54 protein-coding genes, 1 rRNA gene and 1 riboswitch (1 of these 56 running past the window's edge) are annotated in these 57,671 nt (G+C 69.0%); of the genes, 41 read left to right on the forward strand and 14 right to left on the reverse strand.

Annotated features, from left to right (window positions below; genetic code table 11):
- The first annotated feature begins 105 nt into the window (after window positions 1–105).
- From rrf to IJ15_RS0116450, 5 genes are all read left to right on the forward strand, one after another.
- Window positions 106–222, forward strand: a 5S ribosomal RNA gene (gene rrf, locus IJ15_RS0116425).
- Between the two features lie 408 nt (window positions 223–630).
- On the forward strand, window positions 631–1,320 hold the full coding sequence (locus IJ15_RS0116435) for a FadR/GntR family transcriptional regulator (protein ID WP_031939434.1): 690 nt from the start codon (window positions 631–633) through the stop codon (window positions 1,318–1,320).
- Window positions 1,321–1,328: 8 nt separating this feature from the next.
- Entirely contained in the window at window positions 1,329–2,138 is an 810-nt protein-coding gene (locus IJ15_RS0116440; protein ID WP_031939435.1) for an ABC transporter ATP-binding protein, read from the forward strand.
- A 50-nt stretch (window positions 2,139–2,188) separates the two neighbouring features.
- The gene (locus IJ15_RS0116445) at window positions 2,189–2,839 is read left to right on the forward strand and encodes a GntR family transcriptional regulator (RefSeq protein WP_031939436.1); all 651 of its coding nucleotides are present in this window, start codon (window positions 2,189–2,191) and stop codon (window positions 2,837–2,839) included.
- Window positions 2,836–4,119, forward strand: coding sequence for an MFS transporter (locus tag IJ15_RS0116450; RefSeq protein ID WP_031939437.1), 1,284 nt, complete (start codon window positions 2,836–2,838; stop codon window positions 4,117–4,119). Before IJ15_RS0116445 ends, IJ15_RS0116450 begins: the two co-directional genes overlap by 4 nt.
- Here IJ15_RS0116450 and IJ15_RS0116455 read toward each other — a convergent pair.
- Both IJ15_RS0116455 and IJ15_RS0116460 read right to left on the reverse strand, forming a co-directional pair.
- Complete coding sequence (locus IJ15_RS0116455) at window positions 4,105–5,421, reverse strand: M1 family metallopeptidase (RefSeq protein WP_031939438.1); 1,317 nt, start codon at window positions 5,419–5,421, stop codon at window positions 4,105–4,107. The genes IJ15_RS0116450 and IJ15_RS0116455 overlap by 15 nt on opposite strands.
- Complete coding sequence (locus tag IJ15_RS0116460) at window positions 5,418–9,344, reverse strand: Pls/PosA family non-ribosomal peptide synthetase (protein ID WP_051919015.1); 3,927 nt, start codon at window positions 9,342–9,344, stop codon at window positions 5,418–5,420. Before IJ15_RS0116460 ends, IJ15_RS0116455 begins: the two co-directional genes overlap by 4 nt.
- 436 nt (window positions 9,345–9,780) lie before the next feature.
- Window positions 9,781–9,895, forward strand: a riboswitch (SAM riboswitch).
- Window positions 9,896–9,948: 53 nt separating this feature from the next.
- On the opposite strand from IJ15_RS0116460, the gene IJ15_RS0116465 reads away from it, so the two are divergent.
- Window positions 9,949–11,268 carry an aminotransferase class V-fold PLP-dependent enzyme gene (locus IJ15_RS0116465; RefSeq protein ID WP_031939440.1) on the forward strand — a complete coding sequence of 440 codons (1,320 nt, stop codon included), beginning with the start codon at window positions 9,949–9,951 and terminating at the stop codon, window positions 11,266–11,268.
- Between the two features lie 28 nt (window positions 11,269–11,296).
- On the opposite strand, the gene IJ15_RS0116470 is transcribed toward IJ15_RS0116465, so the two are convergent.
- The 4 genes from IJ15_RS0116470 to IJ15_RS0116485 all read right to left on the reverse strand — a co-directional run bounded on the left by IJ15_RS0116470 (window position 11,297) and on the right by IJ15_RS0116485 (window position 15,158).
- The gene (locus IJ15_RS0116470; RefSeq protein ID WP_156112128.1) at window positions 11,297–12,493 is read right to left on the reverse strand and encodes a hypothetical protein; all 1,197 of its coding nucleotides are present in this window, start codon (window positions 12,491–12,493) and stop codon (window positions 11,297–11,299) included.
- A 94-nt stretch (window positions 12,494–12,587) separates the two neighbouring features.
- Window positions 12,588–13,346 (reverse strand): methyltransferase domain-containing protein, encoded by a 759-nt coding sequence (locus tag IJ15_RS0116475; protein WP_031939442.1) that lies wholly within the window; start codon window positions 13,344–13,346, stop codon window positions 12,588–12,590.
- Between the two features lie 20 nt (window positions 13,347–13,366).
- A complete protein-coding gene (locus IJ15_RS0116480) occupies window positions 13,367–14,152 on the reverse strand; it encodes an oxidoreductase (protein WP_031939443.1) in 786 nt (261 codons plus the stop codon).
- Window positions 14,153–14,276: 124 nt separating this feature from the next.
- Window positions 14,277–15,158 (reverse strand): alpha/beta fold hydrolase, encoded by an 882-nt coding sequence (locus IJ15_RS0116485; RefSeq protein WP_031939444.1) that lies wholly within the window; start codon window positions 15,156–15,158, stop codon window positions 14,277–14,279.
- A 105-nt stretch (window positions 15,159–15,263) separates the two neighbouring features.
- Here IJ15_RS0116485 and IJ15_RS0116490 point away from each other — a divergent pair, with 105 nt between their 5' ends.
- A complete protein-coding gene (locus IJ15_RS0116490) occupies window positions 15,264–15,899 on the forward strand; it encodes a TetR/AcrR family transcriptional regulator (protein ID WP_031939445.1) in 636 nt (211 codons plus the stop codon).
- A gap of 42 nt (window positions 15,900–15,941) precedes the next feature.
- Here the strand turns inward: IJ15_RS0116490 and IJ15_RS0116495 are convergent, their stop codons facing one another.
- The 3 genes from IJ15_RS0116495 to IJ15_RS0116505 all read right to left on the reverse strand — a co-directional run bounded on the left by IJ15_RS0116495 (window position 15,942) and on the right by IJ15_RS0116505 (window position 18,144).
- Window positions 15,942–16,487: a flavin reductase family protein gene (locus tag IJ15_RS0116495; protein ID WP_031939446.1), complete on the reverse strand. Its 546-nt coding sequence runs from the start codon at window positions 16,485–16,487 to the stop codon at window positions 15,942–15,944.
- Between the two features lie 73 nt (window positions 16,488–16,560).
- Window positions 16,561–17,085 (reverse strand): YbaK/EbsC family protein, encoded by a 525-nt coding sequence (locus tag IJ15_RS0116500; RefSeq protein WP_051919018.1) that lies wholly within the window; start codon window positions 17,083–17,085, stop codon window positions 16,561–16,563.
- A 15-nt stretch (window positions 17,086–17,100) separates the two neighbouring features.
- Window positions 17,101–18,144: a hypothetical protein gene (locus IJ15_RS0116505; protein WP_051919022.1), complete on the reverse strand. Its 1,044-nt coding sequence runs from the start codon at window positions 18,142–18,144 to the stop codon at window positions 17,101–17,103.
- Window positions 18,145–18,327: 183 nt separating this feature from the next.
- Here IJ15_RS0116505 and IJ15_RS0116510 point away from each other — a divergent pair, with 183 nt between their 5' ends.
- The 7 genes from IJ15_RS0116510 to IJ15_RS0116540 all read left to right on the forward strand — a co-directional run bounded on the left by IJ15_RS0116510 (window position 18,328) and on the right by IJ15_RS0116540 (window position 23,999).
- On the forward strand, window positions 18,328–18,900 hold the full coding sequence (locus IJ15_RS0116510) for a TetR/AcrR family transcriptional regulator (protein WP_031939449.1): 573 nt from the start codon (window positions 18,328–18,330) through the stop codon (window positions 18,898–18,900).
- Window positions 18,901–19,000: 100 nt separating this feature from the next.
- Window positions 19,001–19,354, forward strand: a complete 354-nt coding sequence (locus IJ15_RS0116515) for a VOC family protein (RefSeq protein WP_031939450.1) — start codon at window positions 19,001–19,003, stop codon at window positions 19,352–19,354.
- Between the two features lie 58 nt (window positions 19,355–19,412).
- Window positions 19,413–19,850 (forward strand): carboxymuconolactone decarboxylase family protein, encoded by a 438-nt coding sequence (locus IJ15_RS0116520; protein ID WP_031939451.1) that lies wholly within the window; start codon window positions 19,413–19,415, stop codon window positions 19,848–19,850.
- A gap of 39 nt (window positions 19,851–19,889) precedes the next feature.
- Window positions 19,890–20,720 (forward strand): crotonase/enoyl-CoA hydratase family protein, encoded by an 831-nt coding sequence (locus tag IJ15_RS0116525; protein ID WP_031939452.1) that lies wholly within the window; start codon window positions 19,890–19,892, stop codon window positions 20,718–20,720.
- Window positions 20,721–20,773: 53 nt separating this feature from the next.
- Window positions 20,774–22,450: an MDR family MFS transporter gene (locus IJ15_RS0116530; protein WP_031939453.1), complete on the forward strand. Its 1,677-nt coding sequence runs from the start codon at window positions 20,774–20,776 to the stop codon at window positions 22,448–22,450.
- Window positions 22,451–22,563: 113 nt separating this feature from the next.
- Window positions 22,564–23,466, forward strand: a complete 903-nt coding sequence (locus IJ15_RS0116535; protein WP_031939454.1) for an AraC family transcriptional regulator — start codon at window positions 22,564–22,566, stop codon at window positions 23,464–23,466.
- A 152-nt stretch (window positions 23,467–23,618) separates the two neighbouring features.
- On the forward strand, window positions 23,619–23,999 hold the full coding sequence (locus tag IJ15_RS0116540) for an SHOCT domain-containing protein (protein ID WP_031939455.1): 381 nt from the start codon (window positions 23,619–23,621) through the stop codon (window positions 23,997–23,999).
- A gap of 36 nt (window positions 24,000–24,035) precedes the next feature.
- On the opposite strand, the gene lexA is transcribed toward IJ15_RS0116540, so the two are convergent.
- Both lexA and IJ15_RS0116550 read right to left on the reverse strand, forming a co-directional pair.
- Entirely contained in the window at window positions 24,036–24,698 is a 663-nt protein-coding gene (gene lexA / locus IJ15_RS0116545) for a transcriptional repressor LexA (RefSeq protein WP_031939456.1), read from the reverse strand.
- An 89-nt stretch (window positions 24,699–24,787) separates the two neighbouring features.
- On the reverse strand, window positions 24,788–25,279 hold the full coding sequence (locus IJ15_RS0116550; RefSeq protein ID WP_031939457.1) for an inorganic diphosphatase: 492 nt from the start codon (window positions 25,277–25,279) through the stop codon (window positions 24,788–24,790).
- A 166-nt stretch (window positions 25,280–25,445) separates the two neighbouring features.
- On the opposite strand from IJ15_RS0116550, the gene dacB reads away from it, so the two are divergent.
- Genes dacB through hpt form a run of 4 tightly spaced genes read left to right on the forward strand, consistent with a single transcriptional unit; the run spans window position 25,446 to window position 29,491 of the window.
- Window positions 25,446–26,858 carry a D-alanyl-D-alanine carboxypeptidase/D-alanyl-D-alanine endopeptidase gene (gene dacB / locus IJ15_RS0116555; protein ID WP_031939458.1) on the forward strand — a complete coding sequence of 471 codons (1,413 nt, stop codon included), beginning with the start codon at window positions 25,446–25,448 and terminating at the stop codon, window positions 26,856–26,858.
- A 24-nt stretch (window positions 26,859–26,882) separates the two neighbouring features.
- On the forward strand, window positions 26,883–27,947 hold the full coding sequence (locus IJ15_RS0116560) for a zinc-dependent metalloprotease (protein WP_031939459.1): 1,065 nt from the start codon (window positions 26,883–26,885) through the stop codon (window positions 27,945–27,947).
- Window positions 27,948–27,955: 8 nt separating this feature from the next.
- Entirely contained in the window at window positions 27,956–28,924 is a 969-nt protein-coding gene (gene tilS, locus IJ15_RS0116565) for a tRNA lysidine(34) synthetase TilS (protein WP_031939460.1), read from the forward strand.
- A gap of 12 nt (window positions 28,925–28,936) precedes the next feature.
- On the forward strand, window positions 28,937–29,491 hold the full coding sequence (gene hpt / locus IJ15_RS0116570; protein ID WP_031939461.1) for a hypoxanthine phosphoribosyltransferase: 555 nt from the start codon (window positions 28,937–28,939) through the stop codon (window positions 29,489–29,491).
- Here hpt and IJ15_RS0116575 read toward each other — a convergent pair.
- A complete protein-coding gene (locus IJ15_RS0116575; RefSeq protein ID WP_156112129.1) occupies window positions 29,452–31,800 on the reverse strand; it encodes a serine/threonine-protein kinase in 2,349 nt (782 codons plus the stop codon). The genes hpt and IJ15_RS0116575 overlap by 40 nt on opposite strands.
- Before the next feature lie 100 nt (window positions 31,801–31,900).
- Here IJ15_RS0116575 and IJ15_RS0116580 point away from each other — a divergent pair, with 100 nt between their 5' ends.
- The 14 genes from IJ15_RS0116580 (at window position 31,901) to IJ15_RS0116645 (ending at window position 44,295) form a co-directional block, all read left to right on the forward strand.
- Window positions 31,901–33,253 carry an amidase gene (locus IJ15_RS0116580; RefSeq protein ID WP_081880774.1) on the forward strand — a complete coding sequence of 451 codons (1,353 nt, stop codon included), beginning with the start codon at window positions 31,901–31,903 and terminating at the stop codon, window positions 33,251–33,253.
- 258 nt (window positions 33,254–33,511) lie between these two features.
- A complete protein-coding gene (gene ftsH / locus IJ15_RS0116585) occupies window positions 33,512–35,854 on the forward strand; it encodes an ATP-dependent zinc metalloprotease FtsH (protein ID WP_031939464.1) in 2,343 nt (780 codons plus the stop codon).
- An 87-nt stretch (window positions 35,855–35,941) separates the two neighbouring features.
- A complete protein-coding gene (gene folE, locus IJ15_RS0116590) occupies window positions 35,942–36,559 on the forward strand; it encodes a GTP cyclohydrolase I FolE (protein ID WP_031939465.1) in 618 nt (205 codons plus the stop codon).
- Window positions 36,560–36,591: 32 nt separating this feature from the next.
- Window positions 36,592–37,440: a dihydropteroate synthase gene (gene folP, locus IJ15_RS0116595; protein ID WP_081880775.1), complete on the forward strand. Its 849-nt coding sequence runs from the start codon at window positions 36,592–36,594 to the stop codon at window positions 37,438–37,440.
- Window positions 37,433–37,834: a dihydroneopterin aldolase gene (gene folB, locus IJ15_RS0116600; protein WP_031939467.1), complete on the forward strand. Its 402-nt coding sequence runs from the start codon at window positions 37,433–37,435 to the stop codon at window positions 37,832–37,834. The genes folP and folB overlap by 8 nt, the downstream gene beginning before the upstream one ends.
- Window positions 37,831–38,337, forward strand: coding sequence for a 2-amino-4-hydroxy-6-hydroxymethyldihydropteridine diphosphokinase (gene folK / locus IJ15_RS0116605; RefSeq protein WP_031939468.1), 507 nt, complete (start codon window positions 37,831–37,833; stop codon window positions 38,335–38,337). Before folB ends, folK begins: the two co-directional genes overlap by 4 nt.
- Before the next feature lie 5 nt (window positions 38,338–38,342).
- Window positions 38,343–38,810: a DUF3180 domain-containing protein gene (locus IJ15_RS0116610; RefSeq protein WP_031939469.1), complete on the forward strand. Its 468-nt coding sequence runs from the start codon at window positions 38,343–38,345 to the stop codon at window positions 38,808–38,810.
- A 104-nt stretch (window positions 38,811–38,914) separates the two neighbouring features.
- Window positions 38,915–39,862, forward strand: a complete 948-nt coding sequence (locus tag IJ15_RS0116615; protein ID WP_051919026.1) for a DUF6779 domain-containing protein — start codon at window positions 38,915–38,917, stop codon at window positions 39,860–39,862.
- A gap of 146 nt (window positions 39,863–40,008) precedes the next feature.
- Complete coding sequence (locus IJ15_RS0116620) at window positions 40,009–40,935, forward strand: Rossmann-like and DUF2520 domain-containing protein (protein WP_031939471.1); 927 nt, start codon at window positions 40,009–40,011, stop codon at window positions 40,933–40,935.
- Window positions 40,932–41,882 (forward strand): pantoate--beta-alanine ligase, encoded by a 951-nt coding sequence (gene panC / locus IJ15_RS0116625; protein WP_031939472.1) that lies wholly within the window; start codon window positions 40,932–40,934, stop codon window positions 41,880–41,882. The genes IJ15_RS0116620 and panC overlap by 4 nt, the downstream gene beginning before the upstream one ends.
- Before the next feature lie 16 nt (window positions 41,883–41,898).
- Window positions 41,899–42,321, forward strand: coding sequence for an aspartate 1-decarboxylase (gene panD / locus IJ15_RS0116630; RefSeq protein WP_031939473.1), 423 nt, complete (start codon window positions 41,899–41,901; stop codon window positions 42,319–42,321).
- A gap of 3 nt (window positions 42,322–42,324) precedes the next feature.
- Window positions 42,325–43,137: a type III pantothenate kinase gene (locus tag IJ15_RS0116635; protein WP_031939474.1), complete on the forward strand. Its 813-nt coding sequence runs from the start codon at window positions 42,325–42,327 to the stop codon at window positions 43,135–43,137.
- 163 nt (window positions 43,138–43,300) lie between these two features.
- Window positions 43,301–43,876: a cysteine dioxygenase gene (locus IJ15_RS0116640; RefSeq protein WP_081880776.1), complete on the forward strand. Its 576-nt coding sequence runs from the start codon at window positions 43,301–43,303 to the stop codon at window positions 43,874–43,876.
- Window positions 43,873–44,295, forward strand: coding sequence for a rhodanese-like domain-containing protein (locus IJ15_RS0116645; RefSeq protein ID WP_031939476.1), 423 nt, complete (start codon window positions 43,873–43,875; stop codon window positions 44,293–44,295). Before IJ15_RS0116640 ends, IJ15_RS0116645 begins: the two co-directional genes overlap by 4 nt.
- Window positions 44,296–44,326: 31 nt before the next feature.
- Here the strand turns inward: IJ15_RS0116645 and IJ15_RS0116650 are convergent, their stop codons facing one another.
- Window positions 44,327–45,283, reverse strand: a complete 957-nt coding sequence (locus IJ15_RS0116650) for an AraC family transcriptional regulator (protein WP_031939477.1) — start codon at window positions 45,281–45,283, stop codon at window positions 44,327–44,329.
- 443 nt (window positions 45,284–45,726) lie between these two features.
- Between IJ15_RS0116650 and IJ15_RS27080 the strand changes: the two genes are divergently transcribed.
- From IJ15_RS27080 to IJ15_RS0116685, 7 genes are all read left to right on the forward strand, one after another.
- On the forward strand, window positions 45,727–46,197 hold the full coding sequence (locus IJ15_RS27080; RefSeq protein WP_407984091.1) for a Rossmann-fold NAD(P)-binding domain-containing protein: 471 nt from the start codon (window positions 45,727–45,729) through the stop codon (window positions 46,195–46,197).
- A complete protein-coding gene (locus IJ15_RS0116660; protein WP_031939479.1) occupies window positions 46,194–46,697 on the forward strand; it encodes an anthrone oxygenase family protein in 504 nt (167 codons plus the stop codon). The genes IJ15_RS27080 and IJ15_RS0116660 overlap by 4 nt, the downstream gene beginning before the upstream one ends.
- Window positions 46,698–46,708: 11 nt before the next feature.
- Window positions 46,709–48,220 (forward strand): lysine--tRNA ligase, encoded by a 1,512-nt coding sequence (lysS, locus tag IJ15_RS0116665; protein WP_031939480.1) that lies wholly within the window; start codon window positions 46,709–46,711, stop codon window positions 48,218–48,220.
- A 129-nt stretch (window positions 48,221–48,349) separates the two neighbouring features.
- Window positions 48,350–48,703, forward strand: coding sequence for a histone-like nucleoid-structuring protein Lsr2 (locus IJ15_RS0116670; protein ID WP_031939481.1), 354 nt, complete (start codon window positions 48,350–48,352; stop codon window positions 48,701–48,703).
- A gap of 329 nt (window positions 48,704–49,032) precedes the next feature.
- A complete protein-coding gene (locus IJ15_RS0116675) occupies window positions 49,033–50,910 on the forward strand; it encodes a hypothetical protein (RefSeq protein WP_031939482.1) in 1,878 nt (625 codons plus the stop codon).
- Window positions 50,907–52,157, forward strand: coding sequence for an acyltransferase family protein (locus IJ15_RS0116680; RefSeq protein ID WP_081880782.1), 1,251 nt, complete (start codon window positions 50,907–50,909; stop codon window positions 52,155–52,157). Before IJ15_RS0116675 ends, IJ15_RS0116680 begins: the two co-directional genes overlap by 4 nt.
- Window positions 52,158–52,289: 132 nt before the next feature.
- A complete protein-coding gene (locus IJ15_RS0116685) occupies window positions 52,290–54,839 on the forward strand; it encodes an ATP-dependent Clp protease ATP-binding subunit (protein ID WP_031939484.1) in 2,550 nt (849 codons plus the stop codon).
- 69 nt (window positions 54,840–54,908) lie between these two features.
- On the opposite strand, the gene IJ15_RS0116690 is transcribed toward IJ15_RS0116685, so the two are convergent.
- Entirely contained in the window at window positions 54,909–55,490 is a 582-nt protein-coding gene (locus IJ15_RS0116690; RefSeq protein WP_231569563.1) for a nucleoside/nucleotide kinase family protein, read from the reverse strand.
- Between the two features lie 90 nt (window positions 55,491–55,580).
- Between IJ15_RS0116690 and IJ15_RS0116695 the strand changes: the two genes are divergently transcribed.
- Together IJ15_RS0116695 and IJ15_RS0116700 are read left to right on the forward strand one after the other, a co-directional pair.
- Window positions 55,581–57,182: an MFS transporter gene (locus IJ15_RS0116695; protein WP_031939486.1), complete on the forward strand. Its 1,602-nt coding sequence runs from the start codon at window positions 55,581–55,583 to the stop codon at window positions 57,180–57,182.
- 77 nt (window positions 57,183–57,259) lie between these two features.
- A protein-coding gene (locus tag IJ15_RS0116700) for an OsmC family protein (protein ID WP_031939487.1) crosses the window boundary here: on the forward strand, window positions 57,260–57,671 show its 5' portion. Its footprint extends 23 nt past the window's final position; only the first 412 of its 435 coding nucleotides appear in the window; it begins with the start codon at window positions 57,260–57,262; its stop codon lies off the right edge, out of view.

Below are 57,671 nucleotides of genomic sequence, written 5' to 3' on the forward strand. Positions count from 1 at the left end.
TCTGAAACAACACACAGATATCATTCACCCCCAACATCCCAAAGCCCTTCGTGGCCGGCGGGTGGTTCGGGCGGGGGAATTGAATGTGTGACAGTTTCATAGAGTTACGGCGGCCATAGCGGAGGGGAAACGCCCGGTCTCATTCCGAACCCGGAAGCTAAGCCCTCCAGCGCCGATGGTACTGCACCCGACAGGGTGTGGGAGAGTAGGACACCGCCGAACACCCTTTACCGAAGGCCCCCACCCATTACGGGTGGGGGCCTTCGGCATTTCCGCATGTCTGTATTCCCCACTCGCGAATGGGAACCGAACTTCAGATGCCCCAGAGATACCACAGCTGGCCCAGAGCGAGCCGGATCCAATAGGCAGTGCGGCCGATGAATCCGTCGTCGATCATCGCGATCATCTCCGTTAGTGCGGTGGAATGCCCCACAGCCAGAGCTGGTAGAGCACGTCGTACAGCCATTCCGCACTAGAACACCGTTGAGCATCATGCTGTCAGGGACGGAGTGTCAGCGGCCGGCTTTGGTCGCTGTTGCCGCTCGGCTGGGACCAAAGCACCCCCAAGTCCGCTGGGTGCAGACGTCTGATGTCTGATGTCTGTACGATCGGCGATCGGAGGTGGTTGTCGTGGCTGAGCGTCCATTGACCAGCGGGCCGTTGGTTCCGCAGTTGGAAGTGTTGCTGGCGCAGCGGATTCGTACCGGGCAATGGGCGGTCGGTGAGCGCATACCCAGCGAGACGGAACTGGCGACCGAGATCGGCGTCGGCCGTTCGTCGGTGCGGGAGGCCGTCCGCTTGCTCGTCCGCGACGGACTGCTCGACATCCGACGGGGAGTCGGGACGTTCGTCTCGGAGACGCCGGCCGGTGATCCGGGGTTCGAACAGTTGCTGCGCCGCTCACGAATCCTCGAGGTCCTGGAGGTTCGTCGTGCGCTGGAGACGGAGGCGGCCCGGCTCGCTGCCGAGCGTGCTCGGCCGGAGGATCTCGCGGATGTCCGGCGTCAGCTCGCCGAGCGGCATGCGCGGCAGCCTCTGGATGCCGCGTCGTTCGTCGAGGCCGACTTGGACTTCCATCAGGCTGTCGTCGAACTTGCCGGCAATTCGGTACTGTCCGCGCTCTTCGCGTCGGTTCGTCCCGTGCTGCACGAAGTGCTCGTCGAGATGGTCCGGAACGAACCGATACCCGACACCGCGTGTGCGCACGACGCGCTCGTGCAGGCCCTCGAGGAGGGCGATCCGACGGCCGCGATTGCCGCCACCGCAGCCAATCTCGATCCCGTGATGGCGACGCTCCGTGAGGAAGGACCCCGCTCGTGAGTACCCGGATGCATCGAGAGGTCGTGCTGAGTGCCGACCACGTCGACCTCGTCCGCGACGGCCGGCCGCTGCTGAGCGGGATCGACGTCCGGATCGAACAGGGGCAGCACTGGGTGTTGTTGGGCGCCAACGGTGCCGGCAAGAGCACGCTGCTGAGTCTGCTGGGTGCGGTCGCCCACCCGACCCGTGGGACCGTGCACGTCCTCGGTCACCGCCTCGGCCGCGTCGACATGCGTGAACTGCGCTCGCACATCGGTCACGTCAACCCGCGGCACGTCGTGGAGCGTCCACTGACCGTGCGGGACGTCGTCCTCACCGGGCTGACGAACACCCCCGAGTTCGTGCAGAGGTGGCAGCCCACCGATGCGGACCGGGAACGCGCGGAGGTGCTGATCGCGATGATGGGCATGTCGGAGCGGCTGGAGGCGCGCTGGCCGGTCCTGTCGCAGGGGGAGCGGGGCCGGGCGTTGATCGCGCGGGCGTTGATGCCGGACCCGCCGGTCCTGTTGCTCGACGAGCCCGCCACCGGTCTCGATCTGGCCGCCCGGGAACAGCTGCTGACCGCACTCGACGAGATGCGCGCGCAGCACCCGTCGATGGCGAGCATCCTGGTCACCCACCACATCGAGGAGATTCCGACGACCACGACGCATGCCCTCCTGCTGCGCGACGGCCACGTCACCGCGCAGGGCCCGGCGGCTTCGGTGATCACCACCGAGCGCATCAGCGAGTGCTTCGACCACCCGATCGACATTCTCCGCAATGGCGGCCGCTACTCCGCGCAGGCTCGCGTCCCGACGCTGGGGTCGTCGGCCTGACCGCCCCCCGGCCGGCGCGGAATCCTTCGCACGGCGTATAAATACATCTTGTGTCTAAGTTGTATTCGGCGGCGGAGCTCGCGTACCGCGAGGTGAAGGAACTCATCCTGTCCGGGGAGCTCCCGGGCGGTGAGCTGATCAGTGAGGGCGAGATCGCCACGCGGATGGGTTCGAGCCGGACACCGGTGCGGGAGGCGTTCCTGCGGCTCGAGGCCGAGGGCTGGATGCGGTTGTACCCGAAGCGTGGTGCGCTGATCGTGCCCGTCGCCGAGGGCGAGGCCGCACACGTCGTCGATGCGCGTCTGCTGATCGAGGTGCACGCCGCAGAGGCGATCGCCGCAAGCCCCCGCGCGCGGGAGGCGTTGATCTCGGTGCTGCGAGCCAATCTGGCGGAGCAGCGCGCGGCCGCGGCGGACGGTGACGCCGCGCGCTTCAGCACGCTGGATGCGGACTTCCACCGCGCGCTGGTGCGCGCCGGCGGCAACCCGCTGCTCGAGAGCTTCTACGACGGTCTGCGCGAGCGGCAGCGCCGGATGACCGCACATTCCCTGGCCCGGGATCCCGACCAGATCACCAAGATCGTCGAGGACCACACCCGCCTGGCGGACCTGATCGAGAGCGGCGACGCGGAGGGCTTCGCGTCCGCGGTCGGTCGGCACATGCGCGAGGTGCATTCACTGGGGAACGGAGGGACCCGATGACCGCGGTCGACGAGTCCGTCACGGGCACCGTCACGGCGACACCAGCCCGGACGCGTTCCTGGGCGCTGGTGGCGGCGGGGATGTTCGCCGTCGCGTGGGGCGGCAACGAGTTCACCCCGCTGCTGGTGATGTACAAACTCGACCACGGCTTCACGCAGGTCGTGGTCGACACCTTCCTGTTCGCGTACGTCCTCGGCATCGTCCCGGCGCTGCTGATCGGCGGCCCGATGTCGGACCGGCTCGGTCGGCGGGCGCTGATGCTGCCTGCTCCGTTCATCGCGATCGCCGGATCGCTGGTGCTGGCGACCGCGCCCGATTCGGCGCTCGTATTGATCGTGGGCCGGATCCTGTCCGGTGTGGCACTCGGGCTCGGGATGGCCGTCGGCGGTAGCTGGGTGAAGGAGTTGTCGGGGCCCGCGCACGACCCGTCGGCGACCGCGGGTGCCGGGGCGCGCCGCGCGGCGATGAGCCTGACAGCCGGCTTCGGCGTCGGCGCCGGCGTCGCCGGTGTCCTCGCGCAGTGGGGTCCGTGGCCCAGCGCGTTCCCGTACGTGGTGCACATCGCGATCGCGCTGACCGCGGGAATCGCGATGCTGCGCGCCCCGGAGACCCGGGCCGCGGTGCCCAAGACCGCCCGCGGCAAGCTCTCCGCGGACCTGAGGATCCCGTCCGCCGGACATCGCCGGTTCCTGTACGTCGCGGCACCGGTGGCGCCGTGGGTGTTCGGTGCGGCGGCGTCGGCCTACGCGGTGCTGCCCGCGCTGATGACGTCGCACAGTGGTGGGGCCCCGATCGCGTTCTCGGCGTTGCTGTGCGTGATCGGACTCGGATCCGGGTTCGCGATCCAGGCCGTCGGGCGTCGGATCGACACCCCGCTGAACGCGCGGGCCGTTGCGGTGGCCCTCGCGGTCCTGGTGGCGGGCATGTCGCTCGCCGCCGTCGCGTCCAGTGCGCTGACGGTGCCGCTCGCGATGATCGCGGCCGCCGTCCTCGGCTGCGGGTACGGCATGGCGCTGGTGTCGGGGTTGCAGGAGATCCAGCGGATCGCCGGACCCGACGACCTCGCCGGTCTCACCGCTGTCTTCTACTCGCTGAGCTATCTCGGGTTCGCCGTCCCCGCGGTGATGGCGGTGATCGTCGAGACCAATCCGGCGGTCACGTATCCGATGATGTTCGTGGTCGGCGCGGTCATGGCCGCGGCGAGTCTCGTCCTGGTCGTCGTCAAGTGGCGTCAGCACCTGCCCGAGGCCGTCGCCGCGACGGCATCAGAGGGCCGGTAGCGACTTCCCCGCGAGCCATGCCTCCCACAGCGGTCGCAGCGGCCTGTCGGTGAAATGCGCGGCCAGGTCGGTGAACTGCTCGGTGGAGACCGTCGAGTGCCGGTACTTCGCCGTCCACTTCTGCAGCAGCGCGAAGAAGGCGTCGTCCCCGAGTTGCTGCCGCAGGGCGTGCAGCGTGAGGGCTCCGCGCTTGTAGATGCGGTCGTCGAACATCAGTCGCGGACCGGGGTCGCCGAGCACGATGTCCTGCGGTTTTCCGGCGAGCCCGCGGTGCGCCTGCACAGCGTGGGTGTGGGCGTCGGGGCCACCCGAATTCTCCGACCACAGCCACTCGGCGTAGCAGGCGAAGCCCTCGTGCAGCCAGATGTCCTTCCACACGCCGAGGGTGAGGCTGTTGCCGAACCACTGGTGTGCAAGCTCGTGCGCGACAAGACGTTCGGAGCCGCCTTTGCCGTCACAGTGGTTGGCGCCGAAGATCGACAGGCCTTGCGCCTCGATCGGAATCTCCAGTTCGTCGCCGGTCACGACGACGGAATACGCCTCGAAAGGATAAGGGCCGAAGAGCTTCTCGAAGACGTCCATCATCTCCGGTTGCCGCGCGAAGTCGTGGTCGAACGGCGCTCGCAACTCCGGGGGGTGCAGCACGTGGATCGGCACCCGGCCGCGGCCGGCGCGTCGGCGCTCGTACGGTCCGATCTGGATGGTCGCCAGGTAGGTCGACATCGGTTCGGGCTGTTCGTACACCCACGTGGTGTGGCTCGCCCGGGTCTGCTTCCTCGCGAGTGTCCCGTTGGCGACGGCGTGGTACGGCGAGTCGGTGGTGATCGAGATGCTGTAGCTGGCTTTGGAACTCGGGTGATCGTCGCACGGGAACCACGACGCCGCACCGTTCGGCTGACTCGCGACGAGGGACCCCTCGTCCAGTTCCTCCCAGCCGACCTCGCCCCAGATGGTGGTGATCGGTTCGGGATTGCCGCCGTACTGGACGGTGATCGCGAGCAGGCCGCCGGCCGGGATCTTCTGCGCCGGCGTGATCGTGAGCTTGCCGTCGCGGTGCGTGTACTTGGCGCCGCGGCCGCCGTTGACCGACACCTTCGACACCTGCATGGTCTGCGCCAGATCGAGCGAGAACTTGCTGCGGACATCGGTGGTGGTGGCGGTGATCGAGGCCTTGCCTGACAACCGGTTGCTGGGGACCTTGTAGGTGAGGTCGAGTTCGTACCGGGAGACGCGGTAGCCGCGGTTGCCGCTGTGCGGCAGATACGGATCGAGCGGTTCCTCGTAGAACTTGCCCGGCTTCATCGACGGCCCCCATTCGTGGTCGAATCCGGCCACGGTGCAATGGGATTGCCCTGCCAGCGCGTGGACGGCGGGACGGTGTCGCCGCGCATGACGAGGGAGGCGGGTCCGACGGTGGCGCCGTCGCCCAGTCCGGCGGCGGGCAGCGCGACGCAGTGCGGGCCGAGGGTGGCGCCGGCGCCCAACGTGACGGTGTCCATGGACATGATCCGATCATGGAACAGGTGGGTCTGCACGACGCACCCGCGTTCGACGGTGGCGCCGTCGCCGAGGGTCACCAGGTCGGCCTCGGGCAGCCAGTAGGTCTCGCACCACACCCCGCGTCCGATGGTCGCCCCGAGCCCACGCAGCCACACGTTCATCACGGCGGTGCCGTTCGCGGCGCGCGCGAACCAGGGTGCGGCGACGGTCTCGACGAACGCGTCGGACACCTCGTTGCGCCACACGAACGAACTCCACAGCGGATGCTCGACGGCGCCGATCCGTCCGACGACGAGCCACTTCGCGGCCACCGACACCGCGCCGGCGACGGCGCCCGCGATCATCAGCACGATGCCGCCGCCCAGGGCCGCGAGCGCGAACCCGCCGACGGACACCAGCCACGCCAGCGTGAACAGCACGCCGAGGCCGATGCCGAACGTGACCATCACCGGGATCAGCCGGCACGTCTCGACGATCGCGCGCGCGATCTTCAGGCGCAGCGGCGGATCGAACGTGCGGGAGGCGTCGGACGTCGTCGTCGCCCGGCGCAACCGGACCGGCGGGCTACCCAGCCACGACGAACCGGACTTCGCCTTGTCCGGCGCTGCGGACAGCACCGCGACGAGGCCGTTCTTGGGGACGCGACGCCCCGGTCCGGCCATGCCGGAGTTACCGAGGAACGCCCGCTTGCCGACCTTTGCGGGTTCGATGCGCATCCAGCCACCACCGAGTTCGTAGCTCGCGACCATGGTGTCGTCGGCAAGGAAGGCGCCGTCCGCGACCGTGGTGAACTTCGGCAGCACCAGCGCGGTGGAGATCTCGGTGTTGCGGCCGACCTTGGCGCCGAGCAGACGCAGCCACAGCGGGGTGAGCAGGCTCGCGTACAGCGGGAACAGGAAGGTGCGGGCCGAGTCCATGAGCCGTTCGGTGGCCCACACCTGCCAGCCGATCCGGCTGCGGACGGGGTGGTAGCCCTCGGTGAGCCCGATCGACAGCAGGCGCACCGCGACCACCGTGAGGGCCGCGAAGACGAACAACGACAGCACCGTCGCGACCGGCAGGATCGCCAGCGACCGCAGGGCCGCGTCACCGAGATCGGCGGCGTCCCGGATCCACCAGCCGATCAGCACGATGCCCGCAGCGAGGCCGAAGATCGGCATGCCCGCCAGCACGACGGACGTGACACCGAAGATCGGTACCCAGTACGGTGCGCGGCGCGGCGCCCGGTCGGGCCACGGGTGGGTCGCCTTGCCCACCTTGACCGCCGGCGATCCGGCCCAGTGCTGGTCGGCCTTGACCTTCCCGAACACCGCCGAGCCCGGCGCGACCTCGGCGCCGCGTCCGATCCGGGCGCCCGGTAGCAGCGTGGAGCGGGCGCCGACGGTGGCACCGTCGCCGATCCGGATCTCGCCGATGTGCACGACGTCGCCGTCGATCCAGTGCCCGGACAGATCCACCTCGGGTTCGACGGAACAGCCGTCGCCGAGCACGAGCATGCCGGTGACCGGCGGCAGCGTGTGCAGGTCGACACCGTTGCCCACCCGGGCGCCGAGCGCACGCGCGAAGTACAGCATCCACGGGGCACCGGACAGGTTGTCGGCGCCGCTGGCCTCGACCAGGCGCAGCGCGATCCACAGCCGCAGGTGTTCGCTGCCGCCACGTCGGTACGTGCCCGGTTTCAGGCCGCGCAGCAGCGTGCGCGCCCCGGCCACCGCGATGCCCATCCGCCCCAGCGGGGTGATGAACAGGAAGAACGCGAGCGCCACCCACCACCACGACAGGGTCGGTGCCCACGGCACATCCAGCCAGGACAGCACGTTGCCGGCGATCGCCAGCCACGTCACCCACTGCAGACCGGTGAGCGTCGTGAGCGGCACCGTGGCTGCGATCTGCGCGAGCTGGGCGCGCAGTGGCGTGGGCTCGACGTGGCGGGGCGGGGCCGTCTCGGTGGGGGACAGCTCGTCGAGGAAGCCGGCGAGCGAGCCGAGCCGCGGATGGTCGTACAACTGCGCGACGGTGATCTCGGGGAAGCGTTCACGCAGCGCCGTGACGAGCTGCGCCGCGGACAGGGAGCCGCCGCCCATCTCGAAGAAGTCGTCGTCGGGCCCGGTGACGCCGGCGCCGAGGATCGACGCCCACAGACCGGCGACCCAGGCCGCGGTGCCGTCCAGACCCAGGTCCGTTGGGTCGGCGTCCGCGCCCGGGAGCGGCCACGGCAGCGCGTTGCGGTCGACCTTGCCGGACGTCCGGGTGGGCAGCTCGTCGACCAGCGCGAGCCGCGGGACCAGGGCGGCGGGCAGCTGCTCGGACAGGTGCTCGTGGGCCGCCTCGAGGTCGAAGTCGGGGTCGGTGCTGGCCAGATAGCCGACGAGGATCGCCGTCCCGGCGGGCGTCTTGCGGACCGCGGCGGCCGCCCCGCTGACGCCGGGCAGGTTCTGCAGCGCGTTGTCGATCTCGCCGAGTTCGATGCGGCGTCCGCCCAGCTTCACCTGGTCGTCGGCGCGGCCCTGGAACAGCAGGCCGGCGGTGTCGAGTCGGACCAGGTCGCCGCTGCGGTAGGCGCGGTCCCAGCCCAGCGTCGGCATCGGCGCGTACTTCTCGGCATCCTTCGCCGGATCGAGATACCGGGCGAGCCCGACGCCACCGATGACGAGTTCGCCGACGTCACCCTCGGCGACCGGTTCGCCGGACGCGTCCACCACGGCGAGGTCCCAGCCGTCGAGCGGCAGACCGATCCGCACCGGACCGGTCCCGTCCATCGGAGCGCCGCACGCGACCACGGTGGCCTCGGTGGGCCCGTACGTGTTCCACACCTCGCGGCCGGGGATCGCGAGTCGCTCGGCGAGTTCGGGCGGGCACGCCTCGCCGCCGAAGATCAACAGCCGCACCGCCTCGAGGGCCTCGGCCGGCCACAGCGCCGCGAGGGTCGGGACGGTGGAGACGACCGTGATGTCGCGGGAGATCAGCCAGGGGCCGAGATCCATACCGCTGCGCACCAGCGAACGTGGCGCCGGCACCAGGGCGGCGCCGTGCCGCCACGCCAGCCACATCTCCTCGCACGACGCGTCGAACGCCACCGACAGTCCCGCGAGAACGCGGTCGTCGGCACCGATCGGATTGTCCGGCAGGAACATCCGTGCCTCGGCGTCGACGAATGCCGCAGCGTTGCGGTGCGTGACCGCCACACCCTTCGGGGTGCCGGTGGAGCCGGACGTGAAGATGATCCAGGCATCGTCGTCGGGAGTGGGACGCCGGACCTCCGGTGCCGCGGCGCGCCGCGGTGCGGTGCCGGGTTGCACGCCGTCGGCGGTGAGGATCGCCGCCACCTGCGCCTCGCCGAACACCAGGTCGGCACGCTCGTCGGGGTCGTCGGCGTCCACCGGCACGTACGCCGCGCCGGCCCTCATGACCGACAGGATCGCGACGTACAGGTCGCGCGAGCCCGACGGCATCCGGATCCCCACTCGATCGCCCGCGCCGACGCCGGCGTCCGCGAGCCAGCGGGCGCCGGTCGCGAGTTCGTCGAGAAGCTCCGCATACGTCAGGGGTGCGGCGCCGTCGTCGATGGCGGTCGCATCCGGGTGCAGCGCCGCCGTCGACTCGAGAATGTCCACGAGTGTGCGCGGGGCGGGGGCGAGGGCGGACCGGAGGAACTCGGCGGGTATCCGCTGCGGCAGTCGGTGGTCCGCTGCGTCCGTCTGGTCCGTGGCTGGCTTGGCAGACAATCCGGGTGTCCCTCTCTGTGCCTGGTCGGGCGGGCAATCGGTTCTCTCACGTCCAGGTGTCCGGAGGATGAACACCCGTTCGCCGTGCCCGACCGGCAGGCCGTTCGTTTCCTTCCGATGATTCTCCCCCGGAGGGGCCGAAAATTCGTCCCCTGGGCGCGCCGTGTTCACGGAACCGGAGAACGGGCCCAGCTGGAGCGGGGCAGGCCTACTGTCCGTGCATCCGCAGCCTGCCGGGGGGTCGGCAGCGCGATGGGGTCATTTCGTCGGTGCTGGGGATCAATCACGCTGTGGCGGTGAGGTTTCGGAACATCTCGATGCGTAGGGCCACTCGGGCGACTCGGCGCGCGGCGCGGTGGGATGTGACCACCGCCTCATGGCTGAAGGGTTGACGACGGGTTGACATCGCGCGGACGCCCTGCCATCCTCGTTGCCAGGTCACGAGTACCAGCATCAAGCCCCGGCTAGCTGGTCGGCAACCCTCCAACCGCGGTGGGGTGCTCCGGGTGACGACCAGGCTGTCGGCCACAAGGCCACGGCAAGCGCGGACTCCGATGGCGTCAACTCTCATCGCCGACGAGTCCTGAACTCGAAGGATGTCGTGATGACCGCTGTACTGACTGCCGATACCTGCTGTGCCACCTCCCCGATCGCTCAGGTGTCGGGCTGTGACCTGCAGGTTCCGCTCGTCGGGGGTGGAACCTGCACCTACGCGAACTTCGACTACGCGGCCAGCGCGCCGGCCCTGGCCCAGGTCGCCGACCGGGTCCAGGAACTGCTGCCCTTCTATGCAAGCGTGCACCGCGGTGCCGGCTACGCCTCCCGCGTGAGCACCGAGGCCTACGAGAATGCCCGCGGATCGGTGGAGCGCTTCGTCGGCGCGGACGCCGACCAGGTCGTCGTCTTCACTCGCAACACCACCGACTCGCTCAACCTGCTCGCCAGCTGCGTGCCCGGTGACGTCGTCGTCCTGGACATCGAGCATCACGCAAACCTGCTGCCGTGGAAGAACTCCCGCATCGTCGAGGCTGCAGATACGGTCGCCGAGACCATCCGTCGCCTGGTCGCCGAGCTGTGCTCCAAGCCGGCGGCGCTGCTCGCCGTAACCGGTGCCTCCAACGTCACCGGCGAGGTGCTGCCGATCGCCGAACTGGCCGACATCGCGCACCGCTGCGGCGCCCGAATTCTCGTCGACGGCGCACAGTTGGCCCCGCACCGCCGCGTGAACCTCGCCGAATGCGGCGTCGACTACCTGGCCTTCTCCGGCCACAAGCTGTATGCGCCGTTCGGTGCCGGTGTGCTGGTCGGTCGCCGCGACTGGCTCGACGACGCGCAGCCGTACCTCGCCGGTGGCGGCGCCGTGCGTGAGGTGACGATCGACGAGACCTGTTGGGCCCCCGCCCCCGCACGCCACGAAGCCGGCAGCCCCAACGTGCTCGGTGTCGCCGCTCTCGCGGCCGCATGTGATGCACTGTCCGCCTTGGACTTCGATCGGGTCGTCGAGCATGAGCGGGTGCTGTCGAGCCGACTCGCGGACGGCCTCGCGGAGATCGACGGCGTGCACCTGCTGCGCCTGTGGTCGGATGCGCCGGACAGCGTCGGCATCGTCACCTTCACGATCGACGGCTTCGAGCCCGGTCAGATCGCCGCGTTCCTGTCCGCCGAGCACGGAATCGGCGTGCGCGACGGCCGCTTCTGCGCCCACCCGCTGCTCAACCGCATCGGTCACGCCGGCGGCGCGGTCCGTGCCAGCCTCGGCCTGGGCACCGGATCCGACGACGTCGAGCGACTGATCGCCGCCGTCCGCCAGCTGGTGGCCGGCGAGGCGACCTGGAACTACGGCAAGACCGACGGACTGTGGAACCCGGTCCCCGAGACCCGCGGCTTCTCGACGGAGACCGCCGGCGCCTCCGAATGCGTGTAACCGCAGCGGAATCGGCTCGTCCCGCTCGTCACCGGCTCCCGGTCGTCCCCTCCGAAAGCGCCGCGACCGCCTGTCGGTCGTACGGCAGGCCGACCCGCAGGAGCGCCTGACCGACGGTCCAGTAGTACGTTCCCCACAACTGCTCGTTCTCCGCCAGAGCCGCGAGGAACTGTCGCTGAGGTGCGCCGATGTTCTCGGGTGCCGGCGGGTGCCCACCCGGGGTCGACTCGGCCTCGGGGAAGGCTGCACGAAGCAACGGTGCCCAGTCCACCATGTTCGGGTTCGAAATCTGCGCTTCCGCAACAGCAACCGGCAGGATCGCGGTGAAGGGCGTGTCCCGCTGCAGAAGCGAGCTCAACAGAGTGGAGCGGACGCCGGTATGGAAGCTGTGCGGTATCCGGTCACGGTCGAACCACCCGTCGATGTCCTCCGGCCGAGTCAGCGCGTGAACGAGTTCCGCTGTCGCCGAAGTGGATTGCGGTAGATGTAGGGCGGCACACGCGCGGACGGCAGGATCGGCGTCGGCGAGCCAGTCACTGACGTCGGCTCCGACGGTGCCGAGAGCGAGCACCGCCGCGGCGCGGTCGTCACGTTCGGTGGCGCTGTCGGCGAAGGAACGCAGCGCGGAGGTGACTCGCTGCCGATGCGGGGGTGTGGCGCCGCCGCCCCACCGCCCCAACGCACCGACCGCCGCGGCCCGAGAGGCTGTTTCCCCCGAACCTGTGAGCTCCAGCAGCCGCTCCAGGATCAGGCTCGTCTGCTGCCGGAGCGCCGGCACAGCGAGACTTCTGAGGTTGCTGGGCACCGGCGACCCCCATGCCTGTGCCACTTCCTCTTCGTCGTCGGACGAAATGGCGTCGAAGAACCAGCGTTCCTCCTCGTCCGAAGGCGGCACGATCTCGCCTCGGCCGGCGAGGCTCGCCTCTTCCCGGGCCAGACTGCCGCCCGCCAGATCGAGGAATCTCGCCAGCGCGAGCAGACGCGTCGCCGCGGTCTCCCGGTCCATATCGCAGATCCAGAACGGGATGGCTTGTGCGACTGCGGCAACCGCGGGCACCGTGGCGGGATAGATGGTGCCTTGATGCAGCACGGCATCGTAGAGATGATCCATCGCGGTCGAGAAGGCCGCCGCATCCGGATCCACCAACGCCCCCAGATGAGCCTGCGTGTCCGCCGCCACGTCAAACGCGTGGAAGAGCCGATTCCAGTCGTAGGTATCGCTCACACGACGCACTCCTGTCCATCCCCGCCAGGCCTGAATTCGGCGATCGTAGCTCATCTCGAAAGTCGACAGCAGCGGTATCTCGGGTGATCGGCTGTCAGTCCGGCTTGCGCGCCTCGATGAGGAATCGCGTGGAGTGCGCGACGAACACCCCGTCCTCGCGGATGCGCCGGTCGAGGTCGCGTAGCCGGTCGCGGCAGCCGTCGACGGTGAAGCCCGGAACGATCCAGATCACCTTCCGCAGGAAGTAGACCACCGCTCCGATGTCGAAGAACTCCATGCGCAGCCGCGCGAACTGCAGATCCACGACCCCGAGTCCGGCAGCGTGCGCCTCGGCCACGGCGGTGTCCGGGTGCCGCAGTCGTCGCGCCTCGGGGCGCGGACCGAGGAAGAACTCGGCGAGCTCGAAGACGCTCTCGGGACCCACGTGCTGGGCCAGGTAGGTACCGCCGGGAGCGAGCACCCGCGCGAGCTCCGGCCACGACACGGTGTTGGGGTGACGGCTGCTGACCAGATCGAAAGCGTTGTCCGCGAACGGTAGTGGTGGCTCGTCCGACGCCTCGACGACCACCACGCCCAACGGGTGCAGCGCCTCGGTGGCCTTCGCGAGGTTGGGCGGCCAGGACTCCGTCGCGGCCATCGTCCGGGGAATCACTCCGGCACCGGCGAGGACCTCCCCGCCTCCGGTCTCGATGTCGAGTGCGGCCGTCGCTCGTGCCAGGCGCTGGGCCAGCAGTCGCTGATAGCCCCACGGCGGGCGCTCTTCGGTGGCGCGGCCGTCGAGCCAGGAGAACTCCCAACCGTCGACCGACGCGGCCGCGGCCTCGGCGACCAGGCTGTCGAAGGTGCGATCCATGTCCGTGGCTCTCCCGGTGCTCACAGCGTCTTGATCAGCCCGCCGTCGATGACGATGTCGGCGCCGGTGATGTTGCCCGATCGTGCGCTCGCGAGGAACAGCACCAGGTCGGCTACCTCGTCGGGGCGGGTGAACCGCCCGGTCTCGGAACCCGCGGCGGCGGCCGCGACGACGGACTCCGCAGTGCTACCGCTGACCCGCGCAACGGTGGAGGCGACCCCGTCGTCGGCGAGCCACAGGGCAGTGGCGACCGGACCGGGGCTCACCGTGTTGACCCGAATATTCTGACCGGCAACCTCTTTGGAGAGCGACTTGCAGAAGTTGGTGAGTGCGGCCTTCGCGGCGGAGTAGTCCACCACTCCGGGGTCGGGCAGGAAGGCGTTGACCGAGCCGACGGTCACGACACTCCCGCCGCCGCGCCGGGCGAGCTGGGGGAGCGCGGCGCGGGTGGTCCGCACGGCGGACAGGAATGTGAGGGTCAGCGAGGCGATCCAGTCCTCGTCGGAGACACTCGCGAATCCTCCGACTCGCGGTGTCACGGCACCGGCGTTGTTGACCAGGATGTCCACGCCGCCGCGCTCGGTGGCCGCCTCGATCAGCGCCACCGGGCCCTCGGCCGTGGACAGGTCACACGGCACGAACGTCACATTCCCGTCGGACTCCATCGACTGGATTTCCGCAGTGCGAGTGCGTGATCCGGCAACTACGCGCGCACCCTCGGACACCAGTGCAGTGGTCACCGCAAGCCCGATGCCCTTGCTCGCGCCGGTGACGACGGCGGTCTTGCCGGCCAGGTGCAGGTCCATGACGTCTCGATCCTGTGGATCGGATGTGGTCGCACCCCATGCTACCGCCGCCGAACGCCGGCCTCGGTTCCCGAACGGGCAGGGCGGGTTTGCCGCTGCCGCTCAGGCGCACACTAACGTCGGGTCACTTTCGCTTCGCGTCGTCGTGATTGCGGACGAACGTCATCAGTCGGGGGATCACGCGATCGGGGATGTGGCCCAGGATGCCGTGGCCGGTGCCGGCGTAGATCTCCACCTCCGCGTCGGGAAGAAGGTCGGACAGTCGCGCCGCCACCCGTTCGGGGTTGGAGACCACCGTCTCGGCGCCGGAAATCAGGAGCGTCGGAACCGAGATCGACTGCACTTCCGCATCCTCGAGCTTTCGCGCCCACCCGATCCCGGGCCGGTAGTTCAACGCCTCCTTGGCGAGGGCGAACTCGAGGTCGCCGAGGACGTACCCGGGGGACATCCAATCGTTGAGTCTGCGGATGTTCTCGTCGGTGCGGCGCATCCCGGCGCGGATCATCTTCAGCAGGACCCGCCACGAGGGCTTGTCGAAGACTCCGCCCGGCTCGATGAGCGTCACGCTCGCCAGCCGTTCCGGGGAATGGAGGGCCACCAGAACGGCATGCCAGGCGCCCTGCGAATAGCCGATCAGATGGACGCGGTCGACGCCGAGCTCGTTCAGTACCTCGCCGACCCAGGTGGCGAAGTCGGACTCCCCGGTCAACGGTGCGGTCTGCACGCTGCGTCCGGCGGTCCCGATCGTGTCCAGCGCATATACGACGCGGTCCCGGCACAGATCCTCGATGACGATGTGCCATTGCAGACTGTTCGCCCCGAGGGAGTGCACCAGGACGATCGGTGTCTCCGTGCCGGTCCCCGACTTGCGGACATGGGTGGTTCCGAACGATGTCGGGATGTCCAGTTGTGTCGACGGAACCGGCCACGTGTCCTCGAGTGCCCGGTAGATGCGGTCGTATCTCTGCTTCGATGCGTCGTTCGCGAATCGTCCGATCTTCGGCATGAGCCTCCCTCTCTGCGCTTTGGTTGTTGGTATGAACGTATCACCAATGCGATATGTGCGTACCATAACGGGGCGAACGGCACCGCGCGAGAAGGGAGGCAGTCCATGCCGAAACTGGTCGATCATGACGTGAGGCGACGGGAGATCACCGATGCGGTGCGACGAGTGATCGTCGACGGTGGGCTCGCGGCGGTGACGTTTCAGTCCGTTGCCGCCGAGGCGGGGATCTCGGTCCGGCTCGTGCAGTACTACTTCGGCACGAAGCGGGAGTTCCTGCTCGCGACACATCACACCGTGCGTCAGGACGCCGGTGCTCGCCTGATGCGGGAGTTGGCCGTCCTGGGTCCGGAAGCGTCGCCCCGCGAGATCATCACCGCGTTCCTGGTCGCCATGCTCCCGCTCGATCAGGAACGTCGCGACGAGGCGATCGTGCTCGGCGCCTTCCATGCCGCCGCGCTGACCGGACAGGGAATCGCCGCCGAGGAAACCCTGACTGCCCCACGCGAACTGACGGCGCTCATCTCAGGGCAGCTGCAGCGAGTGACCGACCGGGACGCGGTCACGCCGCCAACGGACCCCGACCTCGACGCCGAACTGATTCTCGCGGCTGTCGGTGGGCTCGCGCAGGGGATGCTGCCGGGCTACGGCACGGCGGAACTGGCCCTGCAGCTCGTCGAGCGCCTTCTCGATCGTGTGCTCGGGCCCCGAAATCCTCAGGGGAATCCGCGGGTCGAGCCGTAGACGGCAGGTGTGGGCGCCCTCGTCGAGCGCCCACGCAAGGCGTCAGTCGAGCGGAGCGGCCCGGTGGTAGCGCCCCTCGTGGTACAGCAGCGGGGCCGCCGCGGCTTCGTCGTCGTTCTCGTTGTGGATCCGGGTGATCAGGCCGATGACCAGCGTGTGATCGCCCGCCGGGATGAGCTGGTGAATCGTGGTGCGCATCCAGATCGGCGTGCCGTGCAGCACCGGTTCGCCCGTCTCGAGACGCGACCACAGCGACTCGTCACTGAACCGCTCGTCGGCGCTGCGGGAGAAGCGCTGCGACAGGTGCTGCTGATGCTCGCCCAGCAGGTGCACGACGATCGAATCGGCGGCGTGCAGCGCGTTGATGCTCGACGAGTTCTGCGCGATGTTGAACGAGATCAGCGGCGGATTCATCGACAGCGACGCGAACGACGTCGCCGTGAAACCGACCGGACCGGCCGCCGAGTCGAGAGTGACGATCGTGACGCCGGCCGGGTGACGACGCATGGCGGCCTTGTACTCGTCGTTGCCGATGCCCTCGTTGGGGACGATGGTGAGGTCGGGTGCATTCTCGACGTGCTGTGGCAAGGCATTCTCCGATTCGGGCCTGGATGACTGCCGTCACTATAAGGCCGGGCTCACAGCCGCGGCATGCTTACGTTCACTCAGCGGGCAGAGGGTTCTCGTGTCCCACCGCAGACTCCTCGGCCGTCCGGCCCATGTCGATCGCCAGGCCCGCCGTCACCCGCAGCAGTTCCGGGAACGTGGTCCGGAAGACCGTGTCGGGATGCCCGGCCGCCGCCCACAGATCCGGGTAACCGGCCAGCGCGGTGTCGAGATAGGTGGGCAGATTGGTGGGATGCCCGAGCGGCGCGACCCCGCCGACGGGTTGCCCGGTCACCTCCCGGACCATGTCGAACGGAGCCGGGGACAGCGTGCCCTGCAGCCGGGTGCCGGTGGCGGCCACGTCCACCTCGTGCGCACCCGACACCAGCAGCAGCACCGGCTCGTCGTCGAGCAGGAACACGAGCGACCTGACGACGGCACCGGGTTGCGCGCCCAGGGCGTCCGCAGCCTCGGCGGCGCTGTGCGTCGGCGCGGGCTGGGTGACGATGACCCCGTGGTGTCCGCGCGAGATCAGCGTGTCGGCGACGTGCGCCGCATTGGGATGCAGCAGCCTGGGCATGCTTTCAGGGTAGGACTAACTCGCGCCGGGGGTAGGCGTATGCGCGAGCGAAGTACGCCGCCGGCCCGTCCGCCACGCGGTGCAGCCGAGCAGCATCGCCGCGCCCACCGCGGCGTACAGCGCGAGGGCGACGGCCGGCTGACCGACACCGACGTTGTCGAAGTAGACGATGCTGCGCACGCCCTCGGTGCCCGCGCCGGGGGTGATCCACCGGCCGATCGCCGCATAGAAGCTGGGAATCACGTTCGCGCCGAACGCGCCGCCCGCACTCGGATTGCCCAGGACCACGAACACCACGATCGCGAGGGGGACCGCGAGAATGCCCACCGCGGCCCGCAGGCCGAGCGTGAACAGTGCCGTCGCGAACACCACGCCGGTGCCCAGCAGCCACAGCGGGAACCAGTGTCCGGCAAACGTTCCCAGCACATGCGTCGTGATCAGGGCGCCCAGGGCGCCCGAGGCCACCGAGTAGCCGAACAGGACCGCGACATGCGTCCACGCCTGGCGCATCGTCGCCGGCGCGCCGATGAACAGTCCGATCGCCGCGGACAGCAGGTAGCCGCCGACGACCCAACCGATCGACAGGTAGAAGCCCGAGAGCCCGCGGTTGTCGTGAGCGCCGACGGGGATCTCGTCGCGGACCACGACCTGCCGGTCCTGGTCCGCCGCGACCTGCTGGAAGACCGCCTCGAGTGCCGACGCGATCGAGCTGCCACCGGCGCTCGCGGTGATCAGGGTGTCCGTGCCGCTCGGGTCGATGATGTACGCGCCCTGGATCTCGCGGTCCCGCAGCAGGCGCCGGACCTCCGAGGTGTCGGACGCGGTGCGAGCGTCCAGAGGGCGCCCGTCGAGTGCATTCAGTCTGTCCACCGACTGCTGCCCGACGCCGTCCGGGACGCCGCGGGCCTGGACGACGGCGACCGTGATGTCCCGGGGCGTCGGCTCGTGGAACGCGGCGACGTAGCTGAGGATGAAGCCGAGTTGCAGCGCCAGCACGCCGATGACCAGCGCCGTCAGGACCTTGCCGCTGCCGAACCGCTCGAGCAGGCTGGGGGGCACGGGTGGGGTCGTGGCGGTTGCCGCGGGCGTGATCGGTGGCTCGGTCGTTGTGGTCACGGGATGTCCTCGGAGTCTGGGGACCCGACGGCCTTGTCGATACCGCGGGTATTGAATACCGTAGGTATCGTGACTGGTAGTCGTCAAGACGAGGTGGCCGCAGCGACGCGCCCCGCCCGGGACGTGGTGCGTGGGCGCATCCTGGACGCGGCGGCCGACGAGTTCGCCGAACGCGGCTTCGCCGCCGCCCGGCTCGCCGAGATCGCGCGTCGGGCCGGGTTCACGAAGGGTGCGGTGTACTCGAACTTCGAGTCCAAGCAGGACCTGTTCGCGGAACTGTTCGCGCAGCGCTCCCTCGAACTCGCCGGCCGGGTGCTCGCCGAGATCTCCGGACTCGACCCGGTCGACGCGGTGGGCAAGGGCGGCGCCGAGGTCGCGTCGGCGCTCATCGCGGATCCCGGGTGGTCGCTCCTGGTCCTCGAGTTCGGGGTGCAGGCCGGCCGCGACCCGAACATCAAACAGGCGTATCTGCGCGAACGACGTTATCTGCGTGGAAAACTCGTCGAACTCATCGGCGACCGCGCCCACGGCTGGGGAGTCGACATCGACGTCCGGACCACCGCGATCTCGCTGATGGCACTCATCTCCGGCCTGGTCCTCGAGCACTCCGTCGACCCCGAGGAAGTGGATCAGCACGCGATGGGCGCCGCCGTGACCGCACTGTTCGCAGGTGCCGTCGCGCGGGCCGTGTCGGCGTGATCGTCGAGGCCGCCGGACCGGTCGCACCGGTTCGGGCACCTGATTCGCCTCGGCCTGGGAGGATTTCGGTGTCCGTCGAATCCGGAGGCAGGAGGACGACATGCGGGTCTCGCGCATCACGGCCAATCTTCGCGTCCCGGAACTCGAGACGGCCAAGCGCTTCTACACGGACTACCTCGGGCTGAGCACCGAGGAGTTCGACCTGGGGTGGGTGGCCCGCTACACGGACCCCGACACCGGGGCGCATGTCCAACTCGTCACGCGTGACCGGTCTGCCCCGGAGGACTCGATCGTGTCCGTGCACGTCGACGACGTCGACGCCGCGCACGCCGACGCCGTGGAACGCGGCTACGAGATCGTGTACCCGCCGACCACCGAACCGTGGGGTGTGCGTCGATTCTTCGTCCGAGCGCCCGACGGCAACGTCCTCAACATCGTGTGCCATCGGGAATGACGCCATAGGGAATGACACCGTGGCCGGCCACCGCAGTCGAACGCCGAGAGGAATGCCGATGAGTTCTGTGAACCTCAGCAAGCAGCATCCGGACGCATACAAGCAGCTCATCGTCCTCAACAGGCAGGCCGATGCCGCGATCGAGGCGGCAGGCCTGGATCCACTCCTCGGAGAGCTCGTGAAGATCCGCGTCTCCCAGCTCAACGGATGCGCATTCTGCCTGCGCATGCACACCCGTGACGCTCTCGCGGCGGGGGAGACGAGCGACCGCCTGGCCGTTCTGGCGGCGTGGTGGGAGTCGCAGTACTTCACGCCGCAGGAGCGGGCCGCGCTGGCGCTGGCGGAGCAGGTCACCCGGCTGCCGGTTCCGGACGCGCGTGACTGGGACGACGGATCGCTGACCGACGAGCAGGCGTCGGCGGTCAGCTGGCTAGCGGTCGTGATGAACGCGTGGAATCGGGTCGCGATCACCAGTCACTATCCCGTTGCACCCTGACCAGGTGTGCGCGGCGGAGCCAAAGGTTACTCTCGAGTAATGACGGAACAGCAGAGCTGGAAGGCGTTCACTGTCGAGCGCAAGGACCACGTCGCGCAGGTGACGCTCATCGGCCCCGGCAAGGGCAACGCTATGGGGCCGGACTTCTGGGACGAGCTTCCCGGCGTCTTCGCCGAACTCGACGCCGACCCCGAGGTCCGTGCCGTCGTGCTCGCCGGATCCGGCAAGCACTTCTCCTTCGGACTCGACCTGCCCGCGATGAGCGGCGGCTTCGGCGCCGTCCTCGCCGACAAGGCCCAGGCGGGTCCTCGCACCGACTTCCACAACCTCATCAAGCGCATGCAGTCCGGTATCAACGCCGTCGCCGACTGCCGTAAGCCCGTCGTCGCCGCGATCCAGGGTTGGTGCATCGGCGGCGGCGTCGACCTCATCTCGGCCGCCGACATCCGGTACGCGAGCGCCGACGCGAAGTTCAGCATCCGCGAGGTCCGGGTCGCCATCGTCGCCGACATGGGCAGCTTCGCCCGCCTGCCGGCGATCATCGGCGACGGGCACCTGCGCGAACTCGCGCTCACCGGCAAGGACATCGACGCCGCCCGCGCGGAGAAGATCGGACTGGTCAACGACGTGTTCGACGACGCCGACGCGTGCCTGGCCGCCGCCCACGCGACCGCCGCCGACATCGCGGCCAACCCGCCGCTCGTGGTGCACGGCATCAAGGACGTGCTCGACCACGGTCGGTCCGGGGCGGTGAACGACAGCCTGCGTTATGTCGCCGCGTGGAATGCGGCCTTCCTGCCGTCGGAGGACCTCACCGAGGCCATCACGGCGGTGTTCCAGAAGCGCCCGCCCGAGTTCCGGGGTCGCTAGGCTCGAGGGGCGTTTAGCCACTGCAGTTGTGAGAGCGACGGCGAGGGTCGGACATGGCCGAAGAACCTCGGGACAACGATCCCGCCGTCGCACCCGGTCCGCAGGCCACCTTCACACACCGTCAGATCCTGGCGATCCTCAGCGGCCTGCTGCTCGGCATGTTCCTCGCGGCGCTGGACCAGACCGTGGTCGCCACCGCGATGCGCACCATCGCCGACGACCTCGACGGGTATGCGCTGCAGGCGTGGGTGACCACCGCCTATCTCATCACCGCGACCCTGGTCACCCCGCTGTACGGGAAGCTGTCCGACATCCACGGCCGCAAGCCGTACTTCATGGCCGCGATCGTGCTGTTCGTGGTCGGTTCGATCCTCTGCACGTTCGCGCAGTCGATGTACATGCTCGCGGTGTTCCGGGCCGTCCAGGGACTCGGGGCCGGTGGCCTGTTCTCGCTGGCGCTGGCCATCGTCGGCGACATCGTTCCGCCCCGCGAACGGGCGAAGTACCAGGGCTACTTCCTGGCGGTGTTCGGCACGTCGAGCGTGCTGGGGCCGGTGATCGGTGGCGTGCTCGCGGGCCGGGACGAAATCCTCGGCATCGCTGGCTGGCGGTGGGTGTTCCTGGTCAACGTGCCGATCGGGATGGTCGCGCTCGCGGTGGTGTGGCGGGTGCTGCACCTGCCGCCCGTGCACCGGGTGATGCGAATCGACTGGTGGGGAGCGCTGGTCCTCGCGATCGGATTGGTGCCGCTGCTGGTGGTCGCCGAGCAGGGCCGCGAATGGGGATGGACCAGCCCGAAGTCGTCGGCCTGCTACGTGATCGGTGCCGTGGGCGTGCTGGGATTCGTCGTCGTCGAATACGTCATGCGAGACGCGGCGCTGTTCCCCCTGCACTTCTTCCGCGACCAGACGTTCGCGCTCGGCGTGCTCATCAGCTTCCTCGTCGGTGCCGTGATGTTCGGGGCCATCACCCTCATCCCGCAGTTCCTGCAGGTGGTCAAGGGATCGAGCCCGACGATGGCCGGATTCCAGATGCTGCCCGCCGTACTGGGGATCGCGATCGGATCGATCCTGTCCGGTCAGCTGATCGCCCGGACCGGCCGCTATCGGATCTTCACGATCATCGGCGCCGTGCTGATCGCCGTCGCGGCTCAGCTGCTGCACACCGTGACGGCCGATACCGGCCTGCGAGTGTTCATGACGTTCATCTTCGTGCTCGGCCTGGGGCTCGGAAACCTACTGCAGCCGCTGACCCTGGCGATCCAGAACGCGTTGCCGCCCAAGGACATGGGCGTCTCGACCGCCGCCGCGACGTTCTTCCGGCAGATCGGCGGCACGCTGGGCGTCGCGGTGTTCCTGTCGATCCTCTTCGCCCAGCTGACACCGGCGATCGGCAGCCAACTACAGGACGCCGCCCGCTCGCCCGAATTCCAGCAGGCCGTGGCGGCCGGGGTGAACAGCAGCGACCCCGTCGAGGCGGCGCTCTCGCGTGGCCTCATGAGTGGAGACCCTAGCGCCGCGCAGGCCGCGATGAGCGACACGTCGTTCATCGAGCAACTGGACCCGACACTCGCGGCACCGTTCAAGAACGGGTTCGCGACCGCGTTCGAAGCGGTCTACCCGCCGATCGTCGCCCTCGCCGTCGCGTCGCTGGTGCTGATCCTCATCTGGCGCGAGGTGCCGCTGCGCAGCAAGTCCGGCATCGACGAGGCGGGGACCGGCATCGGCTGAGGAAGTGTCCGCGGTTCGGCAGGAACGAGGCCGTGGACGCCCCGCGATGGTACCTATTATTGGACCGACCGGTCTGATAGGCGTTCCCGTTCGGGAGGTCGCAAGGGGGAACGATGATCGAGCTGCGCGGTCGAACCGGTTTCGAAGCCATGAACTCCGAGACCGGCAACCGGTCCCGGCTCTCGCTACCCGATCCCGATCGGTTCTGCTTCCGGATCGACCAGTGCGACATCGGAGCGACGGCCGTCAGCCGGATCCAGGTGACGGCGCACCGGGTCGAGGCGAGTGCCGTCGAGGAAGCCGATGTCGTGAACCTCTTCCTCTTCCTCGCCGGCGGAGCCCGCATCGAGTCGGGGCAGCACCGCATGTCGTTCCAGCCGGGACAGATCGCCGCGCAGATGGGATGGAACAGGCACGAGGCGACCGTCGACTCGTTCAGCGACGAGATTCTGCTGCGGATCGACTGCACGACTCTCCTCGACCGCGGCGTCGTCCTCGCACCCGACGTCGCCCACTTCGGACCCCGGCAAGCGACGACGACGACGCGTGCGCTGTCGGCACTGGTCAAGGCGGTCCTGGACGGTCGGACCCTGACCGGTCAGCCGGTTCCGGCGGCCGTCGAGAACGCGGTCCTCGAACTGGTCGTCGGCCTTCATCACGAGGGCCTCGGCTACCGGGGCGTGTCGAACGAACTGGACTCCGGACTGCACGCACGGGCGGTGACGATCATCGCCACCCGGTATCGCGACCCGGGTTTCTCGCCGTTCGTGCTGGCGAACGACCTCGGTATCGGCGTGCGTCAACTCCAACGGGTGTTCGAGAAGGCCGGAGGTACCGCCGCGCGGGAGATCCGGGTCAAACGCCTCGAACACGCGGTCGCGCTGCTTCGCGCCAACCACCGCCACCGACTGCCTCTCTCCGAGGTCGCCGCGATGGCCGGATTCTCCTCCACCGGCGAGTTGCGTCGCGCCGTGCGCGCTCACCACGGGCTGAACCCGTCGAAGATTCGAAGCTAGACCGGTCCCGCGGAAGTGCTCCGCCGAACGCCATTACGCGACACGATGTTCCATCTTGCGTCGCCGTGGTTGGAGTCGTGGGATCCGCGGGTGTACTCCTGATGCGTCTTTCGGCCGTTTCCGGCCGTACCGTCGCGGAAGGGCTTTGTTCAGTGCTCGATTCTCTGTGGGATTTGTTCTGGTACACCCTCGTGGTGTTCGCGTTCGTCGCCTACCTGGTCATCCTGTTCCAGGTGCTGACCGATCTGTTCCGCGACCGCTCCACCTCGGCAATCATCAAGGTTGTCTGGGTGATCTTCCTGGTCGTCCTGCCGTACCTCACGGCCTTCGCCTACCTGATCCTGCGGGGACGGGGCATGGCCGAACGCAGCGCCGCCGCGCACGACAAGGCGCGCACTGCCGCCGACGACTACATCCGCGAGGTTGCCGGCCGCTCACCGGCTGCCGAGATCGCCGACGCGAAGGCCCTGCGCGACAGCGGTGACCTCACCGAGGCCGAGTTCGAGCAGATCAAGCGCAAGGTGCTGAGCTAGCCCTCGCAGTGATGACCGACCGGTGGTGCGGCGGAATCAGATCCGCCGCATCACCGACACCACTTTGCCGAGGATGACGGCCTCGTCGCCGTCGATGACCTCGTAGGCGGCGTTGCGGGGCTCGAGATAGACGTGGCCGCCCCGTCGGCGCAGCACCTTCACGGTGGCCTCGCCGTCGATCATCGCCGCCACGATCTCGCCCGACTGGGCCTCGTCCTGGCGGCGCACCACGACGGTGTCGCCGTCGCAGATCGCGGCGTCGACCATCGACTCGCCGCGCACCCGCAGCGCGAAGACCGTGCCCGAGCCGACCAGTTCCCGCGGCAGCGACAGCACCTCGTCGGTGTGCTCCTCGGCGAGAATCGGTGCGCCGGCCGCGATGTCACCGACGACCGGTACCTCGACACTGTTCTCCGACGCCCGCCCCGGCGCCGAGCCGGCCAGGAACGGGCGCACGTCCAGCTGCCGGGTCATCGATCCGCCGCGGCGCAGGAACCCCTTGTCCTCCAGGGCCTTCAGATGCTTCGACACCGACGACGTCGACCTCAGACCCACCGACTCCGCGATCTCACGGGTGCTCGGCGGGCAGCCGTGCGCAGACACCGCGTCCCGGATCGCCACCAGGATCCGCTGCTGACGGGGCGGCAGGGTGGAGGCGTCGAGGCCACCGAACATCTCGAGATCGTCGTAACCGGTCACCCGGTGAATCGTAGTGGGGGGTGGGGACACCCCCGGAAACGGCGACGGGGTGGGACCACGTGTGTGGTCCCACCCCGTCGCCGAAGAACTCAGTGTCCGCCGTTGGCCTTCAGCCGCTCGACGGCCTCCGTGATGACCTTCTCGGCCTCGGCGCGGCCGACCCAGTCGGCGCCGGTGACGTGCTTGTTCGGCTCGAGATCCTTGTAGTGCACGAAGAAGTGCTTGATCGCGTCCAGCTCGAACTGCGAGACGTCCGCCAGATCCTGGATGTGATCCCAGCGCGGGTCGCCCGCGGGGACGCACAGCACCTTGTCGTCGCCGCCGGCCTCGTCGACCATCTTGAACATGCCGACCGGGCGGGCCTCGACGATGACACCGGGGAACACCGACTCGGGCAGCAGCACCATCGCGTCCAGCGGATCGCCGTCCTCACCGAGGGTGTTCTCGATGTAGCCGTAGTCGGCCGGGTACCCGAAGGAGGTGTAGAGGTAGCGGTCCAGCTTCACGCGGCCGGTCTCGTGATCGACCTCGTACTTGTTGCGCTGGCCCTTGGGGATTTCGATGGTGACGTCGAACTCCACGTCTTGTCCTCACTGTCCTGTCTGCGGCTGCCGCCTCGGTAGACGGTTCGGGAAAAGGGTAGCCGGTCGGCGATACTGTGTTGTGCAGGTGCCGGGCACTTGGACGGCCCCTCGCGCGAAACGGTCTGAGTAGTCCGAGAAGTCGGTGAAGCGAGAACCCGGAGGGATGTTGGCGGGCGAGGGAAAGAAGAAGATCGGCGGCCTGGAGGGGCGTCGGCGCCGAAACATCCGGATCCTGATGTCGTTGGCCACGGTCCTCGTGCTCGCCGCCGCGGGCACCACGATCGTGGTGATGCAGCGCGGGACCGCGACGGCCGCCCAGGACGTGGCAGCCGAGTCGCCGGAGCCGTCGCTCATCACCGCGACACCACAGGTGGCGCCGCTGTCCAGCGACGCCCCGATGCCGTCGCCGCAGGCCCTGGCCGCGGCCCTCGCGCCCGTGGTGACCAACCCCGCGCTCGGGACGTTCTCCGGATCCGTCGCAGATGCGCTCACCGGCAACGTGCTGTGGAGTCAGGACCCGGACACCCCCATGACACCGGCGTCGACCACCAAGATCCTCACCGCGGCCGCCGCGATGCTCGCGCTGCCCGCCGACCACCGCGTCGAGACGCGAGTGGTGCAGGGAACGAAGCCGGGGGAGATCGTCCTCGTCGGTGACGGCGACCCGACGCTCACCGCGCAACCGGCCGGAGCGCCCGGCTACTACCCGGGGGGCCCGCGCATCGCGGACCTCGTCGAGCAGATCCAGCGCGCCGGCACCCCGGTGGACAGCATCGTCGTCGACACCGGCGCCTACACCGGTCCGACGATGGCCCAGGGCTGGATGCCCGAGGACGTCGCCGCCGGCTACATCGCGCCCACCGAATCGCTCATGATCGACGGTGGCCGGATCACGCCGCTCGCCGACGAGTCGCCGCGCAGCCCCACCCCCGCTCTCGACGCCGGCAGGGTCCTGGCCCAGGCACTCGGGATCGACCCCGCCCGGGTCGTCCTCGGGAAGGCCGAGGCCGGTGCCGCCCCCGTCGCGAGCGTGCTGTCGGCGCCCCTGCGCGACCGGCTCGGACAGATGATGCGCAAGTCGGACAACGTGCTCGCCGAGGCCATCGCCCGCGAGGTCGCGGGCGCGAAGAACGCCGAACGCTCGTTCGCGGGCGCCACCGCGGCCGTCTCGCAGACCATGTACGACGCCGGATTCAAGATGGACGGACTGGTCCTGCACGACGGCAGCGGGCTGTCCGTCGACAACCGCATTCCCGCCCGTCTCCTCACCGAGACGCTCACCGCTGCGGCCGGCGACACCAAGCCGCAGTTGCGGCCCATGCTCGACGACCTGCCCGTCGCCGGCGCCACCGGCACCCTGTCGGACCGGTACGCCTCGGGCGACCGGACCGGCGCGGGCTGGGTGCGGGCCAAGACGGGAACTCTGTCGGTCGCCAGCGTGTTGACCGGATATGTCGTCGACGTCGACGGCCGGGTCCTCACCTTCGCGCTGATGTCCAACAACAGCCCACCGGAGGTGAGCCGTCCCGCGCTCGACGCGGTCGCAGGGACACTGCGGCTGTGCGGATGCCGGTGAAATCGATGGGAAGTGGGCGGTGACGTGACGGAGCCGGAGAGCGGATTCGGAAATGCGGTGGACTGGCGTCTGGCCGCCCGGACGGGTGCGCGACTGGCCCCGGCCGGACCGTCGACGTCCCGGTACACCGCGGAGTCGGTGGTGGCCGAACTCGAGTCCGCGTCGATCCGCGCCGAAGGCCCGGTCCGGGACGTCACCGGCCTCGCCGACGGGCTGCCGATCCCGGCCGCGCAGGTCGTGGACCGGGCCGGCTGGATCCGGGCGGCGGCGCACTCGATGGCAACGCTGACCGGGACCGACATCGAATCCGCGCAGCGCACCCTGCTGGCCGGCAAGCCCGGCGGCGTGCAGGCCGGTGCGATGCTGGCCTACCTGTCGTCCGCGATCCTCGGCCAGTACGACCCCTTCACCGGCGAACACGGCACCCTGCTGCTGGTCGCCCCCAACGTGCTGCAGGTCGAGCGCACCCTCAAGGTGCCGCCCAGCGACTTCCGGCTGTGGGTGTGCCTGCACGAGGTGACGCACCGGGTGCAGTTCTCGTCGGCGCCGTGGATGGGCGAGTACATGCGCCAGTCCGTCGCCACCCTCGGCGAGTCGACGGACGAGCCGATGACCGAGTTCGTCGCCCGGCTGTCCGGGGCGCTGCGAGAGTGGCGCCGCGGCAGTGGCCCGGACACGGACCTGCCCGCCGATCAGCGCGGCGTCATCGGACTCCTCCGCGCCACCCAGGCCGAACCGCAGCGCCTCGCGCTGGACCGGATGCTGATGCTCGGCACCGTCCTCGAAGGCCACGCCGACCACGTGATGGACGCCGTCGGGCCCGCGGTCGTGCCGTCGGTGGTGCGGATCCGCAAGGCGTTCGACGCCCGCCGACACCGCCAGACCAATCCGGTCCAGCGGGTGATCCGGGCGCTGCTCGGCATGGACGCCAAGATGGCGCAGTACGTGCGCGGCAAGAGCTTCGTCGACGCCGTCGTCGCGCGGGCCGGCATGGAACAGTTCAACGCCGTCTGGTCCGGCGCCGACGCGATGCCGACCGTCGACGAGATCGAGAACCCCGACGCCTGGATCACCCGAGTGCTGGGGTGACGGCACCGGTGGCGCTGCCCGAGGCCCCCGCGATCCTCGAGATCCGGCACGCGGTGCGGGCGTGGCTGGCGCGGCACGAACCGGCTGGAGGCGTCGTCGTCGCGCTCTCGGGTGGGGCGGACTCCCTCGCCCTGGCCGCCGCCGCCGTCGCGGAGGCGCCCGCGGTGCGGGCACTCGTCGTCGATCACCGACTGCAGGACGGTTCCGGGGCCGTCGCCGCCGCCGCGGCCGCCCGCGCGCTCACGCTCGGCTGCGCCGGCGCCGACGTCGTGGCGGTCGACGTGACGGGCCCGGGCGGGCTCGAGGCCGCCGCCCGCACCGCCCGGTACGCGGCCCTCGACGCCGGTCGGCACGGTCGTCCCGTCCTGCTCGGGCACACCCTCGACGACCAGGCCGAGACGGTGCTGCTGGGCCTGGCCCGCGGGTCCGGCGGTCGCTCGATCCGCGGCATGGCCGAGTACGACGCACCGTGGGGGCGTCCGCTGCTCGGGGTGCGCCGGGCGACCACCCGGACCGCGTGCGCGGAACTGGGACTCGCACCGTACGAGGACCCGCACAACTCCGATCCCGGGTTCACCCGGGTGAGACTGCGCACCGAGGTGCTGCCCCTGCTCGAGGACGTCCTCGGTGGCGGCGTCGCGCCGGCCCTGGCCCGGACCGCCGAACACCTCCGCGAGGACGGCGAGGTGCTCGACACACTTTCCCGGCAGGCCTTCGCGACCGCCCGCGACGGCGACGACCTCCTGGTCGAACGGTTGACCGACGTCCCGGTCGCGGTGCGGCGCCGTGTCCTGCGGTCGTGGCTCCACGACCGCGGCGCGAAGTCGCTCACCGACCGGCAGTTGCGTGCCGTGGACGAGTTGGTCGGGCGGTGGCGGGGGCAGGGCGGCGTCGCCGTCGGAGGCGGAAGACCGGGAGTCAGGTTGGTTGCATCCCGGCGGCGTGGCAGGCTGTCGACGGGGTTCGTGAACGACTGAAGGGAATGCTCCGTGTACGAGGGCGACATCGCATCGGTACTCATCTCCGAGGAGCAGATCAAGGAGCGCACGGCCGAACTGGCCGAGGCGATCGCCGAGCGCTATCCGGTCGGTGCGCCGGAAGGCGACCTGCTGCTGGTCGGTGTCCTCAAGGGCGCGATCTTCTTCATGACCGACTTCGCGCGGGCACTGTCGATCCCCACCCAGATGGAGTTCATGGCGGTCAGCTCGTACGGCTCGTCGACGTCGTCGTCCGGTGTCGTGCGGATCCTCAAGGACCTCGACAAGGACATCGCCGGCCGCCACGTGCTGATCGTCGAGGACATCATCGACTCCGGTCTGACGCTGTCCTGGCTGATGCGCAACCTCAAGACCCGCAACCCGGCGTCGCTCGAGGTCGTGACGCTGCTGCGTAAGCCCGAGGCCGTCAAGGTCGACGTCGAGGTCGCGCACGTCGGCTTCGACATCCCCGACGAGTTCGTCGTCGGCTACGGCCTGGACTACGCCGAGCGCTACCGCGACCTGCCCTACATCGGCACCCTCGACCCCAAGGTGTACGGCGGATAGTTCCCCTGCGACACGACGCGTTCGAGCGCGAGCAGGTCCGCCTCCAGCAGGCGGAACAGCCAGTACACGAGCACGAACGCGATCACGCCGCCGACGCACAGCACCCGCACCGCGTAGATGACGGCCGAGATCTCGTCGGGGGACAGGAACGTCACCCCGGCCACTCCGATCAGCGGCACCGACGCGGCCACCGCGAGGTACAGGGTGCTGCGCCGGTCGAGTCCGCGTAGGCGCCGTTCGTCGCTGCTGCTGGTGATTCCGTGCGGCAGTAGCGACGGGTACAGGCAGCGCACCGCGTAGAACGTCACCAGGAAGAACGGGTACGCGACGGCGATGGCCCCGCACACGATCTGCGACCCCAGGAAGTGGACGTAGGCCCCCTGCGGGAGACCGCCCGCCGCGATCTGGAGTGACACCGGGAAGACGATCCCGGCCACCAGCCACAACGCGAACACGATGGCGACGATCCGGTCGCCCATCAGCAGGGTGTCGACCCGGGCCTTCGCGAGGGTCGCGGCATCGTAGGTGCGGCCCTTGCGCAGGCCCCGCGGCACCGAGATCACGTTGCGGCAGAAGTACACGATCAGCAGGAACCCGAGCGGGAACAGGACGCTGTTGATCACCTGGGAGATCTCGACGAACCTCCGCTGGGCCTCGGCGGACAGTTCGTCGATGATCAGCGTCTGGTTGTGGTGGTAGTTGTAGACCGCCGCCAGTGCGTTCGGCCCGCCCACCCCGAGCGCGACGATCGGTACGAACCACGGCCGCAGCCGGTACCGCCAACTGGTCGGCGGCGGGTCGACGAGGTCCCGGGCCCGGGCGTCGAGGCACAGATCGAACTGCTGCGCCAACTGTGCCCCCGTCGCCCAGCGGTCGTCGGGGTCCGGCTTCAGGCACGTCAGCAGCACCCGCCGCAGCGCCGCGGGACAGTCGTCGGGCAGTTCGTCATGGAACTGCGGATCGATGTCGCGTCGGCGCAGCGCCAGCATGCGCTCGAGCGACGTCGCCGATTCGCCTGCGTCGCGGTCGTCGTCGAACGGGCGACGTCCGGTCAGCAGTTCCCACAGCATCACCCCTAGCGCGTAGAGGTCGCTGCGGACGTCGAGGTCGGCGGCCGTGCCCGGAAGCTCCGGGTGACACGCCTCGAGCTGCTCGGGCGACATGTACGCCAGTGAGCCGCCGAAATACGCGACCGGGCTGGTGCCGGCGACACGGTCGCTGAAACTGATGTTGAAGTCCGCCAGCTTCGGGACGCCCTCAGACGTCAGCAGCACGTTCGCGGGCTTGATGTCCCGGTGCAGCACGCCGCGGCTGTCGGCGTAGTCGAGGGCGTCCGCGAGCCGTCGCCCCAGCCACGCCACCGTCTCCGGCCACGTCAGCCCGGCGATCTCGTCCCGCACACTCGAGTCGCTGGGCCGGATCTCACCCTTGCGTTCGAGCGTCTCGTCGATCGCGTCGAGCAGCAGCTGACCGGTTCGCGGAAGCTGCGGATCGTCCGGAACCGCCCGCACCCGACGCAGCACGTCGAGCAGCGTGCCGCCCGGCACGTACTGCATGTACAGCAGCTTCAGCTCGCGGTCCGTCAGCAGTCGCTGGTCGAACACCCGCACGATGTAGTCGTGGTCCAGCTGGGCCAGGGTCTGCGGCTCGGTGCCGTGATCGTGGGAGATCTTCACCGCGACCAGCCGCTGCATCGACCGCTGCCGCGCCAGGAACACCCGCGCGAACGATCCGCGGCCCAGACCGGTCAGCAGATCGAAGTCGTCGATGCAGTCGCCGACGTCCACCCGGTCGAGGGCGTGCTGCGCGCCGGGCGTCACGACGAGCGTGCTGCGGTAGTCGCCGGCACCGTTGCCGACCCGGGCCAACTGCTCGGCCAGTTCGGGGAACTCCCGCGCGTACGCCTCCGCGTCGGCGACCCGGCCGCAGCGCCGGCGCAGGTGGAAGTCCTCGTAGATCAGGTCGGCGGGCAGCGGTTTCGACTGCAGGTCCGCGAACTCGGAGCGATAGTCCGTCAGCGGCTTCGGCCGGTCGGCGTGCAACAGCCGGAAATCGAGGTCGACCTTGATCAACTCCACCAGGGCTGCGCGCCGCAACGCATCGCCCACGGCGAGTCCGCCGGGCAGGAAGACCTCGAGATCGGGGGGCCGGCCGGTGGCCTCCCACTCGGCCGCGAACCGGGCCACCACGTCGGCCAGGAACGACACCGTCTGCGTGCCCGGATCCAGCGACGCTCCGGCCGCGGCCGTGGGAGCCGTCGTCGCAGCGAGGTCTGTCGCACCAGTGCGTGCCGAACCTGGGCCATCCATCACTCGTCACCGTTCGGGAGAGGGCAGCGGCCGGAGGGTGGGGTGAACTCACCCCTCGGGGTACTCGAAATGATATCGCCGTCGGCTGCATACTCGGCAGGTGCAGGATCATCTGGTCGAGGAGTACACCGCAGTTTCCATCGCTGCCCGGGTGCGTTCCGGCGCGTTGTCGCCGGTAGCCGTGGTCGAGGACGCGTTGCGCCGAATCGGGGAGCGCGATCCCCGCATCAACGCCTTCGTGCGGGTGATGCGGGACCGGGCGCTGGCGCAGGCGCGGGACCTCGCGCAGCGGCCGGATCTCTCCGACCTGCCCCTGGCCGGGGTCCCGGTCGCGATCAAGGACAACGTCGAGGTCGAGGGCGAGCCGATGCGGGACGGTTCGGTGGCGACCGATCCGCGCCCGTCCGCCCACGACCACCCCACGGTCGCCCGGTTGCGTGCGGCCGGGGCGATCCCGATCGGGCTGACCGCGGTGCCGGAACTGTGCGTATGGGGTGCGGTCGACTCGCCGGGCGTGATCACCCGCAACCCGTGGAACCCGGACCTGGTCCCCGGCGGATCGTCCGGCGGTTCCGCCGCCGCCGTCGCCGACGGCATGGTGCCGATCGCGCTGGCCGCCGACGGCATGGGCTCGATCCGGATCCCGTCGGCCGCGTGCGGCGTGTTCGGCATCAAGCCGGGCCGCGGGATGGTGCCCGCCGAACTGGGTGCGCACTCGTGGTTCGGGATGTCGGAGAACGGGCCGATCGCGACGACCGTGTCGGACGCGGCACTGATGCTGTCGGTGCTGGCCGACGAGCCGTCGCTCGCCGCGGTCCCGGCGTCGCGACCGCTGCGCGTCGGCGTCGCGGTCAACGCGTCGTCGCCGATCATCCGCGTCGACGCGGACTGGGCGCGCGGCACCGAGCAGACCGGCCGGCTGCTGGGGGAGGCCGGGCACCGGGTCAGCGAGACGCGGGTGCCCTACCCGCCGAACATGTCGGCGGCATTCCTACGTTGGTTGGCCGGCACCGCCGACGACGCCGCCGGCCTCGATCCGGCGCTGCTCCAGCCCCGGACCCGGCGGCACGCCGCGATCGGGCGGGCGGTCAACCGTGCCGGGCTGGTGCGCCGGTCACAGGTGGATCGGCTCGAGGCGCGCATGCGCTCCTTCTTCACCGCGTACGACGTGGTGTTGACGCCGGTGCTGGCCCGACCGCCGATCGAGGCGCTCGCCTGGAGCGAGAAGTCGTGGGCGGCCAACCTGGTCGCAAATGTACGATATGCCCCGTTCAGCGCAATGTGGAACGTGCTCGGCTGGCCCGCCGCCAGCGTGCCGGTCGGGATGCATCCCACGTCCGGTACGCCGATCGCGGTCCAGGTCGTCGCGCCCCCGGGCGGGGAGTCGACGGTGCTCGCGGTGGCGGCCGAACTCGAACGGCGCCAGCCCTGGCCGCGGCACACACCCGTGTGACTTGCCGCACGATCGCCGCCTGCGGGGTGATTTCGGCCGCCGACGGGAACCCGAGCGGGGTCGGCGTGCGTTGAAAGGATTGATTCCACTTCTCGGAGTGGATGGTTGCTACCAGGCATCGAGCATCATCGTTCGCGGTAATCTGAGGTGTCCGAGCAGCCCGAACGCCGACTGCCCGGTGATCCGGACCGTCGACCCCGTACCTGCACGAGCGTAGCCCGCACTATCGAAAGGACCGGCCGCCGTGGCCGAACCTGTATGAACCGCAAGACTGTGTTCCGCAACCTGGCGATAGTCGCCGGTGTCCTGTTGGTGATCTACGCCTTCAGTTACTTCGGTAACGACACGCGCGGGTTCAAGTCGGTCGACACCTCGGTGGCGATCTCGCAGCTCGACTCCAAGAACGTCGAGAAGGCGCAGATCGACGACCGCGAGCAGCAGGTGCGCCTGTGGCTCAAGGACGGCAACGAGGCGACCCAGGATTCGAACCAGATCATCGCCAAGTACCCCGCCGCGGCGTCCGAGCAGATGTTCGACAAGGTCGCGGCGTCCGGGGCGCAGGAGTTCAACACCAGCGTGACGCAGGAGAGCTGGCTGACGTCGCTCCTGCTGTTCGTGCTGCCGATGATCATCCTGCTCGGCATCTTCTTCTTCGTCATGCAGCGCATGCAGGGCGGTGGACGCGGCGGAATGATGGGCTTCGGCAAGTCCAAGGCCAAGCAGCTCTCGAAGGACATGCCCAAGACGACGTTCGCGGACGTCGCGGGCGCCGACGAGGCGGTCGAGGAACTGTACGAGATCAAGGACTTCCTGCAGAATCCCGCGCGCTACCAGGCGCTCGGCGCGAAGATCCCGAAGGGCGTGCTGCTGTACGGCCCGCCCGGCACCGGCAAGACGCTGCTGGCGCGCGCCGTCGCCGGCGAGGCCGGGGTGCCGTTCTTCACGATCTCCGGTTCGGACTTCGTCGAGATGTTCGTCGGTGTCGGTGCGTCCCGCGTGCGTGACCTGTTCGAGCAGGCCAAGCAGAACAGCCCCTGCATCATCTTCGTCGACGAGATCGACGCGGTCGGCCGCCAGCGTGGCGCCGGACTGGGCGGTGGACACGACGAGCGCGAGCAGACCCTCAACCAGCTGCTCGTCGAGATGGACGGCTTCGGTGACCGCCAGGGCATCATCCTGATCGCCGCGACCAACCGCCCCGACATCCTCGACCCGGCTCTGCTGCGTCCGGGCCGGTTCGACCGGCAGATCCCCGTCGGTGCCCCCGACCTGGCCGGTCGCCGCGCGATCCTCAAGGTCCACTCGCAGGGCAAGCCGATCGCGCAGGACGCCGACCTCGAGGGTCTCGCGAAGCGCACCGTCGGCATGTCCGGCGCAGACCTCGCCAACGTCATCAACGAGGCCGCCCTGCTCACCGCGCGTGAGAACGGCACCGTGATCACCGAGGCGTCGCTCGAGGAGTCCGTCGACCGCGTGATCGGTGGTCCGCGCCGCAAGAGCCGGATCATCTCGGAGCACGAGCGGAAGATCACCGCGTACCACGAGGGCGGACACACCCTCGCGGCGTGGGCGATGCCGGACATCGAGCCGATCTACAAGGTCACGATCCTGGCCCGCGGCCGCACCGGTGGTCACGCCATGACCGTGCCCGAGGACGACAAGGGTCTGATGACCCGGTCGGAGATGATCGCGCGCCTGGTGATGGCGATGGGTGGGCGCGCCGCCGAGGAACTCGTCTTCCACGAGCCCACGACGGGTGCGTCGTCGGACATCGACCAGGCCACCAAGATCGCCCGCGCGATGGTGACCGAGTACGGCATGAGCGCCAAGCTCGGCGCCGTCCGTTACGGCCAGGAGCAGGGCGACCCGTTCCTGGGCCGCTCGATGGGCATGAACTCCGACTACTCGCACGAGGTGGCCCGCGAGATCGACGAGGAGGTGCGCAACCTGATCGAGGCCGCGCACACCGAGGCGTGGTCGATCCTCAACGAGTACCGCGATGTCCTCGACATCCTGGCGCGCGAACTGCTCGAGCGTGAGACGCTCACCCGCAAGGATCTCGAGCAGATCTTCACGGCCGTCGAGAAGCGGCCCCGCATCACCGCGTTCAACGATTTCGGTGGACGCACACCGTCGACCAAGCCGCCGATCAAGACGCCGCGGGAACTCGCCGTCGAGCGCGGCGAGACGTGGCCGCCGGCCGTCGAGCCCGAGCCGACGCCCGAGGTGGCGCAGCCGACGTTCGTCAAGCGGGACACGGTTCCGGCGCCGCCCGCCAACGGCTACGGGGCACCCGATCAGCCGCGGCACCCGCAGTCGCACCCGCAGCATCCGGCCCCGCCGGCGCAGGGCACCCGACCGGATTACGGTGCGCCCGCCGGCTGGTCCGCGCCGGGCTGGCCGCCGCAGGAACCGGCCGACCAGGGTCGCCCGCAGAACCCGAGTGGCTGGCAGCCGTACCCGCAGTGGGATCCGCCGCAGCAGCAGCAGCCCACCGATCCGGAGGGGCGTCCGGGCCACCGACCTGGCGATCAACGGACCGGACGGTCCGATGGCGATACGCCCACACAGGCATGGGAGGGGCCGAGCGGGCCGCAGTAGTCGGCTCGCAACTAGGCTTAGCCCTGGCTCACCCCCGTTATCAGGGTGGGCCAGGGCATTCAGCCCCGATACTGGAGGTGCGGTCGGTTGTCGGTGAACCAGCTGGGAAGTGAGCCGGTCGCGCTCATGACGGGTAGGCCTTTCGATCAGGCACGGGCCGAGGCCGCGGTTCGTGAACTGTTGATCGCGGTCGGTGAGGATCCCGACCGCCCGGGACTGCTCGACACTCCGGCGCGTGTCGCACGCGCCTACCGTGAGGTGTTCGCAGGCCTCTACACCGAGCCGGACGACGTGCTGAACACGACGTTCGACGAGGGACATCAGGAACTCGTGCTGGTGCGCGACATCCCCATGTACTCCACCTGTGAGCACCACCTGGTCTCGTTCCACGGCGTCGCGCATGTCGGCTACATCCCCGGCCCGACCGGTCGGGTGACGGGACTGTCGAAGCTGGCGCGGGTCGTCGATCTCTACGCGAAGCGTCCGCAGGTGCAGGAGCGGCTCACGAGCCAGATCGCCGACGCGTTGATGCGCAAACTCGATCCCCGCGGTGCGATCGTCGTCGTCGAGGCCGAGCACCTGTGCATGGCGATGCGCGGCATCCGTAAGCCCGGTGCGAGCACCACGACGTCAGCGGTGCGGGGGCTGTTCCAGTCGAACTCCGCCTCCCGTGCCGAGGCTCTGGATCTGATCCTGCGCAAGTGATCGTCTTACCGAACCCGGGCCGCCCCGTCGTGATGGGCGTCCTCAACGTGACCGCCGATTCGTTCTCCGACGGGGGCCGATTCCTCGACCGGGATGCCGCGGTCGCGCACGGCGTGCGTCTGCGCGATCTGGGTGTCGACATCGTGGACGTCGGAGGTGAGTCCACCCGGCCGGGGGCTGCCCGCGTCGACCCCGCGGTCGAGGCGGCCCGGGTCGCGCCGGTGATCGCCGAGCTGGTGGCCGAGGGCATCACCGTCAGCGTCGACACGATGCGGGCGTCGGTGGCGCAGGCGGCTGTCGAGGCCGGAGTCACCATCGTCAACGACGTGTCGGGTGGACGCGCGGACGCGGACATGGCCCGGGTGGTCGCCGATGCGGGCGTGCCCTGGATCCTGATGCACTGGCGTCCCACCGGCGATTTCGTCCACGCCGGCGGGTCGACGCACTACGACGACGTGGTCCGGGACGTCCGCGACGAGCTGCTGGTCCAGGTGGACGCGGCTGTCGCGGCCGGGGTGGATCCGAAGTCGATCGCGCTGGATCCGGGCCTCGGTTTCGTCAAGGATCAGCACCACAACTGGCAGTTGCTCAATCGGCTCCCGGAATTGGTGGAGCTCGGTTTCCCGGTCCTGATCGGGGCGTCCCGCAAGCGTTTCCTCGGGTCGCTGCTCGCGGACCCGGACGGTGCCGTGCGGCCGCCGGCCGGTCGCGAGGTGGCGACGGCGGTGGTGTCCGCCCTCGCGGTGACTCACGGCGCGTGGGGCGTGCGGGTGCACGATGCGCAGGCCTCGCTCGACGCGATCGCGGTCGCGGAGGCGTGGGCGAGGGGTTCCGAGAACCCGAGTTCCATCGGTGACGTGCCAGGAGGTGGCGGTGAGTGACGGCAGCGGTGTCGCGGGCGATCGCATCGAGTTGCGGGGGCTGAAGGTCCGCGGCAACCACGGGGTGTTCGATCACGAGAAGCGGGACGGTCAGGACTTCTTCGTCGATGTGACGTTGTGGATGGATCTGGCGCCGGCGGCGGCGTCGGACGATCTGAACGACACCTTCGACTACGGCGACCTCGCGCAGCGTGCCGCGACTATCGTCGCCGGTCCCGCGCGGGACCTGATCGAGACGGTGGCCGCGGAGATCGCGGACGACGTGATGCACGATCCGCGGGTCCGGCGCGTGGAGGTGGTGCTGCACAAGCCGTCCGCGCCGATCCCGCTGACATTCGCGGACGTCGCGGTGGTCGCGAGCCGAACGCGCGCAGGTTCCGAGGGCTCCCGGTGAGTCGGGCGGTCCTGTCGATCGGCTCCAACGTCGGGGACAGCCTCGGTCACCTGCAGGGCGTCGTCGACGGTCTCCGTGAGTGGATCGTCGCGGTCTCGCCGGTCTACGCGACCGCCCCGTGGGGCGGTGTCGAACAACAGGACTTCCTGAACGCGACGGTGATCGTCGACGATCCCGGGACGGACTGCCGGGGCTGGCTGCGACGCGGACAGCGCCTCGAGGCCGACGCCGATCGGGTTCGGGAGCAGCGGTGGGGACCGCGCACGTTGGACGTCGACGTCGTCACGTGCGACGGGATCCGCAGCGACGATCCCGAGCTGACTCTTCCGCATCCCCGCGCACACGAACGGGCCTTCGTGTTGGTGCCCTGGCTGGACGTGGACCGGGAGGCGACGCTCGACGTGGGTGGCGGCGCCGTCCGGGTCGACGATCTGGTCGCGGGCCTCGACGCGGCCGAAAGAGACGGAGTTCGCCGGACGGCACTGCGACTGGAACTACGGTAGCCGTGATGAAGCCGACCCGGATCTGGGACCTGTTGTCGCTGACACTGCTGGCCGCGGTCGCGACCTGGTTGCTGGTGCGTGTCTCGTACGGCTCGCTGCCGCCGATTCCCGTCTACGCGGGGGCGTCGCTGTACCCGGTGGCGCTCATCGAGGCGGTGATGGCGTTCGTGATCCGCTCCCGGGTCCGCGGGCACGCGATCGGTCCGGGTCCGCGGCAGCTGCACCCGATCACCGCGGCCCGAGCGGCGGCGTTGGCGAAGGCGTCGGCGCTGGTCGGGGCGGCGAGCGCCGGTGTGTGGGCAGGTTTCCTGGTGTTCCTGTGGCCGCAGCGTTCGCAGTTGCGGGCGGCGGTGTCGGACAGTCCCGGCGCCATCGTCGGGCTGGTTGCGGCGGTCTTGCTGGTGGGGGCCGCGCTGTGGCTCGAGCACTGCTGCCGGACACCGGACGACTCATCGGACGAACCCGCGCACTGATTGCACGATCGGGTAATCGGGCAAACAAGTAATCGGGCAAACGGGATCTGTGCCGCGAAGTGTCCGGGCGGAGGTTCCCGCGGAGTGCGGCTACCCTGATCTGCATGACGGTTCCGGGTCGCGCCAAGTCAGTACGCCGCAACCGGCGCAGTGCGAGCCAGATGATCATTGCCGGTCTCGTTGTGCTCGCCGTCGCCGCTTCTTTGTTCATGATCTTCAGCGAAAGCGTCCAGCTGCTGCGGGTCGGTCTGGTGATCGCGCTGTGGGCTGCGACGCTCGGCGCCATCGCCATGACGAAGTACCGGCGCGAATCAGCCCTCGACAAGGCGAAGGTCCGCGACCTGCAGAAGGTGTACGAGCTGCAGCTGGAGCGGGAGATCGGCGCGCGCCGCGAGTACGAGCTGGGTGTCGAGGCCCGTGTCCGCGGGGAACTGGGGGCCGAGGCCGAGAACATCGCGGCGCTACGCGAAGAGCTGGCCGCGCTGCGCAAGAATCTCGAGGTCCTGTTCGAGGGACGGCTGCCCGAGGAGCGGACGGCCCTGCGTGCGGAGTCGACGCGGGTCCAGGAACTGGCGGGTGGCCGTCGGCCCGCGGCACCGGGCCCGTTCCGGCCGGCCACGCCGCCGCCGGTACGGAACACCGCCCCGCGACCGGTGCAGGCGCAGAGCGGGCCGTCGTTCGCATCGCCGTACGACGACCCGGTGACCGCTGAGACGTCGGTGGTTCCGGAACCGATCGACGTCGAGGTCGACGTGGTCGCCGAGCCGCAGGCGGCGCCGGTGTCCCGCGTCGAGCCGGTCGCGGATCCGGCCGCCGAACCAGCCGAAGCAGCCGAGGCAGCCGAGGCAGTCGAGGCGGGCACCGAAACCGTCGAGGAAGCCGAGGCGAGCGAGTCGCCCGCACCGTCGCGGCGGTCGCGGCGCCGGGCCGAGGACGCCACCGACGTCGGGGGTGCGCACTCCAACGGGCTGTCGGTCGCCGAGATCATGGCGAACATGAAGTCGGCGGATTCGGGTGGTGCCGAGCCGCGCCGTCGTCGCCGCGCCGAGTGATCCGTCGAGGTCCCGGCCCTGCTCAGCGTGAAGTGAGCTGTAGATCACGTCACTAGCCCGTGGCGGCGTGTCTCCGCGCGGGGCTATTCTCTCCGCAGAACGTCTGGTACCCGCCGAGCGGGACTGGAACGAACGAGAGGACGAGTGTGACCTCTTTCGGGATCACCAATGGGCCTGCGCCTGCACGATTGACGGTAGGAATCGTCTCGGCGGGCCGGGTCGGAACTGCCGTAGGCGCCGCGCTCGAGCGGGTCGGCCATCTCGTCGTCGCATGTTCTGCGGTGTCCGACGCTTCCGTTCTCCGTGCCGAGACCCGGCTTCCCGATACCGAGATCCTGCCGGTCGCCGACGTCGCGGCCCGGGTCGAACTGCTGATTCTCGCGGTTCCCGACGACGAACTCGCGGGTCTGGTCAACGGATTGGCCGCCACCGAGGTGGTGCGCCCCGGCACGATCGTCGTGCACACGTCCGGTGCCAACGGCATCGGGATCCTGGCGCCGCTCACCGCGCAGGGCGTCATCCCGCTCGCGATCCATCCGGCGATGACCTTCACCGGCCACGCCGAGGACACCGCGCGCCTGTCGGACGCCTGCTTCGGCATCACGGCGGCCGACGACATCGGCTACGCGATCGGCCAGTCCCTCGTGCTGGAGATCGGTGGCGAGCCGGTGCGGGTCCGGGAGGCCGTCCGCCCGCTCTATCACGCGGCCCTCGCGCACGGCAGCAATCACCTGGTGACGCTCGTCGTCGATGCGGTCGAGGCGCTGCGGGTGGCCCTCGAAGGCCAGGAACTGATGGGCCAGGAACTCGTCGGTGACGACCCCAACGGGTTGCCTGAGCGGGTGCTGCAACCGTTGCTGTCGGCGGCGCTGGACAACGCGCTGCGGCGGGGGCAGTCGGCGTTGACCGGCCCCGTCGCCCGCGGGGACGCCGCAGCCGTCGCGAAGCACCTCGAGGTTCTCGAGGATGTGGATCCGGACCTGGCCGCCGGATACCGGGCCCTGTCGCTGCGGACTGCGCAGCGCACGGGTGCCAAGCCCGAACTGATGGATGTACTCGAGGATCGAGGATGAGCACTGTGACCGAAGCTTCTGCGCTGCAGGGCGGATACAAGCGCGGCGAACTGACCGTGCACCACGACCCCGCGATCGTGACGCGGGTGTCGAAGGCGCTGCGGGGTGTCGGCCGTCAGGTCGCGCTCGTCCCGACGATGGGCGCCCTGCACTCGGGTCACATCGAGCTGGTCCGCCAGGCGAAGCTGACCGGTGCGGTGGTGATCGTGTCGATCTTCGTCAATCCGCTGCAGTTCGGCGCGAACGAGGATCTGGACGCCTACCCGCGCACCCTCGACGCGGATCTGGAGTTGCTGCGCGCGGAGGGCGTCGAGCTGGTCTTCGCGCCCAACGCGTCGGCGATGTACCCGGACGGCCCGCGGACCACGGTGCTTCCCGGTCCGCTCGGCGCCGAACTCGAGGGCGCGAGCCGTCCGACGCACTTCGCCGGCATGCTCACCGTCGTCGCGAAGCTGCTGCAGATCGCGGCACCCAACGCGGCGTACTTCGGCGAGAAGGATTACCAGCAGCTGACGCTGATCCGGCAGATGGTGCGCGACCTCAACTTCGACGTCCGGATCGTCGGTGTGCCGACCGTCCGCGAGCAGGACGGCCTGGCGCTGTCCTCCCGCAATCGCTATCTCGATGCCGAGCAGCGTGAACTGGCGACCGTGCTGTCGGCGGCGCTCGTCGCGGGCGCCCACGCGGCCGCCGGCGGTGCGGACGGGATCCTGGCCGTCGCGCGCGACGTGCTCGCGTCCGCCCCGGGTGTCGAGGTGGACTACCTCGAGGTGCGCGGCGTGGATCTCGGGCCGGCGCCGGAGCGGGGTGACGGCAGACTGCTCGTCGCCGCGCGCATCGGTGCCACCCGGCTGATCGACAACGTCGGTGTCGCGGTGGGGACCGGGTTCCTCGAGCGCGACCCCCAGCCGGGCGATCCGGCCACAGACGACCTCCTCTCCCACTGAAACCGAAGGGCCGAAGATGCTGCGCACCATGATGAAGTCGAAGATCCACCGGGCCACGGTCACGCACGCGGACCTGCACTACGTGGGTTCGGTGACCGTCGATCAGGAGCTGATGGAGGCGGCCGATCTGCTCGAGGGTGAGCAGGTCACGATCGTCGACATCGACAACGGCGCCCGCCTCGAGACGTACGTCATCACCGGTGAGCGTGGTTCCGGTGTCATCGGGATCAACGGTGCCGCAGCGCATCTGGTGAATCCTGGTGACCTGGTGATCCTCATCGCGTACGGCGTGATGAACGAGCAGGAGATTCGCGAGTACGCGCCGCGCGTGGTGTTCGTGGATGGCGACAACAAGCCGGTGGAGCTCGGTACGGATCCGGCGCACGCGCCCGAGGGTTCCGGACTGATCACCCCGCGGATGCTCTCCAGCCTGGTGTAGACGGTGCTCCTCACCGTCGACGTCCGGAACACCAACATCGTTCTCGGTCTGTTCACCGGTAGCGGCTCGCACTCGAAGCTGGTGCGGGACTGGCGGATGCGCACCGATCCGCGGTTGACGGCCGACGAGTTGGCGCTCAAGATCCGGGGGCTGCTCGGCGCCGCCGCCGAGCAGGTCACCGGGGTGTCCGCGCTCTCGACCGTGCCGTCGGTGTTGCGCGAGATCCGGGTGATGCTGGGCCGGTACTGGGATCACGTTCCCCATGTCGTGGTGGAGCCCGGTGTCCGGACCGGTGTGCCGCTGCTGGTCGACAATCCCAAGGAAGTGGGCGCCGACCGCATCGTCAACAGTCTTGCGGCGCATCACTTCTACGACGGTGCGTGCATCATCGTCGACTTCGGTACGTCGACGTGTGTCGACGTCGTCTCCGCGAAGGGGGAGTTCCTCGGCGGGGCGATCGCGCCGGGGCTCGAGATCTCCACGGACGCACTCGCTTCCCAGTCGGCTGCACTCCGCAAGGTGGAATTGTTGCGGCCCCGATCGGTGGTCGGCAAGAACACGGTCGAGTGCATGCAGTCGGGTGCGGTGTTCGGATTCGCCGGCCTGGTCGACGGCCTGGTCAGTCGCGTGCGTCGTGAACTCGCCGCGTTCGGCGGCCCCGACGTCGCGGTGATCGCGACGGGGGACAGCGCGCCGCTGATCATGCCGGAATGCGAGACGGTGGAGCATCACGAGCCGGAGTTGACGCTCGAGGGGCTCCGGCTGGTGTACGAGCGCAATCTCGCGCGCCGGAGTGCGCGCCGCACCGAGGTCTGAGCGCCCGGAGTTACCGGCGTCACTGCATGTTCGGGGTTCGGTGGGCTTCCGTCGTTGCTGATGTTGTGTCACACTGTTCGACGTGTCCCGTTGCATGAGTGCCCAGGAGTGTTGTCGAGGCTGAACGCTGCCTTGACCAATTTCACTTCCTGGAGCTCTTCTCATGCTTTCTGCATATTCTTTTGACGTCTTCACGTCCGCTTCCGACCGTGGTGCCCGCCACCTCCGTTCCGCGCTGCCCTCCCGGCTGCGTCCCGCGGACCTGCTGCGCATCACCGATCAGGGTGCCGCCGACGTCCTCGAGGGCCGCCACGACCACCTCCTGCCGGGCGCATTTCCGACGCGCGAGCGGTGGTCGGCCCGGCTCCACGCCGACGACGACGTCGACGTCTGGTTGATCAGCTGGGTTCCCGGCAGATCCACCGAATTACATGACCACGCAGGTTCTTTCGGGGCACTGACGGTTCTGAGCGGAAGCCTCGCGGAGTACCGCTGGACCGGTGGCGAGTTGCGCCGCCGCACCCTGGAGGCCGGCGACCAGGCGTCGTTCCCGCTGGGATGGGTGCACGACGTGATGCGCGCTCCGGTCCCGGCCGCTGCCACCACCGAACCCACGCTGAGCGTGCACGCGTACTCGCCGCCGCTCGCCGCCATGTCCTACTACGAGGTCACCGATCGCGGGGCGTTGCGCCGCACCCGCACCGAGCTGACCGATCTGCCCGAAGGGGGCTCCAAGTGACCATCGACCAGATGCTCGTCGACGCTCGTTCGCAGATCGACCGCATGTACGTCTTCGAACTGACCGAGGCCTATCGGCGCGGTGCGATCTTCGTGGACATCCGCCCGCAGGCGCAGCGTGCGCTCGAGGGCACGCTGCCCGGTGCGCTGGCGATCGAGCGCAACGTCCTCGAATGGCGGCTCGACCCCACCAGCAGTGCGCACCTGGCGCTCGCGGTGGACCACGACGTCGAATGGGTGATCGTGTGCTCCGAGGGCTACACCTCCAGCCTGGCGGCGGCGTCGTTGCGGCAACTGGGGCTGCACAGGGCCACCGACCTGGTGGGCGGCTACAAGGCGATCAAGTCGGCCGGTCTGCTCGGCGCACTGATGGGGGAGCGTCACTGCGCCCGCGAACTCGCGACGGTCTCCGCGCACTGACGATCCCCCCGTCGCCGGATGTCGCCTACGTTCAGTTGGACTGAACGCGTGTGACATTCGTCCGGCGGCGGAACTCCCGGGGACTCACCCCGTGGTGTCTGGTGAACGCGGCGGTGAGTGCGAACGGACTGGAGTAGCCCACCTCGGTGGCGATCGCCGACACCGTCCGTTCGGGGTCCGACAGCAGATCGGCGGCGACGGACAGTCGCCATTCGCTGAGATAGCCGGCCGGCCCGATTCCCATGCGCTCCGAGAACCTTCGTGCGAAAGCGGCACGGGAACAGTTGCATTCGCGGGCCAGGCTCTCGACGGTCCACGGCCGTTCCGGTTGATTGTGGATCAGCTTCAGGGCATTCCCGAGGACCGGGTCGTCGTAGGCTGCGATCCAGTTCGGTGACCGTGACGGGTGCTGGGCCGACCATTCCCGCAGTGATGCGATCAGGACGAGATCCAGTAGCCGATCGAGGAGGGCGTCCTGGCCGGGTCTGTCCAGCGTGATCTGTTGCGCCAGAAGGGCAATCATCGGTTCGGTGGCGGAGCTGCGGGGTACCACCGCGATCGGGGTGAGGCTGTCGAGCAGTTGCCGGCTGAGGACGCTGTCGAATCGGTAGGTGCCGGTCAGCATCGCGGTCGATCCTCCGGACGCGTTGCCCCATGTCCGGACGCCGAGGTCGGTCATGTTCAGGGCGGGTGCTCCGGCGGTGGCGTGGCAGTTCTGGCTCTCGTCGATGAGCACGTGTGGCGGTGTGTCCGGCCGGTCGGCGACCGTGTACGGATCGGGTCCACGAAGGAGCGCGATGTCGCCGGCCTCGAGGTTCTCGCTCTGGCCGGTGTCCGAGACGACGACTGCGGACCCGCGCACCAGCACCAGCACGGTGACGGGTGCGTGGTCCTCGATGCGCAGTGACCACGGGGGATCGAGCAGCGAGCGCAGAAGGAACGCGCCCTCCGCCCTCGATCCGGCGAGCATCATCGACAGCGCGTCCATGACCCGACGCTAGACGCTGGCGTATGTTTCTGCGACTTTCGACTATGGATCGTATCGGCTGCTCGGGTTCGAATGGGTACATGACCTCGACAAGTGAGATTCAGACGGCGGTAGTGATCGGTGGTACCGGTAAGACCGGTGCACGCGTTGGACGGGGGTTGACGGCGAAGGGGGTGCGCACCCGCATCGCGTCGAGGACCTCAGAGACGGTTTTCGACTGGAACGATCGCGCGACGTGGGGGCCGGCCCTGTCCGGTGTCGACGCCGCGTACGTGACGTATGCGCCGGATCTGGCTGTTCCGGAATCGAGTACGCACATTGCGGAGTTCGCGGATCTCGCGCTGGCCGAAGGCGTTCGTAGGGTCGTGCTCCTGTCCGGGCGGGGCGAACCGGCAGCGCAGAAGGCCGAGGAGTCCCTGTCCGGCAGCGGACTGGAATGGGCAGTGGTGCGCGCCAGTTGGTTCGCTCAGAATTTCAGTGAGGGCTATCTGCTCGAACCGATTCACGCGGGGCACCTGGCGCTTCCGGTCGGTGACGTGGGTGAACCCTTCATCGACCTCGACGACCTTTCCGAGGTGGCAGTCGCCGCTCTGACCCGTCCCGATCTTCTCGGTCGAGTCCTCGAGGTGACGGGTCCACGGTCGCTGCCCTTCGCAGAGGCGGTCGCCGCGATCTCGGCGGCGTCGGGCCGCGCCGTATCGTTCGAAACAATCGGACCGGAGCAGTTTTCCGAAGGCATGGCAGCGGACGGTGTCCCCGGTGAGGTGATCGACCTTCTCTCCTATCTGTTCTCCGAAGTGCTCGACGGCCGGAATCGATTCGTCACCGGCATTGTCGAAGAGGTGCTGGAAAGGCCTGCCCGCGACTTCACGGTCTTTGCGGCCGCGGCCGCGCGAACGGGGGTGTGGTCGTGAAGGGCTCCGAGATAGTTCTGCAGTCGGTCGTCGGGGTGACTGCGTTCGGCGCGCTCGTCGCGGGTGGCGCATTGTTCGCATTCTCTGCCGTGGTGATGCCCGCCCTGCGTTCGGTGGATGCGCACACCGCCATCTCGTCGATGCAGGCGATCAATGTCGAGGCGCCGCGCAGCGCTCTGATGCTGCCACTGGTCGGGTCGGCCGTCACCGCGGTCGTCGCCGGTATCTGGGCTTCCGTGGCGCGAATCGACGGCTGGGTCGTGACGGTTCTCGGCTGTGCCGGTGTGCTCGCGGCGTTCGCGGTCACCGTGATCTATCACGTTCCACGCAACGACGCGTTCGCGTCCGTCGACGTGGCCGATGCGGCCGCCTGGCACGGTTATCGAACCGGATGGTCACTCTGGAATCACGTGCGGGCCGGCCTCTACTGCGTGGCCGCCACAGTGCTCGCGGTCGCTGCCGTGCTACCGGCGACACGCTCGGCAGGCGGCGCCCTATAGTCTTGTATCCCGTGAGTGAAGCACCTGCCCAGCCAGTAGACGACACCCCCGAGCAGCTCCGGATCCGCCGCGAGAAGCGGGAGCGTCTGCTCGCTCAGGGGCAGGAGCCGTACCCGGTGTCGGTTCCGCGCACCCATTCCCTCGCGGAGGTGCGTGCGAAGTACCCCGATCTGGAGCCCGACGTGAGCACCGGTGACCAGGTCGGCGTCGTCGGCCGCGTCATCTTCGTCCGGAACACCGGCAAGCTGTGCTTCGCGACGCTGCAGGAGGGTGACGGCACGCAGTTGCAGGCGATGCTGAGCCTCGCGAACGTCGGCGAGGACGCCCTGGCGGCGTGGAAGTCCGACGTCGACCTCGGTGACTTCGTGTTCGTGCAGGGCGAGGTCATCAGTTCCCGGCGCGGTGAGCTCAGTGTCATGGCCGACTCGTGGCAGATGGCGGCCAAGTCGCTGCGTCCGTTGCCGGTCGCGCACAAGGAGATGAGCGAGGAGTCCCGCGTACGTCAGCGTTACGCGGATCTGATCGTGCGCCCCGAGGCTCGGGAGAACGCGCGCAAGCGTGTCGCCGTCGTCCGGGAGCTGCGCAGTTCGCTCGAGCGTCGCGGCTTCCTCGAGGTGGAGACGCCGATGCTGCAGACGCTGCACGGTGGCGCCGCGGCCCGTCCGTTCGTGACGCACTCCAATGCGCTCGACATCGATCTGTACCTGCGTATCGCGCCCGAGCTGTTCCTCAAGCGTTGCGTGGTCGGCGGTATCGAGAAGGTCTTCGAGATCAACCGCAACTTCCGCAATGAGGGCGTCGACTCGACGCATTCTCCGGAGTTCGCGATGCTCGAGACGTACGAGGCGTACGGCACCTACGACGATTCCGCGAAGATGATCCGCGAGCTCGTCCAGGAGGTGGCACAGGCGGCTTTCGGTACGCAGGTGGTCACGCTCGCCGACGGTACCGAGTACGACCTCAGCGGCGAGTGGAAGACGCTCGAGATGTATCCGTCGCTGTCCGAGGCGATCGGTGTCCAGGTCACCCCGGACACCACGGTCGAGGAGCTGCTGGCGCTGGCCGCCCGGGTGGGCCTCGAGGTTCCGAAGGACAAGGGCTACGGCCACGGCAAGCTCGTCGAGGAACTGTGGGAACACCAGTGCGGTGACCAGTTGTTCGAGCCGACGTTCGTCCGGAACTTCCCCGTCGAGACGTCGCCGCTGACCCGACAGCACCGCAGCCTGCCGGGTGTCACGGAGAAGTGGGATCTGTACATCCGCGGATTCGAACTCGCCACCGGGTATTCGGAGTTGGTCGATCCGGTCGTTCAGCGTGAGCGTTTCGTCGATCAGGCGCGTCTGGCGTCGGCCGGCGACGACGAGGCGATGGTTCTCGACGAGGAGTTCCTGGCGGCGATGGAGCAGGGTATGCCGCCGACCACCGGAACGGGTATGGGAATCGACCGTCTGCTGATGGCGCTCACCGGATTGGGAATCCGTGAAACCATCTTGTTCCCAATTGTCCGACCGAGCGTGCGCTGACCGGGAGTTTTATTTCGCACCTATTGCCGAGTCATCGCTTTTGGTGATTCAGGGGTACGATTGCATTCTGTTACCGGCTGGACGCATCGCGTCCGAGCAACGTCGTGTCATTCGGAAGGAATTCACCCCATGGCAAAGAAGGTCACTGTAACTCTCATCGACGACGTGGATCAGGACGCCACCGCCGATGAAACGGTCGAGTTCGGCCTGGATGGGGTTCAGTACGAGATCGATCTGTCCTCGGAGAATGCCGCGAAGCTTCGTGAGCAGTTGGATGTGTGGGTTTCGCATGCCCGCAAGGCGACGGCCCGTCGTCGTGGCGGCAAGGTGACCTCCGGTGGCGGTGCGTCCTCGTCGCGTGTTGCGGTGGACCGCGAGCAGAGCGCGGCGATTCGCGAATGGGCACGCCGGAACGGATATCCGGTGTCCTCCCGTGGGCGTATCTCGGCGGAAATCACCGAAGCGTACAACAAGGCGCACTGATAACAACCGGACTTCGCTGCCGACGATTCGTCTGTGTGCGAAGATGAACTTCCGGTGTCCACGATGTGCGGCTGAGTCGATTGATTACCGGCGCAGCGCTTTCGATATTGGACAAACCGGGTGGATCCACCCGGAGCACGAACGGTTCGTCGCGTAAAACCGTCCGATACTCGTCCTAATCCGGTTGTGCCTGTACACGGCACGGGGGGAACCGGCAGGATAATTGGGCCGCGTATGCGCCGCACCTCGGCGGATCCTCAGACTCGCATTAATTTGCTTGAGTAAGGTTCCGCTCCGGCGATAGGGCCGGCGGGAAGGAGTGTGTGCGCGTGCGAGTGGTTCCGGACGCTGGGCAGGGCGGGGTGGTCGACTCGCCGACACCGGCACGGAATCGCTGGTGGGTGCTCGATTCACGACGCGTCCTCGCCGTCGCCGCCATGCTGATCGCTCTGCAGATGGTGGTGCGGGGCATCGTTGCCTTCTCCGGCGACTTCTACTGGGACGACCTGATCCTCATCAGCCGCTCGGGGCAGTACCCGGCGCTCTCGGGTGAGTTCCTGTTCTACGACCACGACGGTCATTTCATGCCGGCCGCGTTCCTGGCGGCCTGGTTCGCGACCACGGCGGCACCGCTGAACTGGGCGGTTCCCGCGGTGATGTTGTTGGTGCTGCAACTGCTGGCCTCGCTCGCGGTCCTCCGTCTCCTGCGGTTGCTGCTGGGCCCGCGCCCGATTCTGCTGCTGCCCCTGACGTTCTACCTGTTCTCCCCGCTGACGCTGCCGTCCTTCGCCTGGTGGGCCGCGGGGCTCAATTCACTGCCGATGCAGATCGCCCTCGCCTGGGTGGCGGGCGACGCGATCCGGTTCTGCCGTACCGGGCGGGTCCGGTTCGCAGTGTCCGGGACCGTGGTGACCGCGCTGTCGCTGGCGTTCTTCGAGAAGTCGGTGCTGGTGCCGATCGTCGCGTTCGTGACCGTCGCGCTGCTGCTGCGGTCGGACGGGATCGAACGTCCACTCAGGTCGACGTGGCACCGGGGCCGGGCGCTGTGGATTCCCCTGATCGCAGTCACCGCGCTGTGGGCGACGGCGTACCTGTCCTTCACCGAGTCGCGGCTCGTCGTGCCGAGCGCGACGCAGACCGTCGGCCTCACGCACCACGCGACGTCGTTGGGTCTGGTGCCGACGCTGCTCGGAGGGCCGTGGGGGTGGGACCGGTGGCCGCCGAGCCCGCCGTGGGCGACGCCGCCGGCCGTTCTGGTCGTGCTCGGGTGGGCCGTGGTGCTGTCGGCGCTGGTCTGGTCGCTGCGGTGCCTGAAGCGCACCGGAGCGGTGTGGCTGGCGCTGGTCGCGTACGTCGCGGCGTCGGAGGCGGCGATGGTGCTGACCCGATCCGGACCCGGTACCGCCTACGAGCTGGCGCAGACACTCCGATATGTCGCCGACAGCGCGGTCGTCATCGCGATTGCCTGGGCGTTGATCGCCCGTGCGCCGCGTCGCGAGGACACCGTTCCGTGGACGCCGGCAGTCCTCCGGAGGCCCGAGCGACGGGCCGCCGTCGCGGTGGCGCTGACCGCCGCATTCGTCGGGAGCAGCCTGTGGTCGACGGTCACGTTCGTCGAGCGGTGGCGGGACAATCCCACCGTCGACTACCTCGCGAACGCGCGCGCCTCGCTGGCCGCGAACCAGGGTTCGCCGTTGCTGGATCAGCCGGTGTCCATCTGGGTGCTACTCCCGGTCGCGTACCCGCACAACACGACCAGCCACATCTTCGCGCCACTGGACGAGCGTCCGGAGTTCGGCCGTTCCACCAACTACCTGCAGCTTCTCGACGACACCGGTCGGCTGATCCCCGGTGCCGTCACGTCGATCCGCAACATCGGGCAGGGGCCGTCCGCGGGCTGCGGTTACCGCGTCGAGAGCGGTGCGACCGACATCCCGCTCGACGGTCCGCTGATCGACTGGGAGTGGACCGTCCAGCTCAACTACTTCGCGAGCGCCGACGGGACGATCGAGGTGGGGCTCAGCGGCAGCGACCCGGCCGGCGATCCGGTGACCGTCCCCGTCCAGGCCGGGTTGAACCAGGTGTTCGTGCGGCTCTTCGGCCCCGGGACCGCGGTCCGCGTGCAACCGGTGACACCCGGGCTGGCGCTGTGCGTCGGCGCCGGTCCGGTCGGTGCCGTCGTCCCGGCCGCCGGATCCGGCTCGTGAGAGCGGACGGACACGAAGACGCCGGGTACCAGCCGTCGCTCACCGGCCTGCGCGCGGTCGCGGCGCTGCTGGTGGTCGGCGCGCACGCCGCGTTCTGGACCGGCCGCTATACGAACGATCTGGCGGGCGGAGCCCTCTCGCGGCTCGAGATCGGCGTCGCCGTGTTCTTCGCACTGTCAGGATTTCTGCTGTTCCGTCCGTGGCTGCGGGCGGCGGCCGGACGGCAGGAGCTGCCGTCGGCTCGCACCTACCTGCGGAACCGGGCTCGGCGGATCCTGCCGGCCTACTGGATCGCCGTCGTCGCGACCTACGTGATCTACCTGTTCCGGGAACCGGGCGAGTCGGGCCTCGGCTGGTCGGGCTTCGTGCGGAACATGACGCTCACCCAGATCTACGGGGCCGGGCACCTGCACACCGGGCTCACCCAGATGTGGAGTCTGGCGGTGGAGGTCACGTTCTATCTGCTGCTGCCGGTGCTCGGGTGGTTCCTCGTCGTGGTCGTCTGCCGCCGCTCGTGGCATCCGGTCCGGCTCACGATCGCCCTGCTCGTGGTCGTCGCGATCACGCCGGTGTGGACGCTGATCACGCACAACACGGACATCACGTTCACCGCGAGGCTGTGGCTGCCGGGATTCGTGGCGTGGTTCGCGGGCGGCATGCTGCTGGCCGTCGCGTCGGTGACCGTGCGGCGGTGCAACCCGTACGCGATGGGCCTGCTGGCGCTGTACTTCCTGCTGCTGGCGTGCACGCCGCTGGCGGGGGAGGCGACGATCGTCCCGGCGGACGCCGGCGAGGCCGTCACCAAGTCGCTGCTCTACCTGCTGTTCGTGGTGTCGCTGATGGCGCCGCTGGTGATCGGGGATCGTCCCGGACCGCTCGGCAGGCTGTGCGCGTCGCGTCCGATGGTGTGGCTGGGGGAGGTCTCCTACGAGCTGTTCCTCGTGCACCTGGTGGTGATGGAGTTCGTGATGGAGATGCTCGGGTACCGCACCTTCCAGGGCTCGACGGTGGGTGTCTTCATCGTCACCGTCGCCTTCTCGGTCCCGGTCGCGTGGGCGCTGCATCGGTCGCTGGAACGACTCCTGGCCGCCGTTTGCCCGCCCCGGACACCGGTTGCGGAAGTGTTCGCTTCAGGCGTACAGCCGACGGGAAACGATTCCGCCACCTGCGGCGTTGAAGAGTTCGAGCAGGTCGGCTCCGCACGTTTGACGGGTGGAGGAGCGGCGGGTGGAAACCCGGCCCACTAGAGTATGAGGTGGGGTCGTGGAACCTTCGTCGGTTCCGGAGGCCGTCAGCCTGTTGTGCCGGAGCGAAACGCGGCGGGAAGGTACGAGACATCAGGTCTCGGAGCTGACCGCCGGAGAGTGTGAGGGAGAGCGATGTTCGAGAGGTTCACCGATCGCGCGCGGCGCGTTGTTGTCCTGGCGCAAGAAGAAGCCAGGATGCTCAACCACAACTACATCGGCACGGAACACATCCTGCTCGGCCTCATCCACGAGGGTGAGGGTGTGGCGGCGAAGTCGCTGGAGTCGTTGGGTATCTCCCTCGAAGGTGTCCGCAGCCAGGTCGAGGAGATCATCGGCCAGGGTCAGCAGGCCCCGTCCGGCCACATCCCCTTCACCCCGCGTGCCAAGAAGGTCCTCGAGCTCAGCCTGCGCGAGGCGCTGCAGCTCGGCCACAACTACATAGGCACCGAGCACATTCTCCTCGGTCTGATCCGCGAGGGCGAGGGCGTCGCCGCCCAGGTCCTCGTCAAGCTCGGCGCCGACCTCAACCGTGTCCGCCAGCAGGTGATCCAGCTGCTCTCGGGCTACCAGGGCAAGGAGCCGGCCGAGGCCGGCGGCAGCCGTGGCGAGGCGGGTACCCCGTCGACGTCGCTGGTCCTCGACCAGTTCGGCCGCAACCTCACGCAGGCCGCTCTCGAAGGCAAGCTCGACCCGGTCATCGGCCGCTCGAAGGAAATCGAGCGCGTCATGCAGGTCCTGAGCCGCCGCACCAAGAACAACCCTGTCCTCATCGGCGAGCCGGGTGTCGGCAAGACCGCCGTGGTCGAGGGCCTCGCGCAGGCCATCGTCAACGGTGAGGTCCCCGAGACCCTCAAGGACAAGCAGCTCTACACGCTGGACCTGGGCTCCCTGGTGGCCGGCAGCCGTTACCGCGGTGACTTCGAGGAACGCCTCAAGAAGGTCCTCAAGGAGATCAACACCCGCGGCGACATCATCCTGTTCATCGACGAGCTGCACACGCTTGTCGGTGCCGGCGCGGCCGAGGGCGCCATCGACGCGGCCTCGATCCTCAAGCCGAAGCTGGCCCGCGGTGAGCTGCAGACCATCGGCGCCACCACCCTCGACGAGTACCGCAAGTACATCGAGAAGGATGCCGCGCTCGAGCGCCGCTTCCAGCCGGTGCAGGTCGGCGAGCCGACGGTCGAGCACACCATCGAGATCCTCAAGGGTCTGCGCGACCGCTACGAGGCGCACCACCGCGTCTCGATCACCGACAGCGCTCTGGTCGCGGCGGCCACCCTCGCCGACCGCTACATCAACGACCGCTTCCTGCCGGACAAGGCAATCGACCTCATCGACGAGGCGGGCGCCCGAATGCGCATCCGTCGGATGACCGCGCCGCCGGACCTGCGCGAGTTCGACGACCGGATCGCCGACGCCCGTCGCGAGAAGGAGTCCGCGATCGACGCGCAGGACTTCGAGAAGGCCGCGAACCTGCGCGACAAGGAGAAGACCCTCGTCGCACAGCGTGCCGAGCGCGAGAAGCAGTGGCGTTCCGGTGACCTGGATGTCATCGCCGAGGTCGACGACGAGCAGATCGCCGAGGTGCTGGGCAACTGGACCGGCATCCCGGTCTTCAAGCTCACCGAGGAGGAGACCACCCGTCTGCTCCGCATGGAGGAGGAGCTGCACAAGCGGATCATCGGCCAGGAGGACGCCGTCAAGGCGGTCTCCAAGGCGATCCGCCGCACCCGCGCCGGCCTGAAGGATCCGAAGCGTCCGTCCGGCTCGTTCATCTTCGCCGGCCCGTCCGGTGTCGGTAAGACCGAGCTGTCCAAGGCGCTCGCGAACTTCCTGTTCGGCGACGACGACGCGCTCATCCAGATCGACATGGGCGAGTTCCACGACCGGTTCACCGCGTCGCGCCTGTTCGGTGCCCCTCCCGGCTACGTCGGCTACGAAGAGGGCGGCCAGCTCACCGAGAAGGTGCGCCGCAAGCCGTTCTCCGTGGTTCTGTTCGACGAGATCGAGAAGGCCCACCAGGAGATCTACAACACCCTCCTGCAGGTGCTCGAGGACGGCCGTCTCACCGACGGTCAGGGTCGTACGGTCGACTTCAAGAACACCGTGCTGATCTTCACCTCGAACCTCGGTACCTCCGACATCTCGAAGGCCGTCGGCCTCGGCTTCACGTCGGGAACCGGCACGGAGTCGAACTACGAGCGCATGAAGCTCAAGGTCCACGACGAGCTCAAGAAGCACTTCCGCCCCGAGTTCCTCAACCGCATCGACGACATCATCGTCTTCCACCAGCTGTCTCAGGACGAGATCATCCAGATGGTGGACCTGATGATCGGTCGCGTCGAGAAGCAGCTGAAGAACAAGGACATGGACATCGAGCTGACCGAGCAGGCCAAGTCGCTGCTCGCGAAGCGTGGTTTCGATCCGGTGCTGGGTGCGCGTCCGCTGCGTCGCACCATCCAGCGCGAGATCGAGGACCAGCTGTCGGAGAAGATCCTCTTCAACGAGCTGGGCGCGGGCCAGATCGTCCTGGTCGATGTCGAAGGCTGGGACGGCGAGGGTGCCGGCGAGAACGCGAAGTTCACGTTCCGTGGCGCACCGAAGCCGGTCACGGTTCCGGACTCGCTGCCCATCGACATGGCCAAGGCCGCCCCGGCAGAGGGCGATCACTCGGCCGAGTAGGTTTCACAGGCACACGACGGCGCCCCGCACGCAGCAGCGTGCGGGGCGCCGTCGTGTGTCAGGTCCGTGTCAGCTGGTCACCGTGAGGTGGGCGGCGCGCCGGGGCCGGTCCGGCCCGAACAGCGCCGCCTCCTGGCGGGCCCAGCGGTCCCAGTGCGGCCGGAACATGTCGCCGTCGCGCAGCAGGGCGCGTCGCATCCGTTCGTCCGGGGCGGCGTCGACGAACACCCGGACGGCGTAGTACCGGCGCGCGGTGGCGCAGGTCGATCCGGCGCCCTCGACGATCAGGTAGCGGTGGCGGCGGACCGTGTGCCACTGCGCGTAGGCGCCGCGATGCCAGTCGTAGCGCCGATACCGCGGCGTCCGGCCCCGCTCGGCGGGTGCGAGAACCCAGCGGACGAGGAGCGGCACCGACGCCGCCAACCCGTCCCAGCTGGGATACAGGTCGTCCATCCGGACGATCGGTGCGTCGCCGAGGGCCGCGGACACCCCGTCGGCCAGGGTCGATTTTCCGCCGCCCGCGGGGCCATCGATGCCGATCAGGATCGGTCCGCGTCCCCGCCGTCGCCGTCGGTGCGCGGCGCGGGCCAGCCCGACGGTCCGGGCGGCACTCTCGTCGAGGACCGGTCGGGTCCGATCGTCGATGGTCATGGTCAGCACGCTATGCCAGTTGCCGGGTTCGCCGTCGTCTCCTCGGCATTTCGGCGCACGCGATCGGCCACGATGGTGTGGACTGGCCGCATGACGTCCGCAACGGTCGGGATCCGCCCCGCCCGGGCCCCGTTCGTCCTGACGGCCCTGATCCTGGTCGCGGCCGTGGCGAACCTGAACCTGGCGGTGGCCAATGTCGCGCTGCCCGACATCGGTCGGGCCTTCGACGCGAGCCAGACGCAGCTGAACCTGATCGCGGTCGGCTACTCCGTCGGGCTCGCCGGTTCGGTGCTCTACCTCGGTGCTCTCGGTGACCGGTTCGGGCGCAAGATGATGTTGGTGCTCGGGATGCTGCTGTCGTTGCCCGCGTGCATCATCGCCGCCTACGCCCCGACGGTCGAGGTGCTGATCCTCGCGCGCCTGCTCGGTGGCGTCGCGGCGGGCATGGCCTTCCCGACCACTCTCGCGCTGATCACCGCGCTGTGGTCGGGGCCGGGCCGGACGAAGGCGATCGCGCTGTGGTCCGCGATCGGCGGCGGCCTGTCGTCCCTCGGCCCGCTCGTGTCCGGTGCCCTGTTGCAGTCGTTCGAGTGGGGTTCGGTGTTCCTGGTGACGGTGCCGCTGGCGCTGGTCGCGCTGGGCTTCGCGGTGGTGTTCGTGCCGAGCCACGTCAACGAGTCGACCGATCCGGTGGATCATCTCGGCGGGATCGTGTCGGTGATCCTGGTGGCGGCGCTGGTGCTGGGCATCAACTTCGCGCCCGTCGACGGGATGCGCACGACCGCGCTGTCGATGCTGCTGGTGGCCGCCGCGGCGGGTGTCGGGTTCGGAATCCGTCAGTTGCGGGCGAGGTACCCGTTGTTCGACCTGACGGTGGCTCGGCGGCGGATCTTCTGGGTGGCCGCGGTCGCCGGCATCGTCGTGTTCGGGACGCTGATGGGGACGATGTACATCGGGCAGCAGTTCATGCAGAACGTGCTCGGGTATTCCACGCTGGCAGCAGGTTCCGCCGGCCTGCCCGCAGCGGCGGTCATGGTGGTGGTGGCGCCGCAGTCGGCCAGGCTCGTCGAGTCGTACGGCGCGCGGTTCACGCTGCTGCTCGGGTACACGGCGATCGTGCTGGGGCTGCTGGTGGCGCTGCTGTTGTGGAAGGAGGACGCGCAGTACTGGAAGATCGCGCTCGGCTACATGTTCCTCGGTGCGGGCGTCGGGCTCGCGGGCACGCCGGCCTCGCATTCGCTGACCGGGTCGGTGCCGGTGTGGCGGGCGGGGATGGCGTCGGGCACCGCGGACCTGCAGCGCGACCTGGGTGGCGCGATCGTGCAGTCGGTGCTCGGGGCGCTGCTCACCGCCGGGTACTCGGCCTCGTTCGCCGCCGCGATCGCGTCCAGTCCGGACTCGGACGCCGTCAGCGACCAGACCGAGGCCGCACTGGAGAAGTCGTTCGCGGGGGCCGAGAACGTCGCGGAGCGGTACCCGCAGTACGCGGACACGATCACCGCTGCCGCCCGCGCGGCGTTCCTGGACGGCGACACCCGCGCGTACGGCGCGGCGATCGTGATCGTCCTGGTCGGCGCGGCACTGGTCTTCTTCGTCTTCCCGCGCCGTGACCGGGAACGGGAACTGCTCGAGCAGTATCGGGCCACCGATGACGCGGTCGCGCGGGCCGACGCTGCCGCCCGGCGATCCTGAGCGAATCGCGCGTGCCGGGCGCGGTGTCGGGGAACACTGGTGGTCGTCACCCGCACACTCCGACGGAAGGATTCCCAATGCCCACACGTACCGCACGCACCGCCTGGAACGGGACGCTCGAAAAGGGTTCGGGGCAGGTCGAACTCAGCAGTTCGGGGGTGGGTACCTTCGAGGTGTCGTTCCCGAAGCGGGCCGCCGACGACGCCGGGGGCACCACCAGTCCGGAGGAGTTGATCGCGGCGGCGCACTCGTCGTGCTACGCGATGCAGTTGTCCGCGCTGATCGGTGAGGCGGGCGGCGTCCCGCAGAGCCTCGACATTCGTGCCGACGTCTCCCTCGGTCCCGACGATCCGGGATTCAAGCTCACGGGAATCGCCCTCACCGTCCGCGGTGAGGTGGACGGCCTGGACGCGGCGGGGTTCGCCCGTGTCGCCCAGGCCGCCAAGGAGTCCTGCCCGGTGAGCAAGGCTCTCACCGGCGTCGCGATCA

Source organism: Prescottella defluvii (assembly GCF_000738775.1).
GTDB lineage: Bacteria > Actinomycetota > Actinomycetes > Mycobacteriales > Mycobacteriaceae > Prescottella > Prescottella defluvii.

Bases quoted from the DNA above. Each gene is read 5' to 3' on its own strand.
- IJ15_RS0116440 (WP_031939435.1), top strand. From the start codon at position 1,329: ATGCATCGAGAGGTCGTGCTGAGTGCCGACCACGTCGACCTCGTCCGC.
- IJ15_RS0116450 (WP_031939437.1), top strand. From the start codon at position 2,836: ATGACCGCGGTCGACGAGTCCGTCACGGGCACCGTCACGGCGACACCA.
- IJ15_RS0116455 (WP_031939438.1), bottom strand. From the start codon at position 5,421: ATGAAGCCGGGCAAGTTCTACGAGGAACCGCTCGATCCGTATCTGCCG.
- IJ15_RS0116465 (WP_031939440.1), top strand. From the start codon at position 9,949: ATGACCGCTGTACTGACTGCCGATACCTGCTGTGCCACCTCCCCGATC.
- IJ15_RS0116475 (WP_031939442.1), bottom strand. From the start codon at position 13,346: ATGGATCGCACCTTCGACAGCCTGGTCGCCGAGGCCGCGGCCGCGTCG.
- IJ15_RS0116480 (WP_031939443.1), bottom strand. From the start codon at position 14,152: ATGGACCTGCACCTGGCCGGCAAGACCGCCGTCGTCACCGGCGCGAGC.
- IJ15_RS0116485 (WP_031939444.1), bottom strand. From the start codon at position 15,158: ATGCCGAAGATCGGACGATTCGCGAACGACGCATCGAAGCAGAGATAC.
- IJ15_RS0116490 (WP_031939445.1), top strand. From the start codon at position 15,264: ATGCCGAAACTGGTCGATCATGACGTGAGGCGACGGGAGATCACCGAT.
- IJ15_RS0116500 (WP_051919018.1), bottom strand. From the start codon at position 17,085: ATGCCCAGGCTGCTGCATCCCAATGCGGCGCACGTCGCCGACACGCTG.
- IJ15_RS0116515 (WP_031939450.1), top strand. From the start codon at position 19,001: ATGCGGGTCTCGCGCATCACGGCCAATCTTCGCGTCCCGGAACTCGAG.
- IJ15_RS0116520 (WP_031939451.1), top strand. From the start codon at position 19,413: ATGAGTTCTGTGAACCTCAGCAAGCAGCATCCGGACGCATACAAGCAG.
- IJ15_RS0116525 (WP_031939452.1), top strand. From the start codon at position 19,890: ATGACGGAACAGCAGAGCTGGAAGGCGTTCACTGTCGAGCGCAAGGAC.
- IJ15_RS0116530 (WP_031939453.1), top strand. From the start codon at position 20,774: ATGGCCGAAGAACCTCGGGACAACGATCCCGCCGTCGCACCCGGTCCG.
- IJ15_RS0116535 (WP_031939454.1), top strand. From the start codon at position 22,564: ATGATCGAGCTGCGCGGTCGAACCGGTTTCGAAGCCATGAACTCCGAG.
- dacB (WP_031939458.1), top strand. From the start codon at position 25,446: ATGTTGGCGGGCGAGGGAAAGAAGAAGATCGGCGGCCTGGAGGGGCGT.
- IJ15_RS0116575 (WP_156112129.1), bottom strand. From the start codon at position 31,800: ATGGATGGCCCAGGTTCGGCACGCACTGGTGCGACAGACCTCGCTGCG.
- ftsH (WP_031939464.1), top strand. From the start codon at position 33,512: ATGAACCGCAAGACTGTGTTCCGCAACCTGGCGATAGTCGCCGGTGTC.
- folP (WP_081880775.1), top strand. From the start codon at position 36,592: ATGGGCGTCCTCAACGTGACCGCCGATTCGTTCTCCGACGGGGGCCGA.
- IJ15_RS0116610 (WP_031939469.1), top strand. From the start codon at position 38,343: ATGAAGCCGACCCGGATCTGGGACCTGTTGTCGCTGACACTGCTGGCC.
- IJ15_RS0116615 (WP_051919026.1), top strand. From the start codon at position 38,915: ATGACGGTTCCGGGTCGCGCCAAGTCAGTACGCCGCAACCGGCGCAGT.
- panC (WP_031939472.1), top strand. From the start codon at position 40,932: ATGAGCACTGTGACCGAAGCTTCTGCGCTGCAGGGCGGATACAAGCGC.
- panD (WP_031939473.1), top strand. From the start codon at position 41,899: ATGCTGCGCACCATGATGAAGTCGAAGATCCACCGGGCCACGGTCACG.
- IJ15_RS0116640 (WP_081880776.1), top strand. From the start codon at position 43,301: ATGCTTTCTGCATATTCTTTTGACGTCTTCACGTCCGCTTCCGACCGT.
- IJ15_RS0116650 (WP_031939477.1), bottom strand. From the start codon at position 45,283: ATGGACGCGCTGTCGATGATGCTCGCCGGATCGAGGGCGGAGGGCGCG.
- IJ15_RS0116670 (WP_031939481.1), top strand. From the start codon at position 48,350: ATGGCAAAGAAGGTCACTGTAACTCTCATCGACGACGTGGATCAGGAC.
- IJ15_RS0116685 (WP_031939484.1), top strand. From the start codon at position 52,290: ATGTTCGAGAGGTTCACCGATCGCGCGCGGCGCGTTGTTGTCCTGGCG.
- IJ15_RS0116690 (WP_231569563.1), bottom strand. From the start codon at position 55,490: ATGACCATCGACGATCGGACCCGACCGGTCCTCGACGAGAGTGCCGCC.
- IJ15_RS0116695 (WP_031939486.1), top strand. From the start codon at position 55,581: ATGACGTCCGCAACGGTCGGGATCCGCCCCGCCCGGGCCCCGTTCGTC.